Raw genomic sequence first — 57,671 nt, forward strand, 5'->3', positions numbered from 1 at the left:
GTTTGTTTTTGCTCAGCATCCTTTTGATCTCATTGAGCTTCATTAGTGCCTCAACCGGAGTGAGGGTGTTGATATCCAAATGAACCAGTTCTTCCTTGATTTGTTCCAGCAGGGGATCATCAAGGTTGAAGAAACTGAGCTGCATCTCATTTTGCACCGCATTCAGGTCTTCAGTGAGTTCCTCACTGGAATGAGACTGTTCCAGCCTTTTCAGGATCTTGTTGGCCTTGTGGATCACCTGCTGTGGCATCCCGGCCATTTTGGCTACATGTATCCCAAAGCTGTGCTCACTGCCCCCGGGTTCCAGCTTTCTCAGGAACAATACCTTGTCCTTGAGCTCCTTTACCGAAACGTTGTAATTCTTAATCCGCTCAAAAGTGGCAGACATCTCATTGAGTTCGTGATAATGGGTGGCAAATAATGTCTTCGCCCTGGCCGGATGTTCATGCAGGTACTCAGATATGGCCCAGGCAATAGAAATTCCATCGTAGGTGCTGGTGCCCCGCCCAATTTCATCCAGTAACACCAGGCTGCGCTCCGAAAGGTTGTTCAGGATGGTGGCTGTCTCATTCATCTCTACCATAAAGGTAGATTCACCCATGGAAATATTGTCACTGGCCCCAACACGGGTAAAGATCTTGTCCACAACCCCGATACGGGCCGAATCTGCAGGTACAAAACTGCCCATCTGGGCCAATAGCACAATCAGGGCGGTTTGCCTGAGCAGTGCCGATTTACCGCTCATGTTAGGTCCGGTGATCATGATGATTTGTTGCTCATCCCGATTGAGTATAACGTCATTTGGTACATAATCCTTCCCGGGAGGAAGCTGTTTCTCTATAACCGGATGCCTGCCATTCAGAATTTCGATCTCCGTAGAATCATCCATGACCGGTGCTACATAGCGATTTTCCTTTGCCAACTGCGCAAAGCCGCACAGGCAATCCAATTCTGCCACTGCCCTTGCGTTTTGCTGAACAGGGCTGATATATTCCCGCATCCAGACCACCAGCTGCCCAAAAAGTTGCTGCTCCAGCTCGAGGATGCGCTCCTGGGCTCCCAGGATTTTCACTTCATATTCCTTAAGCTCCTCTGTGATATACCGCTCGGCATTTACCAGGGTTTGCTTCCGGATCCATTCTTCCGGGACCTTGTCTTTATGGGTATTTCTTACTTCAATATAGTAGCCAAATACATTGTTCGAAGCGATTTTCAGGGATGGGATTCCCGTGCGTTCGCTTTCACGTTCCAGCATCTGGTCCAGATACGCTTTCCCCGAAGTCGCAAGGTTCCGGAGTTCGTCCAGCTCTTCAGAATAGCCCGGAGCAATGGTATCACCTTTCTGTATGTGAGTCCCGGCTTCTTCCATAAGCATCTCCTTGATCCGGTTTCCCAATGCTTCGCACGGTGATATGCCTTCGCTTAATTTTTTAAGGGCGGTGCAACTTGATTCTGATAATTGCTGACGGATGGGAATTATAGCCTCAAGAGAGTTTTTTAACTGAACGGTTTCCCTTGGGTTGATTTTGCCCGTAGCTACCTTGGAGATCAGGCGTTCCAGGTCTGCTATTTTTTTAATGTAGCCCTGTAGCTTGTCCAGCATAGCCTCATCCTGCACGAGGTGGGCCACAGCTTCATGCCTTTTTTTGATTTTGGCAATGTTCTTCAGCGGTAGGGCCAGCCATCTTTTGATCATACGGGAGCCCATGGAAGAAAGGGTTTTATCAATGACCTCCAGTAGCGTTACCGCCTGTTCATGTTGAGAGTGATATAGCTCCAGGTTGCGGATGGTGAAGCGGTCCATCCAGATGTATTCCTCTTCGGCAATCCGCTGTATCTTATTTATATGGCCAAGTTGTTTATGACGGGTTTCCGAAAGGTAATGCAGCACCGCTCCGGAAGCCAGGATGCCATTGTGAAGATGGTCTACCCCAAAGCCCTTAAGTGAGGTGGTTTTGAAATGGGTGTTCAGGGATTCATGGGCATAGTCTTCCTGGAAAACCCAGTCGTCCAGCAAAAACAAATGCCACTGCCTGCCAAAGGTTTCTGCAAAGCTGTTTTTTTCCTTTTTGGAGATCAGTATTTCAGATGGATTGAAATTCTGGAGCAACTTGTCGATCTGTTCTGTGTTCCCCTCGGCTGTCAGGAACTCCCCTGTGGAAATATCCAACAAAGCGATTCCGGTACTACGGGCACCAAAATGCACAGCACAAAGGAAGTTGTTTTTACGGGCCTGTAAGATATCGTCGTTTAAGGCCACACCCGGAGTAACCAGTTCCGTAACGCCCCTTTTTACTATGGTTTTGGTTTGTTTAGGATCTTCGAGTTGATCGCAAATGGCTACCCGCTGGCCTGCACGTACCAGTTTGGGTAGATAGGTGTTCAGGGCATGGTGCGGAAAACCGGCGAGTTCGGTTTTATCTCCTCCATTATTGCGATGGGTAAGGATAATATCCAGGATCCCCGCTGCTTTAACGGCATCTTCCCCGAAGGTCTCGTAAAAATCACCCACGCGAAATAAAAGCAGCGCATCAGGATACCGGGTCTTGATGCTGTTGTATTGCTGCATCAGCGGCGTTACCTTCTTTGTTTTTGCTTTCTTACCCAATGGTTTAATTTTATTATACTTTTGCCCGCAGGGGTAACCACTAAAGTACCATTTCTCTTCCGGAGCAAGAATATTTGTTGATATTTTCGGATAACTTAAGATACCCCTTCAGATTGAAATACTCATGCAAAGGAGAAAGCTGCTCAATAACGAGTTGGAACGCCTGGATATAGACCAGTTTAAAGCCATTGATAAGACCCCTGTAGTACTTGTTTTGGACAATGTGCGCAGCCTGAATAACATCGGTTCGGTTTTCCGCACTGCTGATGCTTTTCTGATCAAAAAAATATACCTCTGTGGCATTACGGCCACACCGCCCCACAAAGACATACACAAAACTGCATTAGGGGCAACTGAGAGCGTAGACTGGGAGTATCGCAAGGATACCTTAACCCTTATCGAAGAGCTCAAAGCCCATTACCACTGCCTGGCTATAGAACAAACCGAAAACGCCATGCAACTCCAGGATTTTCAACCTGAATCCGGTGTGCACTATGCCCTGGTACTGGGAAATGAAGTAAAGGGTGTGGGTCAGGAGGTGGTGGATAGCTGCCACGGGTGTATTGAGATCCCCCAATTTGGAACCAAACACTCCCTTAATATCTCCGTAAGTGCAGGGGTTGTTGCCTGGGATTTCTGGTCAAAAATAAACCGGAAATAAGGAACAAAAAAACCCCGGCAATTGCTTGCCAGGGCACTCGATATATAGTTTGAGCTAGTTAGTTCCTTACAAAACGGACATGCAAGTAAAGAAATGTAATCTAGCTTTGCAAATAATTCCCTGAATAATTGATAAGATGCACAGACCACCGGATGACCTCCCAAAACGGGTTATTTGGTCATCATATGTTCCATCACGGTGTCAAGGATGCGTTCGTAATCTGTTCGTCGATCTACAAAATCAAGATTGGTGACATCCACAACCAGTCGATTGCCTTCCGGAATGGTTTTCAGGAACTCCACATAGCCTTTGTTGATTTGTTCCAGGTATTGAGGTGCAATCTGCTGCTCGTAATCCCTGCCTCTTTTCTTTATATTCTCCAGGAGCCGTTTGGTATCCTGGTGGAGGTATATGTAAAGGTCGGGCTTTTTTACCTCCTTGTACATATACGTGAACAGTTTCCGGTATAAGGCATATTCCTCAGGCCCCAGGGTAACTTTGGCAAAGATGAGCGACTTATAAATGTCATAATCACTAACCATGAATTTCTTGAACAGGTCAAACTGCCGCGTGTCATCCGTGTATTGCTGATAGCGATCTGCTAGGAAAGACATTTCCAGCGGGAAAGCATATCGTGCCTGGTCTTTGTAAAATTTAGGCAGGAAGGGGTTGTCTGCAAAGCGTTCCAGTACCAGTTTGGCGTTGAATTCTTCCGATACTTTTTTGGCCAATGTGGTTTTGCCCACCCCAATATTTCCCTCTATGGCCAGCAGGTGGAGCTGGGAGAAGAACTCTTCCCGGTTAGGGTAAAGCATGTGGCTGGTTTTCACTATGGTGCTGTTGTCCTTGCACTCCTGAAGCAAATTGCGGGTGTCTTTATTGAGTATGGGGTGATAGAACTGAGGTGCAATATCTGCAAGGGGTTTGAGTACAAACCAACGCTTTTCCATATGCGGATGCGGCACAATCAGATTATCAGTCGCAATCACTTGTTCGCCGTAGTAAACAATGTCTATATCAAGGGTGCGGGACACATAGCCGGATTCCTGCCCGCGAAATCTACCTGCCTCTTTTTCTATCATGAGGAGGGTTTTCAGTACTTCTTCCGGACTCTTGCTTGTTTCAAGTGCTAAACAGGCATTTAAAAAAGGGGCACCATCAAAACCCCAGGCCGGTGTTTCGTAAACTGCAGATAAATGAGAAACCATACCCAGGGTATCCCCAAGCATAATCACGGCCTTTTGCAGTTGATACAGCCTGTTTCCCAGGTTGCTCCCCAAAGACAGATATACGGTAAAGGTATCCTTCATATCAAAGGGGCAAATTAAAGAAAAGAATCGTACATTTTGGATTGAATAAGGGATAAGCGGGGGAAGGTTAAGAAAATCCTTAAATGACATCAGATGCCAGGCGCATTCCCTATCTTTGGACGATTTACAACAAGGGCCTTGTGTTTATCCCGGTAATTTTCCGGGCAAATTGGGGCCTCTATTAGTAAAATGGAATGAAATTTTTAAGAAACTTGCTGGCTTCCATCATCGGGAGCATTGTGGCCTTTGGCATCGTTTTTTTTATGTTCCTGATCTTCATTAGCCTGGCTGGTGCAGATCAGGCCGTAGTGGTAAAAAAGAATTCTGTGCTCGAGCTAAGGTTACCCCTCCCAATCAAGGACTACACCGGGACAGATGAGGCAGATCCCTTTGCCGGATTATTTGTGAAGAATCAGGGACTCGATGAGATACTGCATGCCATCCGCGTAGCGCAGACAGACGATAAAATTTCCGGTATCAGCATCAACAGCAATTTTTTGCTGGCAGGCACCTCCCAGGCGCAGGCCATTCGCCGGGCACTTTCAGAATTTAAAAACAGCGGCAAATTTGTTTATGCCTATGGCGACATCTACCTGCAAAAGGATTACTACCTGGCTTCAGTGGCAGATAGTGTTTTTATCAACCCTGTGGGAAGCATGGATTTCAAGGGGCTCTCGGCCGAGGTGCTTTACCTGAAAAGGCTTCAGGAGAAGACCGGGGTAAAAATGGAGGTTATTCGTTTAGGAAAATACAAGAGTGCAGTAGAACCCTTCCTGGACAATGAAATGAGTGATGAAAACCGGGAGCAAATCTCAGAACTCATAAGCGGTGTCTGGGAGTCCATGTTGTCAGAAATATCCGAATCCCGCGGGATCTCAACCGAAGGGCTCAATCAGATTGCAGATACCCTGGGGGCAAGAACCCCGGAATATGCGCTGGCTTCTGGCTTAATAGACGGAATCCTGTTCCAGGATGAATACCACAAGCTTATCAAAAATGAGCTAGGAGTGCCTGATGATACCAATTACAATTCCATAAGTCTCTTGGATTACGCGCAGGTTGCTAATTCTAAGCGCCTTTACAAAGGCAGGGACCGTATGGCGGTAATCTTCGCAGAAGGAGAAATTCTGTATGGTGAAGGCAGCCCTGATTTTATTGGGCAGGGAGCCATGACCAGGGCATTAAGAAAGGCCCGTGAAGACGACAGGGTCAAAGCGGTGGTGCTGCGTGTAAATTCTCCGGGTGGTAACGCACTAACCTCAGACATTATTTGGCGTGAAGTGATCCTTACACGAGAGATAAAACCGGTTGTGGTATCCTTTGGTGATGTAGCCGCGTCGGGCGGATATTACATCGCTGCAGGAGCGGATAAGATTTTTGCAGAATCAACTTCGATTACCGGTTCCATTGGAGTTTTCGGGACCATACCAAACATTAGTGGACTGGCTGATAATATTGGCGTTAATGCAGAACAGGTAGGTACCAACCAGAACTCGGTGGATTATTCTTTTTTCGAGCCTATGTCTGACAGCTTCAGGGCTTATTTGAAAGAAGGAATAGCCAGTACTTATCAAACCTTCCTGGAGCGTGTGGCCAGTGGACGAAACATGACAGTAGAGGAAGTTGAGAAAGTTGCACAGGGTCGGGTTTGGACTGGGGTTGCAGCACAAAGGCTTGGCCTGGTAGATGAAATTGGTGGATTGGAAGACGCTATTGCCGAAGCGGCGCGTTTAGCAGACCTGGAGAGCTTCAGTATTCGGAAATTACCGCGGTATAAATCCGATTTTGAACGATTTATGGAGGATATTGGTAGTGCCAGCACCGAGATCAGGGAAGCCACCCTGGAAAATGAACTGGGAACTGAGGCATATGGAATAGTGAAAGAGATCCGGGCTGCATTGAACCAAAAAGGCATACAGGCCCGAATGCCGTTCACCATCAATGTCCGATAGTACAATGACCCTTAAAGACAAGAAACAGGCCTTTCGTATTTACCTGTACCTCGGGGCTTTGTTCATAACTTCCCTGGTTGTCTCTAACCTGATTTTCCAGAAGTTCTTTTACTGGAAGCCCTTCGGCGATGTAACCGTTTTCGACGCTCCCTTATTTGAAATATCCGTTGGAGTGCTTCCGTATCCCATCACATTTCTGATCACGGATCTGATTTCCGAGGTTTATGGTAAGAAAAAGGCAAACCAGGTGGTAACAGCAGGGATTTTTGCCTCCTTCTTCTCTATGGGGATAGTGCTGCTGGCGGATTTGGCCCCGGCCATACCTTCGTCCCCGGTAAACGACGAGCTCTTCAATAAGGTATTTGCCCTGTCGCCCATAGCCGTACTGGCTTCTATGATAGCCTATCTGTGCGCCCAGTATGTGGATATCGCTATTTACCATTTCTGGAAAAGGCTAACCAAAGGGAAAATGCTCTGGTTACGAAATAACTTTTCCACCTTTTCCTCACAGATAATAGACACCTTTACGGTTGTGGGATTGCTTTGTGTTTTTGGGGTAATCCCGTGGAATATGTTTTACGGGCTGGTGATAAGCGGTGTTATATTCAAGATCTTCATTGCCTTTCTGGACACCCCTTTGCTCTACTTTTTTGTCTTCCTGCTTAGGAGTAGGTTTAAATTGAAGATAGGGGAGGAAATAGACCTGGAAAAGTAAAATATTTACTAACTTTTTCTGTTTGTATTGCATAGGCTAAATGTGCACGTATGAAAAAAAAACTCCTAATAATCCTGACCGCTATAGCGGTTGTATTTTTTGCTGCCCTAATTATCCTGCCCCTTTTTTTTGAAGCTAAAATAGGTGCGTTAATCAAAGATAATGTCAATGCTCAGATCGAAGGGCAATTCGATTTTGACCAGGCCAGTCTTTCCCTTATAGCCAGCTTCCCAAAAGCCGAACTCACTTTAAAGGGCTCACGCCTGATCACGCCTGAGCCATTTCAGGGCGATACCCTTTTCTATTCGGGATCTCTCAACTTAAAAATGGGATTGAAGGAACTGTTCCGGGGAGAAGGAGACCCGGTAAATATTGAAAATATCAGCATCGACGGCGCAAAGATGAACCTCAAGGTAAATGCGGATAACACAGTGAATTACGACCTTATCAGTGAGGCCTCTGAGGAGAATAAGGGTGCTGGAGACGACACTGGCTTTACTTTTTCCCTGAAGTCCTATGCCATCACGGATTCAGAAATTTCGTATGAAAGCAGCCCTTCTGAAATTGATCTGAAGATTTACGTAGAAAAACATGAGGGCTCCGGTGATTTATCCCTTAATAACAGTAAACTGCAAACCCAAACCAACGGGTCAATTTCGTTGCAACTGGACAGCATAGCCTACCTCAAGAATACTCCTTTTGAACTCATGGCGCTGATAGGAATGGATATGGAGCAAAACCGCTATCAGTTCCTGCAGAACCAGGCGTTGCTTAACGAACTCCCCCTGGTATTCGAAGGAGAAGTACAGGTTAAGGAAGACCATCAGGTAGTTGATATTCAATTCGATGCCCCTGCTGCCGACTTTAAAGACTTTCTGGCCCTGATGCCGGAAGCATATGTCAAGGATTTGAGTAATGTGGATGCTTCGGGCGTGCTGAAGGTTTCCGGATTTATAAAGGGGATTTCATCCGATGATAAGATTCCTGGATTTGACATCAGTATAAAAACGAAAGATGCATCGGTTAAATACAGAGATTTACCGCGTCCGATCGATCAAATTTCGCTAGATCTGGAATTGCTCAATAATACGGGTACTTTGGGTGGGACCCAGTTAGAGGTCAGACAGTCTGCCTTCGCTGTTGGTCAGGATCGGTTTCATCTGAAAGCGACCATAAAGAATATCCTGGGTGATAAAAAGGTAGACTTGCAGGCCCAGACGAAGATAAACCTCGGACAGCTGGGTGAAGCCTATCCCTTGCCTGAGAAGATGGATTTGAGAGGTAATCTGGATGCCGATATTCGCGCTGCTTTTAGCGTTAAGGACCTGGAAGCCAACAGGTATTCGGCAATCCGGATGGATGGTTTCATAAACCTTATGAATTTCATATACCGGAGTGAGGCATTGCAGTCACCACTTAAGCTCAACAGTCTCAAAGCCCAGTTGGTGAACGACCAAGCCACTATCCAGCAGGGTAATGGTACAGTTGGCCAGAGTGATTTCCAGTTAAAGGGATCACTGCAACATTTGCTGGGGTATGCCCTTGGAAAACAAAACCTGGAAGGACGCCTTGATTTGCGGTCCAATACATTTTTAGTGGCCGATTTTGTTGGTTCTGATGATCCTGATAATAAGGAGGTTTCCCAGGATACTACATCATTAAAAATACCAACGGATTTGGATCTCCGGCTGAATACGGTAGCTGGTAAGATTGTATATGATGACCTCGAGCTGAGCGATTTCAAAGGTAAAATAAGGATCAATAAAGGAACAATTGATTTCCAGGAAGTTACCACCGGATTTTTTGACGGTAAACTGGCGCTTCAAGGCTCCTTAAATACCCTTGCGGATAAACCCGAATTTGCCCTGGCTCTCGATATGCAAAGCCTTCAAATCGAAAAAGCATTTCAAAGTATGGAACTCTTGCAGGCGCTGGCTCCCATTGCAGGAGCGTTGAAGGGAAAGTTTTCTTCACAGGTGGAACTGGCCGGAACACTAAACAACGATTACCGTCCCGAACTGCCAACCTTGACGGGGGCTGTACTGGCGGAAATACTTGCCGCGGATGTACAAACAGACCGGCTGCCTGTTTTAACGGAATTGAATTCCTCCTTCGACTTTTTTGATACCAGCAAGTTAGACCTCAGGGGATTGAAGACTGCCCTGGCTTTTGAAAAGGGAAAAGTGAGGGTAAAGCCTTTCAATTTAAAATATGACGATATTTTAGTCAGGGTTGATGGGGGCCACGGTTTTGATCGTTCCCTGGATTATCAGCTCACGCTGGATGTTCCGGCCAGATACCTGGGAAAAGAAGTTCAGGGGATGGTAGCTTCTATCGGGGAGGAAGAACTTAAAGACCTGTCTATTCCCGTAAAGATTGGATTATCGGGTACGCATAGTTCACCAAAAGTTAGTTCAGATTTAAGCAGTGGCGTAAAATCCCTGACCAGTCAGCTAGTGGAGTTGCAAAAGCAGAAGCTGATCAGTAAAGGAAGCGATAAAGCTCAATCCCTGCTGGGCGGACTGCTGGGCAATAAATCAGATTCCGCCAAAGTAGGGCAGGAAGATAATACCTTGGGAAGCGTACTTAAAGGTTTGGCAGGCAAGCCAAAAGACAGCCTGGTTAATGATTCCGTTAAGCAAAATAGCCCCATTGAAGAAAAGGCAACAGGGATTTTGAAGGGCCTTTTAAAAGGCAAGAAAAAGGATACTACAAAAACTGGCGGCAACTAGCCTAACTGATGCCCAGGGATACATAGTACCCCTCATTACTCCTAACATTGAATACGGTGCTGTCTTCGAAGATCAAATACTGCCCTTTGATGCCTTTTAGTTTGCCCTTGTATGATGGTGTTTTGCTCAGGTTCAGGCTTTTCACCTTTTCCGGGTATTGCAGAACAGGAAAGTCCATATGGATTTCACCTCCTTTATCCAGAAAGTATTCCATAGTCTCAGCTGGCACATAAGGTTTAAGCCTGTCCCGCCATGCGAGCAGGTCCTCATCATCCACCTCATTGGTAAGCATCTTTCTCCAGTTAGTTTTATCGGATACGTGTTCCTTCAGGGCCACCTCAGTAATGCCAGCAAGGTAGCGGTTCGGGACTTCTGCTATCAGTATGGCTTCGTGGGCACCCTGGTCTATCCACCGCGTAGGTACCTGGGATTTTCGGGTTACGCCAACCTTTACGGAACTGGAGTTGGCCAGATAAACCACATGCGGCTGTAATTGTACCTTTTTTTCATATTCAAGGTCCCGGTCTTCCTTATCCAGATGGGCTTTGCTCAGTTCGGGCCTCATGATCCAGTCGCCTGCAAGAGGCGTCTCAAAAAAGCAATTCCTACAAAATCCCTGCCTGAAAATGGGAAGGTCTTCCCCGCATCTTAAGCATTGGTATTTAATGAAATCGATCTGAAGTTCCTTATCCAGAACCTGATTTACGTTCAGGAAATCGTTATCAAACAACATATAGTATTGAATGGGCCGGCCCATTTCACTTTCCATTTTCTTAAGAACACCCTGATACTGCATGTGTATAATGAAGCTTTAAATCGATTTGAATTTAGTATCTTTTCCGTCTACTTTTGACGACCTAAAGATATTCAAAAATGCCGATCCCGCTGTTCAATTCCATTGCCTCCTGGCTTTTGAAAAAGCGCTATCACCAGATTGAACTTTTCCTGAAATACCCGGCAGAAGTTCAGCAGGAGGTATTGCAGCAGCTCTTGAACCTGGCCGAGGATACGGAAATCGGGCAGCGTTACGAATTTGAGACCATAACAGACTATGAGACGTATAAGAATAGAGTCCCTATAGTTACCTATGAGGAAATAGAGCCCCTGATAGAGCGCACGAGAAAAGGCGAACAAAACCTGTTCTGGCCCACTTCCATTAAATGGTTTGCAAAAAGCAGTGGTACCACCAATGCCAAAAGCAAGTTCATTCCCGTTAGCACGGAAGCCCTTGAAGATTGCCATTATAAATCCAGTAAGGACCTTCTGTGCCTCTACCTGAATAATAATGAGAATTCCCAACTCTTTACCGGCAAAAGCCTAAGGCTGGGCGGGAGTAAAGAACTGTATGAAGACAACGGCACTTTTTTCGGAGACCTCTCTGCCATCCTCATAGATAATATGCCGTTCTGGGCAGAGATGAGCAGTACGCCCAGCAACAGGGTTTCGCTCATGAGTGAGTGGGAGAGCAAGATGTTTGCCATCATTGAAGAGAGTATACAGGAAAATGTGACCAGTCTGGCCGGGGTACCTTCCTGGATGTTGGTTTTATTAAACCGGGTTCTGGAACAAACGGGCAAAAACCATCTTTTTGAAGTCTGGGAAAATCTGGAGGTATATTTTCACGGGGGAGTAAGTTTTAACCCCTACAGGGAGCAGTATGCCAAACTCCTGCCGAGAAAGCGCTTCCGGTATTACGAGATCTACAACGCATCTGAAGGGTTTTTTGCTATTCAGGACCGCAATGACGAACAGGATCTGTTGCTGATGCTGGACTATGGTATTTTCTATGAGTTTATCCCCATGGACGTATTTGGCACCCCAACCCAAAGAACAGTTCCCTTATGGGAGGTTGACCTAAACACCAACTATGCCATGGTCATCACTACAAATGCAGGACTCTGGCGATATCAGATAGGGGACACGGTAAGGTTTACCTCCCTGAATCCCTACCGTATCAAGGTTACCGGGCGCACCAAGCATCATATCAATGTGTTCGGGGAGGAGCTAATCATAGAGAACGCGGAGGAGGCCCTTAAGCGCTCTTGCCTTCAGACCGGGGCGGAAATCAAAGACTATACGGTAGCTCCTGTATTCATGAAAGGAAAGGCCAAGGGAGCGCATGAATGGCTGATAGAGTTCCGAAATGCCCCGGAGAAATTAGAAGGATTCAGAGATGCCCTGGACCATGCTCTCCAATCCCTTAACTCGGATTATGAGGCCAAGCGTTACAACAACATGACCCTTAATGAACCCAAAATACAGGTAGCCCGGGATAATTTATTTTACGACTGGCTCAAGGCCAAGGGCAAACTTGGCGGCCAGCACAAGATCCCGAGATTGTCCAATGACAGGGCTTATATCGATGAATTGCTTCAGATGAACCAATAAATATGGAATAGTCCTTATATCTTATGAAATTCAGCCTTCCAAATCCATAACTACCTGATCATGAGCAAAAGACTTGTTATACTTTCCGATATCTGGGGCTGCAAAAAGGGCCTCTGGATTACTTCCTACCTGGGCTATCTGCAGTCTTATTTTGATATTACCTTTTATGATTGCAGGGAACTGGGTTATGTGGATACCCGTACAAATTCGGCAGATGATCTTCATAACGCCTTTATGGACGGTGGAATGGAGAGGGCAGTCAAACAATTGCTCGAAAAAGAAAAGGAACCTGCTCACTATCTAACATTCTGTGCCGGTTCTACCATTGCCTGGAAGGCGGCATTGCAGGGTTTGCCAATAAAGTGCCTCTATGCCATTTCACCATTTAATCTACCTGGCTCTTTAGAAAAACCGGATATTCCTGTAAACCTGCTTTATGGAGAATATCAAAAACTAACTCCTGATGAACAAAGGTCTCCTGAAAAAGGTCTTACTATAGAAAGCATTCCAAGATTCGGGCACGAGTTGTATACGGATGAGAAGATCATTCAAAAGGTATGCCTGGATCTTCTGGAGAACCACTTCAATATTCATTTCAAGGCAGTGAGTTAAACTAACCGACTAAGAAACGGCCTTAAGTTTTTTAATGGTTTCGAAGGAAAGCTTATTCTCTGCGTAGGGTTTGGTAACCTTGAATTCCTTCTCTTCACTACTGGGGAGTTCAAACATCGCATCGGTAAACACAGCTTCGCATAAGGAACGCAGTCCGCGTGCCCCAAGTTTGTACTCAACCGCTTTATCTACGATGTAATCCAATGCCTGTTCTGTGATTTTAAAGCTAATACCATCCATAGCAAACAGCTTTTCGTATTGCTTGATAATGGCATTTTTGGGTTCGGTCAGGATTGCCCTCAGGGTTTTCTTGTCCAGGGGGTTCATATGGGTAAGTACCGGCAACCTTCCGATGATTTCCGGGATGAGCCCGTATTCCTTGAGGTCTTTTGGTATGATATACTGCAGTACATTATTTTCATCCAGGGTTTCCTCCCGTTTTGAGGCACTGTAGCCAATAGCCTGCATGTTGAGGCGCTTGGTGATAATGCGCTCTATACCGTCAAAAGCCCCTCCTGCAACAAAGAGGATATTCTCGGTATTCACCTCTATAAACTTCTGGTCCGGGTGCTTTCTGCCTCCCTTGGGTGGTACATTGACCATGGTTCCCTCCAGTAATTTTAGAAGGCCCTGTTGTACCCCTTCCCCGGAAACATCCCGGGTTATGGATGGATTGTCGCTTTTGCGTGCAATTTTGTCTATTTCGTCAATAAAGACAATCCCTTTCTCGGCTTTCTCCAGGTTGTAGTCTGCCGCCTGAAGCAAACGAGTAAGTATGCTTTCCACATCCTCTCCAACATATCCGGCTTCCGTAAGTACGGTAGCATCAACAATAGCCAGAGGTACATTCAGCATGCGGGCAATAGTCCTGGCCATTAAGGTTTTACCCGTACCAGTCTGCCCCACCATTACAATGTTGCTCTTCTGGATTTCAATATCGTCCTCTTTGGAGTGTGGTTGAAGTAGTCTTTTGTAGTGGTTGTAAACGGCAACGGAAAGCACTTTTTTGGTGCGTTCCTGACCTATGATAAAAGTATCCAGAAAAGATTTGATCTCCTTGGGTTTCTTTAGGATCAGTTCTGAATTCAGGTCGTCTTTTTTGGCCTGGCGGGACTCCTCGGCTACAATGCCATGGGCCTGTTCTATACAACGGTCACAAATATGGGCATCCAGTCCCGCGATCAAAAGATTGGTCTCGGGCTTTTTCCTTCCGCAAAACGAACATTCTAAATTTTCTTTTGCCATATCTGTGGTGGTCTGTCCAACTCTATAACGCCAGAAAAACCATTTTGGTTTATAAAATACCTATTTCTGAGTGTGTTAGCTCGGTTTAATCGCTATCCCGCTCCAGAATTTCGTCAATCATACCATATGCCTTGGCCTCTTCTGCCTTCATCCAGTAATCCCTGTCGCTGTCTTCGTATACCTTGTCAAAGGGCTGACCTGAATGCTGGGAGATGATATGGTACAATTCGTCTTTAATCTTAAGGACTTCTTTGGCTGCAATTTCAATGTCGCTGGCCTGTCCCTGAGCTCCTGACATGGGCTGGTGAATCATGACCCGCGAATGCTTTAGCCCACTGCGTTTTCCTTTTTCCCCGGCGCACAGGAGTACAGCTGCCATAGATGCAGCCATCCCGGTGCATATGGTAGCTACGTCTGGTTTGATAAATTGCATAGTATCATAAATACCCAAGCCTGCATAGACGCTGCCACCGGGAGAGTTGATATAGATCTGAATGTCTTTGGAAGAGTCCGCACTGGCCAGGAACAACAACTGGGCCTGAACAATATTTGCCACCTGGTCATTGATTCCGGTACCCATGAAGATAATGCGGTCCATCATCAGTCTGGAAAACACATCCATGGCAATGGCGTTCAACTGGCGTTCCTCTATGATATTTGGGGTCATGCTTACCGGATACATACTTTCCAGTATGCTGTCATAATAGGTGCTGCTAATCCCCTGGTCTTTTATCGCGTAGTTCTTGAATTCTTTTGCGTAATTCATGCTTTGTGCTGTAGAGTTTAAAAAAAGGTGCCGAAACCATATGGATCGGCCCTGTAAAGATACTCAATTAATCAGGATTTTTCATCCTGCCTCCGTCTTGCGGAATGCCAGACAGTTAGGCTATCCGTATACCTCCTTGACAAAATTGTCGTAGGTAACTTCCTTAACCTTTAAATTGGCCTTCTCCTTGTAAAGATCAAGCAGTTTCTTGCTCATGAGCTGTTCGGAAAGCCGCTTCACTTCATCCTGGTTGCTGAGTACACGCATCAAAATAGGCTCCAGATCTTCGTCTGATGGGTTCATTTGCCCATACTGAGCCATCTGCGATTTAATGAATCCTTTGGCGAATTCTTTAAGCTCGTCAAACTGCAATTCAATGTTGTTGTCCTTGATTATCTTCCCTTCGATCAACTGGTAACGCAGGCCTTTTTCCGACTTCTCGTATTCGTCTTTTGCTTCCTCCTCAGAAAGGGTCTTTTCGCCTGTTGTTTGAATCCATTTTTGCAGGAACTCAACGGGAAGCTCAAATTTTACGGTATCGATCAGGCGCTCCGTAACATCATTCAAAAGCTTCTGATCCGCTTGCTGTTCAAACTGTTTCTCCGCATCTTCCTTGATTTTTGCCCGCATTTCTTCTTCGGAAGAAACAGTGCCTTCCCCAAATAAACGGTCAAATAATTCAGTGGTTAGTTCCGCTGGTTCCCTTTCGTTGATCTCCTGTATGGTGAAATCCACATCGATATTCAGGCCTTCAGCCTTTTCCCCGGAAACACCCAGCACACTGGGGAGGAGGTAATCCTCTTTAAATAATCCCTTTGTCTTGAGCGTTACTGTATCACCAACTTTACTGCCAACAAGGGCGTCGAGGGCTTTTTTGCTCTTGATTTTATCGAGTTCTATAGTGCTGTCGCGATTGATCTCCTCGCTTTCATTGCTGAAATTACCGGTTACCTCAAAGCCTTTTTCAATTACTGCTTTGCTGACTAGTTTCCCGTATTGTCTTTTAATCCGATCTACCTGTTCGGAAACCATTTTTTTATCGGCAACAATCTTGTAATGGGGTATGCTTTTTTTGGTTTTCAGGTTTACCTCAAACTCAGGGGCCAGGCCCAGTTCAAATTCGAAAGAGAACTCATCTGCATCCCAGTTGAAATTGTCCTGTTGTTTAGGGAGTGGATTACCCAGAACATCCAGCTTTTCCTCAGTAAGGTAGTTGTTGAGGTTGTCCTGAATTAGCTTGTTAACTTCATCTACCAGTACAGCTTTCCCATATTGTTTTTTGATTAACCCCATGGGCACCTGCCCTTTCCTGAATCCGGGAATATTGGCCTGCCTCCTGTAGTCCTTTAGGATCTTCTCCACCTTATCCTGGTAGTCCTCCCTGGTGATGTCAACTTTTACAACTGCGTTTAAATCGTCTATTTGTTCCTTGGTAATATTCATTGAAATATGATTTGTCCTCTTACTTAATCTCCTTATTCTGGCATGCCATTACATAAAGTGACCGACTTTTCCTTTAATTTTCATCTTTATTCAAGCCGGGAATCTATGAATTAGAGCATGCAAAAGTAGCGCATTTTACTTAGTTCAACAAGTTTTACAAGCTTGAAAAACAGACATATCGGCTCACTTTTTATTTTCCGATTTCAAGAAGGAATGCAAAATGGAATTCAGCAGGGATAACAGCAGGCTAAACAGCAGGGCCCACCAAATACTGCTTACCGCAAAACCATTGACCAAAGCATCGGCCAGAAGGATGATCAGGGCATTGATAACAAGTAAAAACAGGCCCAGTGTAAGTATGGTAATGGGCAAAGTAAATATGATCAGTAAAGGCTTTACCAGGAAATTCAGCAGGCTCAGGACCAGGGCTACAATCACGGCCGTCAGGTAGCTATCTACCGAAACCCCGGGTAAAATATTGGCCAATACTACTACCGCCAGGGCGCTTAGCAATAATTTCAGTATAAAATTCATATCCAAATAAAAAAGGTGCCGAAAACCGTCCGACACCTTTAAAGTTATAAAAATTTTGGTTCCTATTTAAGGTACAGCCCAATATAATCCAGCGGATCCACATTTGGTAAATTAGAACCGTATTTTGCATTGATAGCTTCAATAAATACGTTGGCCAGAAGCGCATTACCCCTGGGTGATGGGTGAATACCATCCAGAGAGAATGCACCGCCAGTGGCAAAGGCAGTGGTAACATCCCTTCCGTCGCTTAGGGTGAGGCCGTTTGCATCTACCTCTGCGAGAAGTGCGTTGACATCCGCCAGGGCTATATCATACTGTTGTGCAAGAGCCGCAATTGTCTGGTTAAATACCTCCTGCGCATCTTTTATTAGCATCTGTTCCTCAGGGGTAAGTACCCATTTGTCTGCAAGGGGCAGTGAGATTCCTTCCACAGAAAACTGTCCTGCAAGTGCCTCAGGCAGTCCCAGGGCAACCAAATCCCCCAGCGTGTCTGTGTTGACTGTTCCTATGACACGGGCGCTGGTTAATACAACCAGGTCTTCAGCAGTGGCCTGCCTTGTCTGCCCGTATGTTGATCCAAGCAAATTGGCTACAAGTGGTGCAGCCTGTGGAGGCAATCCAAACTGTGCAATAAAGGCTTCGAAGGCCGGCAGGTTAGAAAGCAGGCCTCCGGTAATAGTTGCAGACAGGTCTGCAAGGTTTTCATCAAAAATAACCACCGGGCTTGCCTCGGTTTCCGAAAAGACAATGATACGATCCGTTGCTCCTATGGCGCTGTAAATTTGATTCAAAGCACCAAATATGCTGTTCAATAGCGGTATCTGAGGTCCGAAATCCGGATTTGTTGGATCCAGCGGGTTGTAAGGAACAGTTGTGAAATAAGGTATGGTGGTTACATCAAAGACATTGCCTATTACACCGCCTGCTCCGTTCGCTGTAAGGGTTTGTAAAAGTAAATCAACAGAACCGGCAAAAACGGTGGGGTCTGTGATGTCGCTACTCTCATAGGTGCTGGGATCCGTGTTTCCGGCCTGGTTTTCACCGTCACCACCTTCAATGGCATATCCCAAAACATCACCATTGCCAATCCACAGGGCAAAGAAGGAAGGATTTTGCACTGCGGCATCCTCGATAATCCGCGCATTAGGCGAACTGGCAAATCGCGCGTAGTAAGGGTTAGCCTGACCAAGGGCAACACCAGCCACATTGCCATAACCGGGGGCCAGCAAGTGAAAGCTTTTAGCTCCGGGCACACCCAGATTGTTGAATGGGCCAGTCAATACATTACTCACTTCGGTTGTCCCCGTACCGCTTACCGGTACCGGTATAGGATCACCAGTAGAAAAATCCAGGATCAGGCGATTGCCAAATTGGGGAATGGGTACGCCCCCCAGGGTTAACCCCCCGAGGTTATCGGCCATGTAAGGGATGGTAAAATCCCCTCCACCTGCCAAAGCAAAGTTACCTGCCATGATGCTGGGTACTGAAGCGTTTTGTCCGTCAATAAATAGAGCTGCATCCGAGAACCCCGCGGTCAGTGAGTTGCCAAGGGCAACAAAATTGGAAAAGTCTGCGGTTCCGCTGGTGTAAACAATCGGATCCGGATCCGGGGTCTGATCTACACTCACATCATCATCACTACAGGAAATCAAAAAAAGTCCGCCAATGGCGAACAACATCCAAATCTTTTTCATCTTAGTCGTTTGATTTTAGTTTAGTTAACCTGCCGTTCAGGAAGGGTAAAGTCAAAATTAACCAAATTATGGAGACACACAAGAAGGCGGGCGTTAAATTATGCACGCATAACAATAAGCAGGGAATCAGCCCTTCAGAAATGCTTCGGCATATTGAATAAACTGCCTTGGGTTTTCCGCATGCAGCCAGTGCCCTGCATCCTGAACAGTTTCCATATAGGCATTTGGGAAATGGCTTTTAATCATCGGCATATCGGAATCTGCGATATATTCAGAGCGACTGCCCCTTAGGAAGAGCACTGGGCCGTCATATGAAGATGTTGCATCCAGGGCATCTCCTATTTCTTCCATTTTCTGTGAGAGCACCTTCAGGTTAAAACGAAAATCCAGTTTGTCTTTTTCTACCCAGTGCAGGCTTTTCAGGAGGAATTGCCGGATACCCCAGTCATGCAGGTACTTAGCCAGTTCAAAATCGGCAGCGGTTCGGGATTTGAGAGACTCCATCGGCAAAGCCATAAGCGCGTCAATGATATACTGGTGATGTGGTGGATAGAACTTAGGCGCTATATCAGCAACAATCAGTTTATAGGTCCTTTCCGGATAGGCAGATGCAAAGGTCATAGCAGTTTTTCCACCCATGGAATGCCCCAGGATACAGGCACTTTGGATACTATGGTGGTCCATATACCGGGCAAGGTCTTCTGCCAGGATATCGTAATTGAAATCCTCAGACCAGAAACTCTTGCCGTGGTTTCGCTGGTCGATCAGATGAACCTGGTAGCCCATTTTAGCAAATTGTGAGCCCAGGGTTTTCCAATTGTCGGACATCCCCAGGAATCCGTGCAGGATTAACAGAGGGTGCCCTTCTCCGATGATATTTGAATGCAGTATTTCCATTATTTCAGGCGATGCAGGTACATACTGACCACATTTTCCAGTCCCATATATATGGATTCGCAAATGAGGGCGTGGCCAATGGATACTTCCAGTAGCTTAGGGACCTGTTGTTTGAAATACGCCACATTATCCAGGTTCAGATCATGGCCTGCATTAACACCCAGCCCCAGTTCATTGGCTACTCTGGCGGCTTCCACAAAGGGCAGTACCCCAGCCTTCCTGCCTGCGGCAAAATCCTGTGCATACTGTTCCGTATAAAGTTCTATACGGTCTGTTCCAGTCTTTGCTGCCCCTTCAACCATTTTTGTATCCGGGTCAACAAATATGGATGTGCGGATCCCTTTGGATCTGAATTCTGCAATTACTTCCTGCAGGAACTTTTGATGGGAAAGGGTATCCCATCCGGCGTTAGAGGTGATGGCGTCCTCGGCATCCGGGACCAGGGTTACCTGGGTTGGCTGAACATCCAATACAAGATCAATGAATTTGGGGATGGGATTGCCTTCTATGTTGTATTCAGTAGTAACCACTTCCTTTAGTTCGCGCGCATCCTGGTAACGGATATGGCGTTCATCGGGCCTGGGGTGCACGGTAACCCCCTGTGCACCAAAATCCTGCACATCCCGGGCTACCTGGAGTACATTAGGCATATTGCCACCCCTTGAATTTCTCAAAGTGGCAATTTTATTGATGTTAACGCTTAATTTTGTCATTATTGACCTGCCTTAATTTTTAGGTCCACAAAAATACAAATAAGGCACACCTTTTGATGTTTAAAATTAGTAATTTGCAGCAGATAGCGTAGATATGGACCTTCAATCACATATAATCAACACCTTACCGGTATTTAATCTGGATGGTTCCATGACTGAAGTCATTGAATTTTTCCAGCATACCACCTACTCCCATGTGGCTATTGTAGAGGACAGAAGGTTTGTTGGGGTATTGTCGGAAACCGATCTCGAGACCTTCGAACACGTGAAAAAGGTAGAAGATTACCGATATGAACTGGAATCCTTCTTTGCAAAAAAAGATACATCATGGTTGGATGCCCTTGAGCTCTTTGCGCGAAACGAAGCTAACCTGATCCCGGTTTTGGATGAGAATGAATCGGTGCTGGGGTATTTCGACCTAAATGATGTGGTTGCAGAATTCATTGATACTCCATTCTTCATCGAACCCGGAGTAATACTAGTCATTGCCAAAGGGATCAAGGACTACTCCTTTAGTGAGATCGCTCAGATTGTAGAAAGTAATAATGCCAGGCTGCTGGGGGCCATAATTACCGAAACCCGAAATGAAATTATTCAGATAACGCTGAAGATTACTTCGGAGAACAGCAATGACGTGATACAGACCTTGCGACGATACAACTACAACATCCTGTTTGGTAATGATGAAGATCAGTTCATCGAAAGCCTTAAAAGGCGCTCGGAATACCTGGATAAATACCTTAATGTCTAGGAGGCATGAAAGTCGCCATTTACGGTCAGGAATACCAGGAAACTGCCCTGGAATATATTCTGGAACTCCTTGAAGAACTCCAAAAAGAAAGGGCTGTTGTTCGGTTTGAATCCCAATTTTATGATTTTTTAGGGGGAGCCTCTGCTTTGGGAAACTACGAGACGTTTACCCATGAAGGGGGGTTGGACAATACCTTCGACCTCTTTGTGAGCTTTGGGGGAGATGGTACTATCTTAAGGGCTATAACCTATATCCGGGACCTGGGTATCCCCATTGTAGGCGTAAATACCGGCAGGCTGGGATTTCTCTCTACCTTCAAGAAAGAAGAGGTCCGCAGGGTAGTCACTGAATTTAATGCCGGTGCCTACGAACTGGTTGAAAGGAGCCTGCTGGCTGTGTATTCCGATTTTGAAATTCCCGAGTTTGGCAATATGAATTTTGCGCTGAATGAGGTGTCTGTCAGCCGTAAGGATACTACTTCCATGATTACTATCGAGACGCACCTGAACGGTGAATACCTGACTTCCTATTGGGCTGATGGTTTGATTGTCGCCACACCCACCGGTTCCACCGGCTATTCCCTGAGCTGCGGCGGGCCGGTGATTACCCCAACGGCACAATCCCTTGTTATTACACCCATAGCTCCACATAACCTGAATGCAAGGCCTCTTGTTATTTCTGACGATACCGAGATAAGATTAAGGGTCTCGGGCCGGGAGGAGCATCACCTGTTGTCCCTGGATTCCCGTTTGGCAACTATTGAAAACGGGAAAGAACTCACCATTAAAAAGGCTGATTTTAAGATTCGTATGGTTGAATATACATCCGAAAGCTTTCTTAAGACCTTACGGAATAAACTGCTTTGGGGAGAAGACCGCCGCAATTGATATTATCTGAAACAATAAATACCGGCAATTCTTGTTTAACATGGAAGAACCTTTATGATGGATACTTTTTCTATTAAGAAACATCCTTATAAAGATCAAAAGGAATAGATGAGGGGAATTATTGCTGTTACACTCTTTTTCTTGATGTTCTCGGCCAGTGGTCAAACCTATGAGGTTGGCCTTTTTGCCGGAGGCGCCAATGCTATTGGGGATGTGGGTAGGATGAACTACATAGCTCCTTCCGGGCTGGCTTTCGGGGCAGTCGCCAAATGGAACAAAAGCAAGCGTTATGCCTGGAGGGCCAGCGCTATTTATGGGGAAGTTACTTTTGACGACGGCAAATCGGATATCCCTTCCCGAATTCAAAGGGGGTTCTCACTGGATAACTCCATTCTGGAGGTTTCGGCGGGACTTGAGTTTCATTTCTGGGAATACAATTTACACAAGGTGGGTCCTGCTATGACCCCTTATATCTATACCGGACTTTCATACTTTCGCTACGATTATAACTACTTCGATGCCGGTCTTTTACAGACAATTGACCAGCGAGATGGCTCTTTGGCTATCCCAATGACCCTTGGAATTAAGGCTAGGATAAATCAATTCCTTATTTTTGGGGCTGAAATTGGAGCAAGGTATACTTTTACAGACAACCTGGATGCCAGTAACCCGGAAGGTACTAACTTTGAAAGGTTCCGATTTGGGAACATTTTCAGTGACGACTGGTACGTGTTTTCAGGATTAACTGTAACTTATACCTTTGGCAGGAAACCCTGCAGGGATTGTTTTGAGTAGCAATTAGATGAACACTATTGAAGATTTAAAGAGCGAAAATCTTCCGAAACACCTGGCTATAATAATGGATGGTAACGGCCGCTGGGCTAAGCAACGCGGCAAGTTACGGGTCTTTGGCCATGAAAACGGTGTTAAAGCGGTAAGAGCAACTGTGGAAAATTGTGCCAAAGTGGGCATAGATTTTCTAACACTCTACGCCTTTTCTACAGAGAACTGGAAAAGACCAAAGATAGAGGTGGAAACCCTTATGAAGCTGCTGGTTTCTACTTTGAAGAAGGAACTTTCTACTTTAAACAAGAACAATATCCGGTTAAATGCCATCGGAAATATACAATCGCTTCCTAAAAAAGCCCATGAGGAACTTCAGGAAGTCATGGCAAAAACCAAATCCAATTCGGGAATGACCCTCACACTTGCCCTCAGTTACGGGTCCAGGGAGGAGCTGAAACAGGCCATACAAGCAATTGCGGTCAAAGTTAAAAATAACATAATTTCCCCCGAAAATATTGATGAAACCGTTATAAATAGTCATCTTTACACGCACGATTTACCAGATGTGGACTTGCTTATCCGGACTAGCGGGGAACGCCGGATCAGCAATTTTTTGCTTTGGCAGATTGCTTACGCTGAATTGTATTTTGTAGATGCATTCTGGCCAGATTTCAGTGAGGAGCATTTGGTAGCGGCTATTTTGAATTACCAGAACAGAGAACGAAGATTTGGAAAGATCAGCGAACAACTTAACTAGGGGTATGAGCACAGCACTACCCCGGGTAATCTATATTTACTTCCTCCTTCTATTTTTTAGCTATCCGGCCTTTAGTCAGGAGTTAACCTATGACAAGGGAAAGGATTATATTTTGGGCGGACTTTCTGTGACCGGCCTGGAAAGCTATAACGAACAAACCGTTAAGACCTACACAGGACTTCGGGAGGGATCACCCATTACGGTGCCTGGCGATCAGATCAGTGCGGTGATCAAAAAGTTGTGGAGCCTGGAACTTTTCAGTGAAATTGAATTCTATATAACCGATATAGAGGATGAAAAGATATATCTCGAACTCTATATCAAGGAACGTCCCACCTTATCCGGGGTGACCATCTACGGGGTTAAAAAAAGGAAAATACAGGGAATCATTGACGATACCGACCTGAAAAAGGGCAAGAAGATAACAGAAAGCCTTATTGCCAATACCAAAAACTTCCTTCAGAACAAGTACAAAAAGCAGGGATACCTGAACGCCAAAGTGTCGATAGCCACTGCAAAAGATACTGTTGATACCAATACACAGAGCATGGTGATCAACGTCAAGAAAGGGGATAAGGTAAAGATCAGGAGTATTGCTTTTGAAGGCAATGAAAAACTGTCGTCTTCCAAACTCAGGAAGGCAATGAAGAACACCAAAAAGAAATTGCCCGGGCGTTTTTGGAAAAAATCTAAGTACATCGAGGACGATTATCAGGAAGACCTCTCCAGCCTTATTGATAAATATGCCGAAAACGGCTACCGGGATGCCCGGGTTATCACCGATACCGTAGAGATCCTGAATGAAAACAATATAGACATCCGCATCAAAGTGGAAGAAGGCAACAAATACTATTTCGGAGATATAGATTTTGTTGGGAATTCGGTTTATACCGATCGCATCCTGAGCCAGGTCCTCGGTATCAAAAAGGGAGATACCTACAACGGGGTGTTGCTGAGAAAGCGTATCGCGGATGATACAAAGCCCGATGCTGAAGACGTGACTAACCTGTATCAGAATAACGGCTACCTTTTCTCACAGATAAACCCTGTGGAAGTATCGGCCCAGAATGATACAATCGACTTTGAAATCCGTATTATTGAGGGTAAGGAAACCTTCCTCAACCATGTTACCGTATCTGGAAATGACAAGACCAACGATCATGTTATCTTCCGGGAGTTAAGGACACGGCCGGGCCAGCGCTACAGCAAGGACAACATTATTCGAAGCGTCCGGGAATTAGGACAGCTTGGTTTCTTTGACGCAGAGCAGATCACACCGGATATACAAAATCCAAACCCCAACGAAGGAACTGTAGACCTTGCCTATAGCCTGGTAGAATCCGGATCCAGCCAGATAGAACTGCAGGGTGGATATGGAGGCGGTGGCTTTATCGGTACCCTGGGATTGTCCTTCAATAACTTTTCCATTCAAAATATTTTTAACGGAAAGGCCTACAAGCCGGTTCCCATGGGAGACGGGCAAACCTTTGCCTTACGCCTTCAGGCGAGTCGTACTTTCCGCGTATACAGCCTTAATTTTTCTGAACCCTGGCTGGGAGGAAAGAAGCCTGTTCGTTTCAATCTTTCCTTGTCCAGAACTCAGCAATTCCTGGCTTCGTTTAGTAACCGGGGAAGGATAGAGGTGAACAAAAATCAGCAGTTTTCGATAACAGGTGTATCTCTTGGACTGGCTAAAAGGGTGCAGTGGCCCGATGATTTCTTTACCATTTCCCATGCACTGAGTTACCAGCTCTATAACTTTGAGAATTATCGCACAGGCCTTTTCAATTTTGGTAACGGACAGTCGAACTCGCTGGCATATACGATTGGTATTTCAAGAAGTTCTGCAGGACCGGGGAGGATTTATCCGGTATCCGGATCCAATTTTGAAATCTCGGCCAAATTTACGCCCCCTTACTCCCTGTTTAGTGATAAGGATTTTGCCTCCCTTAAAGCGAGAAGCGAAGAACTCAATGAGTTGAGGACTGAAAGAGCGCAACAGGGACAAACCCTTACCGATGCGGAACGTACGGAACTTGAAGAAGTGGATCAGGAACGCTTCCGCTGGCTGGAATACTACAAGGTCAAGTTTAAAGGCGACTGGTATACACGCGTGGTAGATAAACTGGTGCTGCGAACTAACGCCGAATTCGGATTCCTGGGGAACTACAACAGCGATGTAGGCAAGGTACCTTTTGAACGCTTTTTCCTGGGAGGTGACGGCCTTGGAAGGAACTTTACCCTGGATGGTCGTGAGGTTATTCAATTACGCGGATATGAAAACAATTCCCTGACCCCGGTAGACCCCTTGACAGGGCAGCAGGAGGGAGGAATTGTATACAATAAATATTCCATGGAACTGCGTTACCCCCTTACTTTGAAGCCAACAGCTTCCATTTATGGGCTCGTTTTTATGGAAGCTGGGAACTCCTTCAACAATTTTCAGGATTTTAGACCGTTTGAATTAAAAAGATCTGCCGGAGTGGGGCTTAGAATATTCATGCCGGCCTTTGGTCTTTTGGGGATCGATTTCGGATATGGCTTTGATGAAGACCTGAGACCGCAGTCTGTGGGAACAGGTCCCAGCGGGTGGCAAACCCACTTCATTATTGGGCAACAGTTTTAATTCCTGATTACTTCCCCGGAATTACTAAAGGATAAACCACTCATTTTAATAGATTTAGTAATTTTGGCACGATATTTTCTATGTTAATAAAGCAAGCAGGAATGAAACAAAAAGTTCTTTTAGTATTGACTGCTACCTTGCTTAGCTCTTTTGCCTTTGCACAAAGAGGAGTGAGAATAGGGTACGTAGACATGGAGTATATCCTTGAAAATGTAGAAGAGTACAGGGAAGCAAGCGAGCAACTGGATAACAGGGTGCAGCGATGGAAGGTGGAGATTGAGCAAAAACAAAGTAGCATCGAACAGATGAAGAAAGACCTTCAGGCCGAGAAAGTGTTGCTTACAGACGAATTGGTAGCTGAACGGGAGGAGGAGATCGCCATACTTGAAAAGGAAATGATTGAGTACCAGCAGGACCGATTCGGACCCCAGGGTGACCTGGTGTTGCAAAAACAGCGATTGATTCAGCCTATACAGGACCAGGTGTTCAACGAAGTACAAAAAATAGGAGCCAACAAAAAGTACGATTTTATTTTCGATAAATCAGCGGATGTCGTAATGTTGTACTCCCAAAAAAGACACGATATCAGTGAATTGGTGCTGAGGGAGATCTCCAGGACCCGTAAAATAAGTAAACCCAAAAAGAAGCCTGCAAAAAGCAAGCTGGATGAGTTTGAAGACGGGCCAACCGAGAAAGAAATCAGTGAAGCACTGAAAGAGCGTCAGGAAAGGGCAGAACAGGCCCAGCAGGCTCGGCAAAAGACTGCAGAAGACAGGCGGGCAGAGCAACTGCGTCTGCGGGAAGAACGTAAAAAGGCCTACGAGGCCAGAAGGAAAAAATTGTTAGAAGAAAGAGAGGCCCGTAAAAAGGCTAAAGAAGAAGAACGTAAAAAAGAAACGGAGGAGAAAAGCGATACCGTTAATCAGGAAAACTAATTAAAATTAAAACTCAAATAGTAAATAGAAGATCATGAAACAATTGAAAAACATAGCAGTAGCATTAGTGCTGTTTGTTGCCACCACTGGATTTGTAAATGCTCAGAGTAAAATTGCCCATATCAATGTATCGGAATTGTTAGCTGAGATGCCAGAAATGAAAGCAGCCCAGGCCGAACTCCAAAAATTACAGGAGACCTACCGGGCTGATATCGAAAGTTCAATGACCGAACTGAAGAATAAGTATACGCAATATTCCAACGAAGCCAGTTCCAAATCTGCTGAAGAAAATGAAAAGAGAGCACAGGAACTTCAGGGATTCGAACGTAATATTGGTGAAGCTCAGCAGGCAGCACAACAGGAATTAGCTAAGAAGCAGGCTGAATTATTTGAGCCTATTTCTAAAAAGGCCAAGGAAGCTATAGAAAAGGTTGCTGCTGCTCAGGGTTACGACTATGTAATTGATGCTACTCAGGGTGGAGGATTGATCGTAGCCAAAGGGCCAGACCTACTTACTGCGGTTAAGCAGGAATTGGGATTCTAAAAAAACAATAGCATGCCAAGTAAACCGTTCTCATAAGGAACGGTTTTTTTATTTTTAACCGTAATCACACAACGGTTTATACCGCCAAACCTTTGGAATACATGAATACCAACCCCATAGGGATTTTCGATTCCGGCCTGGGAGGCCTTTCTGTCTGGAAGGATATCCAGAAGCTGCTGCCCAATGAGGAATTCTACTACCTGGCAGACAGTAGGAATGCTCCATATGGTGATAAATCCCCGGAAGAAATCCTGAGGCTGAGTATCAAAAACACGGAGTTTCTACTGAACCTTAATTGTAAACTCATTGTGGTAGCATGCAATACGGCTACCACAAATGCCATTGGTTATTTGCGCGAGCATTACGCTGTTCCATTTATCGGTATAGAACCGGCCATCAAACCGGCTGCCCTGCACACCAAAACTGGGAAGGTGGGGGTTCTGGCAACTAAGGGGACCCTCGGGAGTACCTTATTTCATCATACTGCACGTAATCACGCAGCAGGCATAACAATAATAGATCAGATCGGCACAGGCCTTGTTCCATTGATTGAAGAAGGGAAAGCCACTTCAGAAACAACTCGTAAGCTTCTGATAAAATATCTGACACCCATGCTGGATGCTGGTGTAGACCAGATTGTACTGGGATGTACCCATTACCCCTTTTTAATGCCACTTTTAAAAGAACTCCTTCCGGCCAATATCAATGTGCTGGATTGTGGTTTGGCGGTGGCAAGGCAGACGCAAAAGGTACTGGAAGAAAAACAATTGCTAAACAGCTCACCAAATCCTGGCTTATCGCACTTTTACACCAATAAATCGCCAGACATCCTGAAGAAAATGCTGAAGCAGTTAAATGCTCAGGGAGAGGCAAAATTTGTCGACTTTTAATACCGGATCACTTTCTTTTATAAGTGATATAGGTAAAGGCATAGGCGTGCCTTTCATCTTTCTCATGATGGGTTTCCCCAACTATTTCCCATTCCTCCGCTTTGATCTCAGGAAAAAAGGCATCGGCTTCAAAGTTCGCGTGTACCCGGGTAAGTTCAATTAGGTCTGAATACGGCAGGGCCTGGGTGTATATCTCACCACCTCCAATAATGAAAGCCTTTTCATTCTCCTCCACCAGCTGCAGTGCTTCCTGCAGGCTGTGAACCACCTTACATTGGGGATGATCCGTGGAATACTCCAGATTACGGGTGATAATTATATGGAATCTGTTGGGTAGCGGCTTTGGAAAGCTTTCAAAGGTTTTGCGCCCCATGATAATCTTATGCCCTGTGGTTATTTGCTTGAACCTTTTAAAGTCGTCCGGCAAATGCCAAAGCAATTTGTTGTCTTTGCCAAGGGACCCGTTTTCCCCTACCGCTGCTATGGTAATTATAGCCCCCATCATGCTTTTTTTTTATTAGTATCGGGGTCTTGCATTTCATTTTGCACCTCTTTCTGCAAAGCTGCTATACGCTCTTGCTGTTTGGCAACCAGTTGTTCTCTCTGTTTGCGCTCCCATTCCTGTCCCATAAAGGGATCCAGGAAAAAAACCTGTATCGTATGCATAAAGAGCAGAAATAACCAGGCAAGGATTGCCCAGAGGTACCAGTCATAATCTCCTCCGTAATGGAAAGCTTTGTTTAACACCACAAAAAAAAGTGAACCCACCAGGAAAAATACAAAATGCCTGTACAGCTTCTTCTTCTGGATAATACGCTGTTGTGCATATTCCAGTTGCTCGTGCTGTTCAAGAGGTATTTTAGTTTTCGCTTTGTTTCGGGAGCTCACGCTTATCCTTATATTTAACTGCAAAGATAAAGTAATTCACCTCTGGAGTATTGAGTTTTATGGAACATCTGAGAAAACAATTCCCGGTACTGTCACAAGGAATTTATGCCGATACAGCGGCGTCTGGATTATTGTACGACGACTTATTGGAATGGAGGCAGGGGCACGATCTGGATTTTCTCATAGGGGGTAGCAGCATGAAGTTTGAAAGCTTTGATCTGGTAGAGGAAACCCATGGTACATTGGCCAATTTTTTCAATGCATCATCCCGGGACATAGCCCTGGTACCCAATTTCTCTCTGGGGTTGAACCTGATTTTGGAAGGTCTTGCAGCAGATACTCGTATTCTGCTGTTGGATGGGGATTACCCCTCAGTAAACTGGCCATTTGAGAGCCGGGGATACCCTATAAAATATGTGCCTATTGATGCCAGCCTGGAGGATCACATCTGGAAGGTACTGGCTGAGGAACCCGTTTCCGTATTTGCCTTTAGTCTCGTCCAATGGCTCAATGGAGTTCGCATTGATCTTAATTTTTTAAAGGAACTCAAAGCGAAGTATCCCGAGCTTATTCTGATAGCAGACGGGACGCAATACCTCGGTGCCCTGGATTTTGATTTTTCCAATTCCGGGATAGATGTCATGGGGGCTAGTGGATACAAGTGGCTGCTTGGTGGCTATGGCAATGGGTTTTATTTGTTTGCCCCAACGTTTAAAGAAAAGACTTCATTGCCCTGTATGGGGTTTTACGCTGCAGGAGGCAAGCCAGATCAAAGAGAACAAATACCGTTCTCCAGGGGGCTGGAACCCGGCCATCTCGATAGTCTCAATTTTGGTAGCCTTAAGTTTTCCCTGGAATGGTTATCCAAGGCAGGTATGCAAAATATTACAGCACACAATGAAGCCTTGATACAAAGAGCGAGAGAGGCAATGGCCGAACTGGGTATTCTGGAATCAGCTATTACCGAAAGGAAACAACATGGCCCTATATTCAGTGTGGACCCAGGAGCAGGGCTAACAGAAGCTCTTCGTGAAGCCGGAGTGTTTTTTTCCGAGAGGGGAGGGCGAATACGGTTGAGTTTCCACTTCTACAATACAGAAAAGGACGTAGACCGGGTTGTTGACCTGATCAGAAGGCAGCTTTAAGATTAAGACTGTAGTAAAAACAACCGCCTGATATTGTCAAAGTAAACCCATAGTTCTCAAAATATTATTAAAATGATAAAACTGATTTCCTTCATTGTTGGTGAAGGGATTATTGTTTTTTTTTGCCCTTAAAATTAAAACAGAGAAACCATGGCAATAAGCAAACAGTATCTCAAGACCAAACCCGTTTGCAAGGTAACTTTTACAGTCCCTGCAAAAGAAGCGAAGAAAGTAGCTGTAGTGGGTGATTTTAACAACTGGAACCCTAAGGGCAGTATGTTGAAGAAACTGAAAAATGGAAACTTCAAAGGAACATTTGACCTTCCTAAAGAGCAAAGCTTTGAATTCCGTTATTTGGTTGACGGAAATTACATTAACGATGATGCCGCTGATCGCTACCAGTGGAATGACTACGCTGGTGCGGAGAACGCAGTATTGGAATTGTAATTATGTAAAACTTAATTGGAACCGGGTTCTTCTTGGAATAACCCGGTTTTTTTATGCTTAGAATTTCCTGAAAAGATAATTTTTAAAAAGTTTCCTCCGATCGCTAAAGGCTTCCACAATCTCCAATCCTGCCTTTCGGGCCAGCCAGGAAACCACATCATCGTCATACTTCTGACTGATTTCTGTATGAATGGTTTCCCAGGCTTTAAAAGTAACCTTCAAATCCAATGACCTGATATACACGTCGTGGGCTTTAAGGGAAACCAGGTAGCTTTTCGCTGTCCCGCTCTCGGGGTCATAAACCTCCCAATGCCTGAAGTTGTTTCCATTAAAATCTCCCCCGAGTTCCCGGTTGATCCGGGTAAGGATGTTTTTGTTGAAGGCCTCGGTAACCCCACCGGGATCGTTATAAGCGTCTAGGATCTTCTGGGGGTCTTTTTTCTGGTCGAATCCGACCAAGAAAAGATCATCACTACTCATAAGCTTTTGCACCTGGACGAGGAAATCCACGGCCTGTGGGTGTAGCAGGTTGCCTATATTGGAGCCCAGGAAAAGGATGACCTTCCTGTTTTTGTCCATCTGGCAGATGGCTTCAAGGCTCTCAAAATAGGTTCCCTGTACGGGTTTAACTGCTAGTCCGGGAAATTCTGAATTTAAACTGTTTGTCAATTCATTGAGTATATGAGTACTGATATCGATGGGAACGTACTGAAAACTGGTATTTTTCTGCTGGAGATAATTAAGGAGAATCCTGGTTTTAGAGCCATCCCCGGCTCCCAGTTCAATCAAATTAAAGGTCGCTTTACCCCTGCTAAAATGCCCGGCGATGGCTTCTTTATGATCTTGTAGTATTTCCAGTTCACTATTGGTCAGGTAATATTCTGGTAATTTCATGATTTCCTGAAAAAGCTTATCGCCCACGGCATCATAGAAATACTTGGATGAAAGGTGTTTGGGGAAATCGGTCAGACCCCGATAGACTTCCTGTTCAAAAACAGAGTTGAAGTTGGGTGTTGTTTTATTGGGCATATGGTCTTTGTCGGGATTATCGGGCTAATCTAAATCCGGTGTACTGCCATCTTTCATGGGGATGGAAGAAATTGCGGTAAGTAGGCCTGCTGTGTCCGGCAGGAGTTGCTATGGAAGCGCCCCTTAAGACCTTCTGGTTTACCATAAATTTGCCATTGTATTCCCCCAATGCGCCCTCTGCCTTCTTAAACTTCGGATAGGGCAGGTATGCACTTTCAGTCCACTCCCAGCGTAGGCCCCATAAGAAATGGGAATGGGCAGTTTCCCATTCGAATTCTGTTGGCAGCCGCATACCTTTCCATTGAGCATAGGCAAAGGCCTCATAATAGCTGATATGGGTTACCGGCGCATCCGGATCAATGGGATGCAGACCATTTAAGGTATAGTTATACCATTGATCCTTAATCAAATGCCAGTACAGTGGGTTTTTTATTTTTTGTTGCTTCACCCAGTCCCATCCTGCGGCATGCCAGAGATCAAAACGTGTGTATCCGCCGTCTTTAATAAACCCCATATATTCCTGGTTGGTAACCAGGTTTGCTGCGATTTCAAAAGGCTCTAGATATACTTTGTGTCTTCCCAGTTCATTATCGAAACAGAACCCGTTCCCTTCATGGCCTATTTCACTGATCCCGGCTGGAAAGGCGAACCATTGTTCTTTGGATTCGGCTACCGGGTGCTCCTTAATATTTTCGGAATATGCGGGCAGCAATGGATTATGTCCCAGTATGTATTTGATGTCCGTAAGCAATAATTCCTGGTGCTGTTGCTCGTGGTTTATCCCTATTTCCAACAGGCTCCAAAGGGAAGCATCAGCAGTATGCTCAAAAAGTTCCTGAACAGCTTCCGTTACGTGTTGCCTATATGCATAAATGCGCTTTACAGATGGTCTGGACAGGTTGCCGCGATTTGCCCGAACGACTCGGTTCCCAAATGTTTCATAATAGCTATTAAATACAAAGGAAAAGTCCTTGTCGAAAAAAGTATATTCCCGGGCATGTGGTTTGAGAATGAATTCCTCAAAGAACCAGGTAGTATGCCCCAGATGCCACTTAGGTGGGGAAACTTCTTCTGTTGGCTGTACCACATAATCTTCCGTCTCCAATGGGGCACAAAGCATTTCCGTATGTCTCCTTGTATCCAGGAAGGCATCCAGTAAGATTTCTGTAAGGTACATAGCTCTGTGCTCTGTTTTCATTAAAGGTAGCGATAATGCCTTAATTACAGGAAATGCGCTGATACCGGAAGGGGTTATCGCAAGAGGAATCAGACAGCCACAACCCCTTTAATGTGGGGATGCGGATCGTAATTAAGTAGTGTAAAGTCTTCGAACTTGAATCCAAAGATATCATCTACTTGTGGATTGAGTTCCATAACTGGCAGTGGACGTGGTTCCCTGCTTAGCTGCAATTCTATCTGCTCCAAATGGTTGTTGTAGATATGGGCATCTCCAAAGGTGTGTATAAACTCTCCGGGCTGCAGGCCACATACCTGGGCTACCATTAACGTGAAAAGGGCATAGGAAGCAATATTAAAAGGAACCCCAAGGAAAATATCAGCGCTGCGTTGATAGAGCTGGCAGGAAAGCTTACCATTGGCGACATAAAACTGGAAAAAGGCATGGCAGGGGGGAAGGGCTGCTTTGCCCTCGGCCACATTTTGGGCGAAGGACTTTGAAGTATCCGGGAGAACACTTGGATTCCAGGCAGTAACCATCAGTCTCCTGCTATCCGGATTGGTCTTGATGTTGTGAATAAGCTGTTTGATCTGATCGATGCCGTCACCGTTCCAATTTCGCCACTGATAGCCATAGACAGGGCCCAGATCTCCATTTTCATTGGCCCATTCATTCCAGATGCGTACTCCATTCTCCTTCAGGTAGCCAATATTCGTTTCGCCTTTCAGAAACCAGAGCAATTCATGAATAATGGACTTGAGGTGCAGTTTTTTAGTGGTTACCAGCGGGAACCCATCCTGCAGGTCAAAGCGCATCTGGTAGCCGAAAACACTTATTGTTCCGGTGCCTGTACGGTCAGACTTCTTACATCCATTTTCCAAAACGTGTTTCAGCAGGTCGTGGTATTGTTTCATTCTATCCTGTGTTTATGGAGAGCTTCCTGATATCAGGTCTATTGCATCGAGTTCAAAAATAAGGATTAGGTGCTGGTTTCGAAAAGTGAGATATTATCATTTATTAACAGGGTAAAATTCAGATATGCAGAAGGGGCAATTAGGCCCCTGGTTCAGGAGCCTGTTTACCGGTAGGCCTCCAGGAGTTTCAGGCGAATCTTATCCTTTAGCTCCTGAGGGGCAAAAGCATGTTCAATGGCTTCCATGTTGCAGTACTTAAAATGGGCACTGGTCCACCCGAAATTGGCTTCCAGCTTGCTGTATTCATTGACAAGAGTAGTATCTGATATAGTGCGGGCGTCGGTATTGATGCTAATGGAAAGCCCCTTCCTGTATAGGAGATCAACAGGATGGTTTTCGATTTGGTCAAAAACATTGACCTGTATATTGCTTGTTGGGCAAATCTCAAGGTGCAGTTTGTGTTTTTTTAGGAATTGCAAGAGGTCTTCATCTTCTATGCTCCGTGCGCCATGTCCTATTCGAAGCGGATGGAAATGTTTTATGGTTTCCCAGACACTATGTGGCCCGCAGGCCTCCCCGGCGTGGGCAGTGCATTTGATGCCATTTTTATTGGCAAAGGCAAAAGCCTTGCGGTGTGCGTCAATAGGGTAGCCGGCCTCATCCCCGGCAATATCCATTCCCACAACCAGGGTGCCTTTGAATTCATTTACAATTCGGGCCGTCTGAAGACTTTGCTCTTCATTGAAACGCCTGAGGGTGCAAAGAATAAGACGTGCCTCCACGCCAAAGCGCTCAATGCCTTCCTGGCTTGCCCGTATTACTGTTTCAACAACCTCTTCAGGGCTTAATCCTAGTCCGGTGTGAAGTAAGGGTGCAAATCGGATCTCGGCATAGATCACGCCGTCTGCCTTGAGCTGCTTAAACAGGTCCAGGGTCACCATTCGTAGTTGTTCCCGGGTTTGCATCAGTTCAAAACCCTTGATTGCCCGGGTCAGATAATCTGCAAGGTCTGTACATTTTGGTGGGGCTATAAAGTTTTCTTCATAGTCTTCCCTCGTCATGCCTGGCTTGATTGTACTGGCCACTTCATAACTCAGGGAACAATCGAGGTGGAGGTGTAGTTCAATTTTAGGAAGCGTCTGGTAGCCCATAAGGATCCCTGATGTTATTTATGTTCGTTATCCCAGTATCATTCCGGCAATGGTAGCAGAAAGCAGTGAGGCCAGGGTGCCACCAAGGACTGCTTTCATCCCGAATTCGGAAAGGGTTTTGCGTTGTCCGGGAGCCAGTGACCCAATACCGCCAATCTGGATGCCTATGGAGGCAAAATTGGCAAACCCGCATAGCATATAGGTAGCCATGATAACAGATTTATTAAAGCCAAAATGTGGGGCGGAGGCCAGGTTTTTTAACTCTGCTAATTGTATATAGCCTACAAACTCGCTCGCGGCCAGTTTAATACCCAACAGCTGGCCCATCAGCATAATATCTTCTGAATTTACCCCAATAAGCCACATCAATGGTGCGAAAACAACCCCCAGTATGGCTTCAAGGGAGAACTGGTCGTAGGTGGTATTTGCCGCAATCCAGTTATTCAAGGAGGTAAAATCCCCTACCCAGCCTAAAATACCATTGATCATGGCGATAAAGGCAATAAAAACAAGGAGCATGGCCGCTACGTTTACGGCCAGTTTCAGGCCTTCGGAGGTACCATTGGCAATAGCGTCCAACAGATTCGTGCCAATTTTTTCCTGAGATATCTGTATATCCTTGTTTATGGCTTCTGTCTGTGGATACAGCATCTTGGAGACCACGATGGCTCCAGGAGCCGCCATTACAGAGGCTGCAAGAAGGTGTCTGGCAAACTCTAGCCTCAGGGCGTCATCTGTACCTCCCAGGAACCCTATATAGGCAGCCAGTACACCACCGGCAACTGTTGCCATTCCGCCAATCATTACCAGCAATATCTCGGAGCGGTTCATTTTTTCGAGGTAGGCTTTGATCATAAGCGGTGATTCGGTTTGACCGAGGAATATATTCCCGGCAACCGATAGGCTTTCCGCCCCGGAGATCCCCAGGGTTTTGGTTAGAAGCCAGGCCAGGCCCTTAACTACTTTTTGAATGACCCCTAAATAAAAGAGCACTGAAGTCAGGGCCGAGAAGAAAATTATAGTGGGCAGAATCTGGAAGGCAAATACGTAGCCTATGTTAGGGTTATCTACATTGAGCAGGCTTCCCAAAAGAAACTCACTTCCGGCTAGCGTATAATCCAGGATTTTTACAAAGAAGGTTCCTATGGCCTGAAAGATACTTTGTACAAAGGGGACTTTCAATATGCCTACAGCCAGGGCCAGTTGAATACCCAGGCCAATACCCACGGTCTTCCAATTTATGGCTCTTTTGTTGGCACTAAAAAGGAAAGCGATCAGAACCAGAACAATCATTCCCAAAGCGCCACGTCCCAGTGAATCCGCCGAAAAGCCCTGATTTGGAACAATACCAGCTGTTTCCTGCTGATCAACTATTTCCGGTATTGCCAGGCTCAGACTTTCAGTAGCCACAGTTGTATCCTGGGCTAGGAGTGAAAAGGCACATAAAAAGGTGGATAAGGTAATCAGGGATCTTAATCTCATGTGGTAGGAGCTAATTGATCACTTGCGTTTTGAGATCTCATCCCGCAGTTTGGCAGCTTTTTCATAGTCTTCATTTGCCACCGCTTTTTCAAGTTCCTGGTGCAGTTCTTCGAGCGTTAGTTCTTTGTATGCCGGTGTGCTCCCAGAATCGATCTCCACTGTTTCGCCCTCCTGCAGTATCTCATCTACCACAATACTGTCATCACCTTCTTTATCCTTATCCTTGGAGGAGAATTTAAGGAAGATACCGGCCTTGTCCAGTATGGTTTTGTAAGTAAATATGGGAGCATTGAAGCGAAGGGCGAGGGCAATTGCATCACTGGTGCGGGCATCCAGAATTTCTTCAATTTTATCCCGCTCACAGATGATGCTGCTGTAAAATACACCGTCGACCAGTTTATGGATGATCACCTGTTTTATGACTATCTCAAAACGATCGGCAAAGTTTTTAAATAAATCGTGCGTCAGGGGACGTGGGGGTTTGATTTCTTTTTCAAGAGCTATCGCAATGGACTGGGCTTCAAATGCACCAATAACTATGGGCAGTTTCCGGTCTCCCTCAATTTCATTCAATATGAGCGCATAGGCCCCATTCTGGGTCTGACTGTATGAAATCCCCTTAATTTGTAAACGAACTAAACTCATCAGGTTGTTTAAACAAAAAAAGGGCGTTTAAACAAAAGGTTTGACCTGTTATTTAAACAGCCCTTTAGAGGCACAAATTAACAAAAATTAGGCGTTTTGGGCCTTAAATTCCTTTAATTTTTCTGTGAGTTTGGGCACAACTTCAAAGGCATCTCCTACAACCCCATAGTCGGCCGCTTTGAAAAAAGGTGCTTCCGGGTCTGTATTGATGACCACTTTTACCTTGGAGGCGCTAACTCCGGCCAAATGCTGAATAGCTCCGGATATTCCTATAGCTATGTACAGGTTGCTGGCCACGGGTTTACCGGTCTGCCCAACGTGCTCCCCGTGAGGCCGCCATCCGAGGTCGGACACCGGTTTGGAACATGCAGTCGCAGCGCCAAGCACATCGGCAAGTTCTTCAATCATTCCCCAGTTCTCAGGTCCTTTGAGGCCTCGTCCACCGGACACTACTACGTCAGCATCTGCAATGGTTGCCTTGCCGACTACCTTGTCTATTTCAACAGATTTTGTTCCGAACTGATCATCCCCGAGATTCGGACTGAACGTTTCCACAGAACAGTCGACCTTGCTCTCATGAGTTCCAAAGGCATTGCTGGAAACCCCGATAATGTTTCTTTCGCTTTTCAATTCAGTGAACATGAAGCCCTTGTTGCTGAATGCTGTGCGTTTCACAACAAGAGGTGATACGCTTTCCGGACCTGCCACCACATTGGTAGCATAACCTGCCTCCAGGTCTCCTGCGAGTATTCCCGCCATATATTTGGCATCCGTACTGGAACTCACCACGATAACCGATGCAGATTCCTGACGGGCAGCTTCAGCAAGAACTGAGGCATATGCCCTGGCATTGAAGGTATCCAGAGCATCCTCTTTAACCAGTAGCACCCTGGAAACCCCATAGTTGCCAAGAGTTTCAGCGTCTTCAGCATGGAAAGCCACCGCGGTTACCTCGGTTCCGGTTGTATCAGCTATTGCTTTGGCATAGGAAGCTACTTCGAATGCATTTTTCTTAAATTTTCCTTTTTCCGATTCGGTATAAACTAAAACTGACATGAATTTCTTTTTAGGATTAATGATTTGGGATACAGCCTATATAACCTTGGCTTCGTTGTGAAGTAAGTCGATCAGGTCATCCAGGTTTTCGGCATCTATCATTTTTACCTCACCTTTTGGAGCGGGACGCTCAAACTTAATTTCGTGACTTCCCTGTTTGGCATCTGCGGCAGGGATCACATTTAATTTCTTTTGCCGGGCCATCATGATGCCACGCATATTGGGGATACGCAGGTCGCTTTCCTCAACCAGCCCTTTTTGTCCGCCTATGATCAGCGGAAGGCTTGTTTCAATCTTTTCTTTTCCACCGTCAATTTCGCGGAGGGCTGTAGCCTTATTCCCTTCCACTTCAAGGGAAATACAGGTGTTTACGAAATTCATTTTCAACATCGCGGCCATCATTCCGGGAACCATGCCGCCATTATAATCGATGGATTCCCTGCCGGCAATGACCAAGTCATAACCACCATTTTTAACTATTTCCGCAAGCTGACTGGCAACAAACAGTCCGTCTGTAGGGGTGGCATCCACGCGAATACCCTCATCTGCCCCTATGGCCAATGCTTTGCGCATAGTTGGTTCCACACTCTGGTCTCCCACAGTGGCTACATGTACCACAGCACCTTGTTTTTCTTTGAACCACATGGCCCGAGTAAGCCCAAATTCATCATTGGGGTTAATCACAAATTGCACTCCGGTAGTATCGAATTGTGTATTATCTGCCGTGAAATTGATTTTAGAGGTTGTATCGGGAACACTGCTGATACAGACTAATATTTTCATAGAGATTTGTATTTGTATGGTCTATTAAAATAGTCCTCAAAGATAGCTAATATATTTGAAAAATACTATGCATGCATAATAAATTTTGTTTCTTTTTTTGATTTTACCTGCTGTTTTATCAGCTGATATTTTCCTATTTTTGTCAGCCGCAAGTACGAAGCCTTAGGGCCATAAAAGAAAAAATAAATGAGAACAATCCAATTCAGAGAAGCCATAGCAGAAGCAATGTCCGAGGAAATGCGCCGGGACGAATCCATCTACCTGATGGGAGAAGAAGTTGCAGAGTACAATGGAGCATACAAGGCTTCCAAGGGAATGCTGGATGAATTCGGTCCGGACCGGGTGCTGGATACACCAATTTCCGAACTGGGTTTTGCTGGTGTGGGTGTGGGTTCGGCTATGAACGGCAACCGCCCCATCATCGAATTCATGACCTTCAACTTTTCCCTGGTTGGGATTGACCAGATCATAAACAACGCCGCAAAGATGCGGCAGATGTCCGGCGGACAGTTCAATATTCCTATTGTATTCCGCGGACCTACTGCCTCAGCCGGACAGCTGGCAGCTACGCACTCACAGGCCTTTGAGAGCTGGTATGCCAATTGCCCCGGACTCAAGGTAGTAGTTCCCTCCAATCCATATGACGCCAAAGGGCTTTTAAAAGCGTCCATCAGGGATGACGATCCCGTGATCTTCATGGAGTCCGAGCAGATGTATGGTGATAAGGGAGAAGTGCCCGAAGGAGAATATACCATTCCACTCGGTGTTGCCGAAATAAAAAGAGAAGGATCTGATGTTACCATAGTATCCTTTGGCAAGATCATCAAAGAGGCCTACAAGGCAGCCGAGGAACTCGAAAAAGAAGGTGTCAGTTGTGAAATCATTGATTTGCGGACCGTGAGGCCCATGGACCACGAAGCCATCCTTAAATCGGTAAAGAAAACGAACAGGCTGGTTATCCTGGAAGAAGCCTGGCCTTTTGGCAATGTTTCCACCGAAATTACCTATCAGATACAGTCTCAGGCCTTTGATTATTTGGATGCCCCTGTCGTCAGGCTGAATACGGCCGATACACCAGCGCCCTATTCACCGGTTTTACTGGCAGAATGGCTCCCCAATGCCCAGGATGTCATCAAGGCTGTTAAGAAAGTGTTATACAAATAAGCCTTTCCAAAATTCACAGGTACATTTGATGGTATAAGTTGCAGCAACTGTATACGACCCTGACGGTTTGTACGTTTGAAGGGAGACGGTTGAGTTGTAAGCTTTGCCACAACAGTGCCACTAAGATGGCAGATATGAATCCTGTATTCCCATGAAGCGATCCCTGTTGTTTATTTTTTTCATTATTGGTATGGTAGTATACGCCCAAACCAAAGTGAGTGGAATCGTACTGGATGAGGAAGGCGAACCTGTGGCCTATGCCAATGTGTTGTTTAAGAATACAACTGAGGGAACCATTACCGATGAAGATGGTCGCTTTTACCTTGAATCTGAAGAAAACTATACCGTATTGTCGGTTTCCTTTATAGGATATACAACGGAGGAAGTTGAGCTCAGGCAGCGTGTGACCTATAACCTCGAGGTTATCCTCAAAGAAGGGGAGCAGCTGGATGAAGTGGTGGTCTATGTTGGGAAGCAGTCCAAAAAGAACAATCCGGCCATTGATATCCTGAAAAAGATCTGGGCCAACAAGCGCATCAATGGATTAAAAAAGTTCCGGCAATACCAGTACGATAAATACGAGAAGATCGAGTTTGACCTGAATACCATTGACAGTGCATTAATGAAGAGCAAGATGTTCAGGGGTCTTGAGTTTATCTTTGCCGATCTTGACACATCACGTATCACCGGCAAGACCTACCTGCCGCTGTTCCTGAATGAGACATTTTCCCAGGTGTACGGGGATAATGAGATGAACCTGGAGAAAGAAGAAGTAAGGGGTAGCAAAAACTCGGGATTTAGCAATAACCAGGCCATTATAGGCTTTGTGGATGACCTGTATTCGGATTACAACATCTACGATAACTACATCAAACTGGTAGACAAAAGCTTTACCAGTCCGCTTTCGCAAACCGGGATCAACACCTACAATTATGTTCTTGCAGACAGTGCCTATATAGACAACAAATGGTGCTACCATATTATTTATTATCCAAGGCGAAAGAACGAACTGACCTTCAAGGGCGATTTCTGGGTAAACGACACTACTTACGCTGTAAAGAAAATCGATCTGGAAGTCACCAAAAGCGCCAATATCAACTGGGTTAAGGAGATCTATATACAACAGGAATTTGAGGTGGTGAATGACTCTGTTTTCCTGCTGAAAAGGGATTACCTGATGAGCGATTTCAGTTTCAGCAAAAAGGAAAAATCCAAAGGGGTATACGGTAAGCGTACTACTGTTTACGATCATTACAAGTTTGAGAACCCGAGGCCTGAGGAGTTTTACAAGAGTGTTTCCGATCCCTATGATCCTTCTATTTTTCAGCGCGACAGTATTTTCTGGAAAAACAACCGGCTGGAATCCCTGAACAAGGACGAGCAGGGGATATACACCCTGCTGGATACCCTGAAAACAGTCCCCAAATTCAAGACCTATTACAACCTCGTTAGTGTACTGGGATCTGGTTATATTGAAATCGACAAGTGGAACCTGGACATCGGGGATATATACAGCACATTTGGATTTAATGATGCCGAAGGGATTCGATTGAGAGGCGGGGCCCGCACCTATTTTGGGCAGAACGATCCCTGGCGCCTTGAAGGCTACATGGCCTATGGCTTTGACGACCACAAGTTCAAGCACGGGTTTTCGGCCAAATGGCTGCTTGATCGGAAAAGCAGGCTGATCATATCCGGGGGCAACCGACGGGATATTGAACAACTGGGAATAAATCTGACCGCGACAAATGATGTTTTGGGGAGAAGTGTGGCATCTTCAGCTGTGTTCACTGTGGGGAATAACAACAGGTTAACCAATATTAATTTAAGTACACTGGCCCTGGAGGTTGAGCCCTTTACCAATCTAAGGTTTCGTTTTGGAGGGTCATTCAGGACTCTGAGCTCTGCACTCCCTGAAGCGTTCAGCCTGGACTATGTGGACCCCGGGGCGCCAACGGGCATATCTTCTGAAATCAGGCAATTCGACCTGATTACTACTCTCATATACACCCCTGGAAAACGTACTATTGGTTATGGGGTGGAACGCAGGGATGTCAATGATAACTACAGTACCTTATTATTGAACTACACCAAGGGTACGCAGGGGTTCCTGAAGAGCGATTTCAATTACGAAAAAATACAGTTTTCCTATTCCCAGCCCTGGCAAATTGGAGGGTTTGGAAGGTTGTTCAGCAGTGTTGAAATAGGGAAAACCTTTGGTGCCGTGCCCCTGGGGTTGTTGAATGTGGTACCGGGTAACCAAACCCTCTTTTCCATTTTCAATACCTTCCCGAATCTGGATTTTTACGAATTTGTTACTGATACCTATGTCTCTGCTCACTTTGAACATAATTTTAATGGTCGCCTCTTTTCAAGGATTCCGTTGTTGCGCAAACTTAACCTGCGTGAAATAGTTGGGTTAAGAGGGGTGTGGGGAGAACTTTCCGATGAGAACATCGCCCTGAGTTCACCTACCAATATTCCCCTGGTGGCTCCTGACGACAAGATTTACTGGGAGTATTCCCTGGGGGTAGGAAATATTTTCAAGATCTTCAGGATAGATTTTAATTTCCGGGGCAATTACCTGGATAATCCTGACGCCCGTCCCTTTAGTGTTACCGGTACTTTCGGATTCAATTTCTGATTTTATACCGGGATGATTATCAGGCCTTATGGGCCGACTGTAAACCTACTGTTAGGCTTTCATTTATTCCTTTTTTATTCTAATCCATTTCACTACTTTTGCAGCCGTTTTAAACAATAAATAACTAAACAAATGGAATTATTCGTAGACTATCTTTGGGCCTTTGGTATTTTGGCACTCCTCTTCGTATGGATTAAAAATATCTGGGTATCCAAGCAGGCCGTTGGAGATGATAAAATGGCCAGAATAGCCAAGAACATCGCCGATGGTGCTATGTCCTTTCTGAAGGCAGAATACAGAATCCTGTCTGTATTTGTACTTGCCGTAGCAATCCTCTTGTACTTTAAGGGTAACAGCGAGGAAGGTTCTAACGGTATGGTTGCTGTTTCTTTCGTAGTTGGGGCTATCTGTTCTGCACTTGCCGGGTTTATCGGGATGCGCGTTGCTACCAAGGCAAATGTGCGGACTACCAATGCTGCACGGGAGTCTCTGGGCAAAGCACTGGAAGTGGCTTTCGCAGGAGGTTCTGTAATGGGCCTTGGGGTAGTAGGCCTCGGAGTTTTAGGTCTTAGCGGTCTTTTCATGGTATATAGCGGACAGGGATGGGATATTGTTGAGGTGCTGAATGTGCTTTCCGGTTTCTCACTTGGAGCTTCTTCCATTGCCCTTTTCGCACGTGTTGGTGGAGGTATTTACACCAAAGCCGCTGACGTGGGTGCTGACCTGGTAGGTAAGGTTGAAGCAGGGATCCCAGAAGACCACCCCCTTAACCCTGCAACCATTGCAGATAATGTGGGTGATAATGTTGGTGACGTTGCCGGTATGGGCGCTGACCTTTTTGAGTCTTATGTAGGTTCCATTATCGGAACCATGGTTCTTGGAGCATCCTTCGTTGCGCTACCGGAATTCTCAGCTTCCTTCGATGGTCTTGGAGCCGTTTACCTGCCGCTGGCTTTGGCAGCGGCTGGAATTATTATGTCCATCATTGGTACCTTCTTTGTAAAAGTTAAAGAAGGAGGTTCACCACATAAAGCTTTAAATATCGGAGAATTTGGATCTGCTTTTCTGATGCTGATCGTTTCTTATTTCCTCATTACTACCATGCTTCCAGAAAACTGGGTAGAAGGTGGAAAGACCTTTACTTCTCACGGAGTATTCTTTGCCACTATTGCCGGTCTTGTTGCCGGACTTTTGGTAGGGAAAGTTACAGAATACTACACAGGAACCGGGACTAAACCGGTAAGCGGTATTGTAAGGCAATCTGAAACAGGTTCGGCAACCAATATTATTGCCGGATTAGGAGTAGGTATGATGTCTACTGCTATTCCAATTATACTGATTGCTGCGGCCATCCTGATCTCGCACTACTATGCAGGCCTTTACGGTATTGCTATTGCTGCAGTGGGGATGCTGGCCAATACTGGTATACAATTGGCAGTTGATGCGTACGGGCCTATTTCCGACAACGCAGGAGGAATCGCTGAGATGTCCGAACTTCCAAGTGAAGTACGAGAAAGAACTGATAAACTGGATGCAGTAGGAAATACTACAGCAGCCATTGGTAAAGGATTTGCCATTGCCTCTGCGGCCCTAACCGCACTGGCACTTTTTGCGGCATTTATGAAAACGGCCAACGTAACGGCTATTGACGTATCACGTCCCGATATCATGGCAGGATTGCTAATAGGGGGAATGCTTCCATTTGTATTCTCTGCCCTTTCTATGGGAGCTGTTGGTCGCGCTGCCATGGCTATGATTGAGGAAGTAAGGAGACAATTCCGCGATATTCCTCAATTGAAAGCGGCCCTTGAAGTAATGAAGAAGTACGATTCTGACATGTCTAAGGCTTCAGATGCAGACCGCAAGATCTTCGAAGCAGCTGATGGTGTTGCAGAATACGATAAGTGTGTTGAGATTTCAACCAGAGCTTCTATCAGGGAGATGGTACTTCCCGGTATACTCGCTATTGCCGTACCTGTTGCTGTCGGATTCATCGGAGGAGCTGAAATGCTGGGTGGTCTGTTAGCAGGTGTTACCACAGCAGGTGTACTGATGGCGATATTCCAATCCAATGCCGGAGGTGCCTGGGATAACGCTAAAAAAATGATCGAAGCCGAAGGAAGAAAAGGATCTGATGCGCATAAGGCAGCTGTAGTTGGAGATACCGTAGGAGATCCATTCAAGGATACTTCCGGACCTTCCCTGAACATCCTTTTGAAGCTGATGTCTGTTGTTGCCCTGGTAATTGCTCCTAGTATTGCTATTTCTGCAGATACCCTGATGGCTTATAACGAGACCAATACTGCTACTGAAATGGTTAGACAGGAAATGAAGAAGGAAGTTATGGTAGAAATGAAGGACCTTGGAGAAGGACAATTCAAAGCAGTTGTTACAACCACAACTGAAAATAATGGCAAGGTTGTTACAGATGAACAGATCTTCGAAGGAACCAGGGAGGAAGTAAAAGCAAAAATCGCAGCTTTTAACGAGATGGATGAAATGGTGAAGGTAAAGATTGAAAAAGTCGTTGAAGAGGTTGAAGAAGAAAAACAGTAGTCACATAGTATTATCAATTAAGAAAGCCCTGAGAAATATCAGGGCTTTTTTTTTATAATGTGGTTTATGTAATTATCTCTAAAATAACCCGTGGATCTCGGCATCAATACGGTTGATGACTTCTCCCAGGTGTTCGGGATTGTCCACGAAATCTATGTCATCCACATCTACTACAAGCATTTTTCCTTTTTCATAGCCCTGTATCCAGGCCTCATAGCGTTCGTTTAAGCGGCTCAGATAGTCTATGGAAATAGTATTTTCGTATTCCCTGCCACGCTTATGGATCTGGTTCACCAGGTTGGGTATAGAGCTTCTCAGGTAAATAAGCAGATCTGGGGGAAGTACAAGAGACTCCATCAATTCGAAAAGACTGGTATAGTTGCTGAAATCCCGATTGGTCATCAACCCCATAGCATGCAGGTTAGGCGCAAAAATATGGGCGTCCTCATAAATGGTCCTGTCCTGAATAACATTCTTCCCACTCTCCCTGATCTTTAAAATTTGCCTGTAACGGCTGTTCAGAAAATAGATCTGGAGATTAAAGCTCCAGCGTTCCATTTTGTTGTAGAAATCATCCAGATAAGGATTGTCTACTACATCCTCAAAATGGGCATCCCATTTATAGTGTTTGGAGAGAAGTCTGGTAAGCGTTGTTTTACCTGCGCCAATATTGCCGGCAACTGCAATGTGCATTTTAGGTAGGGTTTTTAAAGATTTCTATTGCACTATCAAAGGGATACAATATACGAAGTATCTGTAGTTATGGGAAAAAAAATAGGCTGAAATGAATGTTATTTTTAACAGGCAAGTGTATGTTCCACGCCCTGCATGTTCAAAATTTGTAAAGCTGTTCCCGGATTTAGTTTAGAAGGTGAAACAGGATGTTCATCCAGGACCTGTGCATTAATAAGATTCGCCTTACTTTGGACATTTTCAGCGGCCCCAATTTTGCCGACCGCATCATTTGCTTTATTTTTGCCGTTCAGTATTGAGGAGAGATTTGACTGATTGCAACCTCTTATTTTCGGGAAAGCCCGAAAAATAAAAATGCTAAAGCAGTACTTCCCGATTGCTTTACGGGATCTATTGACTTCACTCTGCCATCAGCCCGGTCCACATCCTCCAAATTAAAGACTATAAAAGTAATGGCGTATTTATTTACATCGGAATCAGTAAGTGAAGGACATCCGGACAAAATAGCAGACCAGATCAGTGATGCTCTGCTGGATAATTTTCTGGCCTTTGACCCAAAAAGCAAAGTGGCCTGTGAAACCATGGTCACTACGGGTCAGGTAATTCTGGCCGGTGAGGTAAAGAGCAAGACCTATGTAGACCTGCAGCAAATTACACGTGAGGTTATCAATAATATTGGTTATACCAAAGGAGAATATCAGTTCAGCGGAGACTCCTGCGGTGTAATTTCCCTGATCCACGAACAGTCCTCAGAAATCAACCAGGGGGTAGACCGGGAGGTGCGGGAAGAACAAGGTGCAGGAGACCAGGGTATGATGTTTGGCTACGCCATAAACGAATCGGATAATTATATGCCGCTGGCACTGGATATTTCTCATAAGATCTTGCTGGAACTGGCGGAAATAAGAAGGGAAAATGACCAGATTACCTATTTGAGACCAGACGCTAAGTCTCAGGTTACTATCGCCTATTCGGATGATCACGTTCCGCAGTACATTGATACCATTGTTGTCTCTACCCAGCACGATGCCTTTGACGAGGATGACGACCGTATGCTGGCCAAAATCAAGGAGGATGTTATTGGAATTCTGATTCCAAGGGTAATGGCCAAATTACCGGAACGGATCCGGCAACTTTTTAATGAAGATATAAAGTACCACATCAACCCTACCGGGAAATTTGTTATTGGTGGCCCCCATGGGGATACTGGGCTTACCGGACGGAAGATCATTGTGGATACCTACGGAGGGAAAGGAGCCCATGGTGGAGGTGCTTTCAGCGGTAAGGACCCGAGTAAGGTAGACCGAAGTGCGGCTTATGCAGCCCGGCATGCCGCTAAAAACCTCGTTGCCGCAGGAGTGGCCAATGAGATGCTGGTGCAGGTTAGCTATGCGATAGGTGTCGCAGAACCTACTTCTATTTTTGTGGACACCTATGGGACTGCACAGGTAGATCTCTCTGATGGGGAAATTGCCACCAAAGTAAAGTCTCTTTTCGACATGCGTCCTTTTGCGATTGAAGACCGCCTGAAGCTGCGCAATCCTATTTATCTGGAGACCGCTGCATACGGTCATATGGGCAAAGCGCCAGTTACCGTGAAAAAAGTTTTTGAATCCCCTTATAACGGTCGGATTGAGACTGAGGTTGAGCTCTTTACCTGGGAGAAACTGGACATGATAGAAGAGGTAAGGGAGGCCTTTGACCTGTAATTTTTCCCCAAAGTATTAGGATATTCCAAATATAGGTGGTTATATTTGCCCTTCACGAAGTTCAAACACGTATTGAATAGTTATCAAGAAAGGTGGAGGGAATAGACCCTGTGAAACCTTAGCAACCCTTTGCTTACCATGCAAAGAAGGTGCTAAATTCTATCCCGTGCAACGGGGCAGATAACAGTTGGCAGTTTACACTGCATATCACTTTCTTATAACTTTTTGATTTTACCTGACCTTCTGATTCAGCAGGTGGGGGTTTGGCTTTTTATTTAATCGGTTCATTAATTAAAAACTAAAATCATGAGTGAGCAAAAATTCAGTACAAATGCCTTACATGCGGGACACGACCCGGCAGCTAACGGCGGGACAAGGGCAGTGCCAATCTATCAGAGCACGGCCTATGTCTTTAACGATTCAGATCATGCGGCCAATCTTTTTTCACTGGCCGAGTTCGGGAATATCTATACCCGGATCAACAATCCCACCAACGACATCCTGGAACAGCGACTGGCTGCCCTGGAAGGAGGTATTGCCTCGGTGGTTACCTCCTCGGGAACGGCGGCGATAAATACTGCCCTTCTCGTTCTGCTTAAAAGCGGCGATCATATTGTGGCATCGAACAGCCTTTACGGGGGAACGTACAATCTTCTGAGTGTAACCCTTCCGCGACTGGGTATCACCACTACCTTTGTAGATCCCACAGATCCCGGGAATTTTGGGAAGGCAGTGCAGGAAAATACCAGGGCTATTTTTGTGGAATCCCTGGGTAATCCAAAGCTGGATGTATTAGACCTTAAGGCCATTTCAGAGGAGGCCAAAGCTGCACGAATTCCATTTATTGTGGATAACACAGTAGCTACCCCTGCCTTGCTTAATCCAATTGAACATGGAGCTAATATTGTTATCCATTCGCTTACCAAGTATATCAATGGCAACGGGACCGCACTTGGGGGTGTAATTATTGATGCAGGCACTTTTGACTGGGCCAATGGAAAGTTCCCTGAGTTTACAGAACCTTCTGCTGGTTATCATGGGCTGGTTTACCACGACGCCCTGGGACCTGCGGCATACATAGCCAAAGTGAGGATAGAAGGGTTGCGCGACCACGGTGCATGCCTGAGTCCGTTCAATGCCTTCCAGATCCTTCAGGGATTGGAGACCCTGGAGATCAGAATGAAAAAACACAGCGAAAATGCCCTTGCCCTGGCCAAATGGCTGCAGGACCGCGATGAGGTTAACTGGGTAAACTACCCCGGGCTTGACAGCAGTGCTTACAGGCAACAGGCAGATAGGTACCTGCCCAAGGGACAAAGTAGTATTGTGACTTTTGGGGTAAAAGGAGGATATGAATCGGCCAAGAAAATAGCAGACCATACCAGGATATTTTCACTGCTGGCCAATATTGGAGACACCAAATCCCTGATCATCCATCCGGCAAGCACCACTCATCAGCAACTTAGTGATGAGGATCAGGAGGCCACTGGAGTTACCAAGGACCTGATCCGTTTGTCTGTTGGACTGGAGGATATTGAAGATCTCAAAGCCGATCTTACAGAAGCCTTTGCAACATTGGATGCCAAAGTACTTATTTAACAAAACCCGCCTGATCCGGGTGGGTAATCTTGATTTATGAAGGTAACGAGAACATCTTTGCATACGATCCATATTCCGGCTTTTACTACCTGTAGCGGAAGCAGTGGGGATATACAACTGTCTTATCAACAGTTTGGAAAACCCCTGCATACCGCTCCGATTGTACTGGTTAACCATGCCCTTACGGGCAATTCCAATGTCGCTGGTCCAACAGGGTGGTGGTCCGATCTGATAGGGGATGGAAAATGCATTGATACAAAGCGGTACACGGTATTGTGTTTTAATATCCCGGGTAATGGGTACGACGGTTTTGTGATTGACAATTACAAGGACTTTATTGCCAGAGATATTGCACGATTGTTTCTGCTGGGGCTGGATCATCTCGGGATATATGCCCTTTATGCCGTCATAGGGGGTTCGCTGGGTGGTGGACTGGCCTGGGAAATGGCTGCATTGAACCCGCAACTTACGGAGCACCTTATTCCGGTGGCATCCGATTGGAAATCTACTGACTGGCTTATTGCCAATTGCCAGATCCAGGAGCAATTTCTGATCAACTCCAAGCAACCGGTCCATGATGCCCGTATGCATGCTATGCTGTGCTACCGTACACCAGAATCTTTCAAGCAGCGTTTTAAAAGGAGTACTAACGAGGAATTGCAGGTTTTCAATGTGGAAAGCTGGCTTATCCATCACGGTAAAAAACTGCAGGAAAGGTTTCAGCTTTCTGCCTACAAGCTGACCAACCAGTTGCTCAAAACCATTGATATTAGCCGTGAGGGGGAGGAAGCTTTTAAAAATTTGCAGGAGAGCGATACCAATATCCACATTATTGGTGTGGATTCAGACCTGTTTTTTTCGGCAAGTGAAAACCGGGAAACCTACAGGCAATTGGCCAGGGCAAAAAGCAACGTAACCTATGGTGAAATCCGGTCTGTGCACGGCCACGATGCCTTTTTAATGGAGTTTGATCAGATGGAACAGCTGCTCAGCCCCATTTTCAGTCCTGATAAACTGGAAAGTCGGTGGAAGGTGCTCAAATTTGGAGGCAAATCCCTGTCTAACGGAACGGGTATCCGTCGTGTCCTTGACCTGATTGAGCAGAAAGCGGAAGACAAAGAACGCATAGCCGTAGTACTATCAGCAAGGGAAAGGGCAACTGACCAGTTAGAGGAACTGCTCCAACTGGCAGCCCGGGGTGAGAATTATGCAGAGAAGCTGGGTCTATTCAGAAAGTACCAGCAAAACGGGAATACCAACGTGGATTTGTCCCTGGAATTTGGGGAACTGGAACGCTTATTAGAGGGCGTGGCCCTGCTTGGGGATTACAGCGCCCGGATCAAAGATCAGGTGCTGGCCCAGGGGGAACTTATTTCGGTTAAAATGATTTCCGCCTTATTGAAAGCAAGGGGCGTGGAGGCAGTGGCACTCGATTCCAGGAACCTGATCAAAACTGACGACACTTTTGGCAATGCGAAACTGATCGAGGGATTATCCAGGGAAGCTACAGAGGAGGTCTTTAGTTCACTTCCTGCGCATAGTGTTCCTCTGGTGACCGGATTTATTGCGTCGACCAGGGCGGGGGAAACAACAACGCTCGGAAGGAACGGGAGTAACTATACGGCTGCATTGATAGCGAACTTTCTGGATGCTGAGGAATTGCAGAATTATACTCATGTAGATGGAATCTACACGGCAAATCCGGAGCTGGTTCCTGATGCCAGGAAAATCAGGCAGCTTTCTTATGAAGAAGCCAATGAACTGGCCAACTTTGGGACCAGCGTACTGCATGCAAAGACCATTATCCCTTTGCTGGAAAAGAATATCCCTTTGCGAATTCTGAATACATTCAATAATGATAGCGATGGAACCCGGATCTGTTCAGATGCTGAAGCGGATGGTATCAAGGCAATTTCAGTGATCGATGACGAGGCGCTAATCGTACTGGAAGGAAGGGGACTTCTTGGGAAAGTTGGGGTGGATGCGCGGATTTTCGGGACCCTTGGGCAATACGGTATCAATGTTAGTATTATCTCCCAGGGATCTTCAGAGCGGGGTATCGGACTTGTAGTCAAGGCCGGGCAGGCAGATCTGGCCAAAAAGGCACTTACCCGGGCATTTGAAGCCGATTTTCAATCGCGCGACATCAATGCCGTTACTATTTTCCGTGATGTGGCGATTATCTCCATTGTAGGGATTGAACTCGGCTCTTTCCACAAACCTTTTAATGCACTTATCAAGAACCATATTCAACCTTTGTTGTTCAATAACTCGGTCACAGGGAATAACGTTGGGCTTGTTGTGCGAAGGTCGGACCTGCACAAGGCCCTGAATGTAATACACGGCCAGATTTTTGGAATCAACAAGAAAATTAACCTCGCCATATTTGGCCACGGACAGGTGGGAGGTGCCCTTATTGATCAGCTGCTCCAATCTGTTGAAAGCATTGAAAAACGAAAGGGTATCAGGTTAAATATTTTTGCACTGGCCAATTCCAGAAACGTGCTGCTGAACAAATCTGGCATTGCCGGAGACTGGAAATCAGGTTTAGAAAAGGATGGCGAGTCCTATACCATGGAAGATATTGTGGCCTATGCGCAAAGGCACCACCTGGAAAACCTCATTGCAGTCGATAATACGGCAAGTGTATCTTTTGTGGAACACTATTCGGATTTGTTGAAAGGGGGGTTTGACCTGGTATCATCCAATAAGATTGCCAATACCCTTTCTTTCGATTTTTACACTGAATTAAGGAAGGAACTCAAGGAACATCAGAAGTCGTACCTCTACGAGACTAATGTGGGTGCAGGGCTTCCCTTAATAGATACTATAAAGTTGCTGCACTTGTCCGGGGAAAATATCACTGGAATCAAGGGTGTATTTTCCGGTTCACTCAGCTATATATTCAATACACTTTCTGAAACAGACCTCCCTTTTTCACAAATTGTGGTACAGGCAAAAGCCATGGGATACACTGAGCCCGATCCGCGGGAAGATCTATCGGGCAATGATGTGGGACGAAAGCTGCTGGTGCTTGCGAGGGAGCTCGATTTGCAAAACGAGTTTGACGAGATCAGTATAGAAAACCTCATACCTGAAGATATGAGGAATTTATCCCTGGAAGATTTCACCAATGCCATGCCAACGCTGGATCCCGTGTTCCGGGATCTAAAAGATAGATTGAAGCCAGGCAATGTCTTGCGCTACGTTGGTGAGTTGAAAGGGGATCTTCAGAAGAACAAAGGCCAGCTGGAAGTCAAGTTGATCTCAGTGCCCAGGAATAGTTCTTTGGGCCAGGTAAAGGGCTCTGATTCTCTTATTGAAATTTATATGGAATCTTATGGTGAGCAGCCACTGGTAATCCAGGGAGCCGGGGCAGGGGCATCGGTAACCGCCAGGGGGGTATTTGGAGATATCCTGCGGATTGCCGAGAAACTCTAACAAGGCATGAAAAACAAGAATACTTTTGATAGGAAGCCCGAAACGGATGCTATACGCATACAGGCCGAAAGGAGCAGTTTTCAGGAACACTCGGTGCCCCTATATCTTACCTCCAGTTTTGTATTTGAGGATGCAGAAGATATGCGTGCTTCATTTGCTGAAGAAGTAGACCGGAATATTTACAGCAGGTATTCCAATCCCAATTCAACGGAATTTATAGACAAGGTTTGTGCTCTGGAAGGAGCAGAGGCCGGTGTCGCTTTTGCATCTGGCATGTCCGCGGTATTCTCCACTTTTGCGGCTTTGCTAGAGGCTGGAGACCATATCGTGGCAGCTCGAAGTATATTCGGATCTACACATAGTTTGTTTTCCGGGATACTCCCTAAATGGAATATAGGGCATGATTATTTTAGGATAGATGAGCTGGAATCCATAGACAGTCTTATAACATCTAAAACCAGAGTGATTTATGCGGAGACCCCTACCAATCCGGCTGTAGACGTGCTGGACCTGGAAAAACTTGGTAACATTGCAAATAAACATGGGCTTTTGCTGATAATAGACAATTGCTTCGCCAGCCCTTATTTGCAGCAACCCATTAAGTTCGGTGCGGACCTCGTTATTCATTCAGGCACCAAGTTAATGGATGGACAGGGCCGGGTTCTGGCCGGGATAGCGGTCGGCCGTTTGGATTTGATAGATAGGATTTACAGGTTTTCCAGGATTACGGGTCCCTCTCTTTCACCTTTCAATGCCTGGATTCTTTCTAAAAGTTTGGAAACATTGGGAGTTCGGGTAGATCGCCATTGCGAAAACGCCCTGCGAGTGGCAGAGTTCCTGGAGGGGCATTCCAAAGTAAACTTCGTTAAATACCCCTTTCTTAAATCGCATCCTCAATATGCAATAGCTAAAAAACAGATGAAAGCTGGAGGCTGCGTTGTGGCTTTTGAAGTAAAGGGCGGACTTAATGCAGGCAGACGATTTTTTGATGCTATAAAAATGTTATCCTTGTCCGCTAACCTGGGGGATTCCAGAAGTATCGTTACCCATCCGGCCTCTACGACACACAGCAAACTTACACCTACAGAGCGGGAAGAGGCAGGAATAAGTGATGGAATGGTGCGGATATCCGTTGGTTTGGAGCATATAAATGATATCCTTCAGGATATAGCACAGGCCCTGGAAAAAGCCTAACCAAATACCTCGGTTCTTTTTATTTATCTTTAAACTGTGTTATCCAAAAAAACGAAATACGGACTTAAGGCCCTCGCATTTCTGGCTTCCAGGGAGGATCGAAAGCCGGTCCAGATCGCTGAAATTGCCAGACATGAAAATATACCCCAGAAATTTTTGGAAAGTATTTTACTCACAATGAGAAAAGGAGGATTACTAGGGTCAAAAAAAGGAAAAGGAGGGGGCTATTATCTTTTTAAGGATCCGGAAGAAATACAGATGACAGCTGTAATGCGCGTACTGGAGGGTCCTATTGCCATGGTCCCCTGCGTAAGCCTTAATTTTTATGAAAAATGTGATGACTGTCCGGATGAGAATCGCTGTGCGGTTAATAAACTGATGATCGCAGTTCGTGACAGCGCCCTCGAGGTGTACAGGCATACCACACTTGCCGATATCATCCGGTAAGATTGATTAATTAATACTTTCTCGCTATCTCTTGAGTTATTCTCAATTTTTATCTCCAAATAATAGATAATATTTAAAACTAACACTATAAATTATTTTCTGTTATAAGCGGAATTGCATAACAACTTTATTATTTTACTTTTGTATACTCTATTAAATCTATAGGATAAATATTTTATATGTTTCTCGATTATTTGTGGCTCAATAAAAACTCCAGTAAGTTGGAGCCGGGTACCCAAAACCTGGAGGAAAGACCGGAGAGGAGTATCCTTAAATCCATAACCTGGAGGATTGTGGGGACTGCAGATACAGTAATTATTTCCTGGATCGTTACCGGGGAACTTACCCTTGCTTTTTCGATTGGTTTTGTGGAGTTATTAAGTAAAATGATCCTCTATTTTGTGCATGAACGAGTTTGGAATAGGGTTCGCTGGGGCAAATAGTTTGTTCAATTATAAAATGATTAGTGATGAATTTATCGGTAACAGATGTAAGGCAGCTTAACGACAGGTTTCGTGAGCTACCCCCTGAAGAAATTATCAGGAAGGCCATTGGCTTGGGGGGCAAGTCCGTATTGTCTACAAATTTCAGGCCCTATGAAGTTGCAATACTTCACGCGGTAAACTCAGTGATGCCGGAAATTCCAGTTATTTGGTGCGATACAGGATACAACACACCTGATACTTACAGGCATGCGGAAAAGCTGATTAACAAATTCAATCTCAATATTAAATTATATGTTCCGCAACAAACCAGGGCATACCGGGAAATGCTAATGGGTATTCCAGAGATCGATGATCCTAACCATGCTATTTTTACCGAGCAGGTTAAATTGGAACCATTCAAAAGGGCAATGATGGAACACCAGCCCGATATTTGGTTCACCAATCTTCGAAAAGGTCAGACCACCCTCCGGGATACGCTGGATATATTTAGCCTTAGTAATACCGGAGTGCTTAAAGTAAGTCCATTTTACCATTGGAGTGATGCCCGGTTGGATACTTACATCAACAAGAGAGGCCTTACTGATGAATTTCGGTATTTCGATCCTACGAAGGTACTTGGTAACCGGGAATGTGGTTTGCATACCTGATACATTCTGACGCCGTAAAACTAAAAACAAACTGATTTGGCAACAATTCGAGCAAATACCATAAGTACAAAATCACTTCCCAATTTAACCGCCAATGATCTTGAACATGAGGCCATTTATATTTTCAGGGAAGTAGCCGCTCAATTTGAGAACCCCGTGCTGTTATTTTCAGGGGGTAAGGACTCCATTACCCTGGTACGCCTGGCTCAAAAGGCTTTCTATCCGGCGAAGATCCCTTTTCCACTTTTACATATCGATACCGGTCATAATTTTAAGGAAACCATCGCTTTCCGGGATAAACTGGTGGCCGACCTGGGAATAAACCTGATCGTGAGATATGTTCAGGATTCCATAGATCAGGGAAAGGTATTGGAAGAACAGGGAAAATATGCCAGCAGGAATTCATTGCAAACTACCACGTTATTGGATGCTATAGAAGAATTCAAGTTTGATGCCTGTATAGGCGGGGCAAGACGTGATGAGGAAAAAGCCCGGGCCAAAGAACGCATCTTTTCTGTCCGGGACGATTTTGGTCAGTGGGATGAGAAAAACCAAAGGCCGGAGGTTTTTGATATGCTTAACGGGCATATAGACCTGGGTCAGAATGTCAGGGTATTCCCGATTAGCAATTGGACGGAGTTGGATGTGTGGAGTTATATTGAAAAGGAGAAGATCGAAATTCCCTCCCTTTATTTCGCACATAAAAGATCAACTTTTATAAGGGATGGCCTCATCTGGACCGCCGAAGATGAGGTCGTATTCCGTTCAGAGGATGAGGCGGTTCAGGAGCGATGGGTACGTTTCAGGACCGTTGGTGATATGTCCTGTACTGCAGCAGTTGAATCCACAGCAGATTCCATTGAAAAGGTAGTCGCTGAGATCCGTGATTCCAGAATATCCGAAAGGGGTGCAAGAATTGATGATAAACGGTCGGAGGCAGCCATGGAAAAGAGAAAACAACAGGGCTATTTCTAGCCTGTAGGCAAGCATAATCCTCAATCCACTTAAATTAATTCCAATAGTCAAATCTCATAATGATGAATGTTGTAAAAATTGCGACTGCAGGTAGTGTCGATGATGGTAAAAGCACGCTTATAGGCAGGCTGCTGTATGATACCAATTCACTAACGGAAGATAAGATTGACGCAATCCAAAAAAGTAGTCTCAAAAAGGGCTATGACTATCTGGATTTTTCTTTGGCCACAGACGGCCTTGTCGCGGAAAGAGAGCAGGGTATTACCATTGATGTTGCTCATATATATTTTTCTACGCGCTCGCGAAGTTATATTATAGCGGACACTCCCGGGCATGTTGAATACACCCGAAATATGGTAACCGGGGCTTCAACATCTCAGGTGGCTATAGTGCTGATTGATGCGCGTAAAGGAGTAGTTGAGCAAACTTATCGGCATTTCTTTATAAACAACCTGCTTCGTATCAAGAATGTAATCGTTGCAATCAACAAGATGGATCTGGTTGACTTCTCAGAGCAGGTCTATCTGGATATAAAGGTTCAGTTTGAAAAATTAAACTCAAAGAGCACTTATGAGGAACAACAATTGCATTTTATACCGGTTAGTGCCTTACATGGGGATAATATTGCCATTAAATCGGAACGCATGCCCTGGTATGAGGGGAAACCGCTTCTCTATCATCTGGAACAGCTTGAATTGACGGACGTAAATGACCAGGGTGAAGCGAGATTTCCTGTGCAACAGGTAATACGCCCCAAAACTGCAGAATTCCATGATTTCAGGGGATATGCAGGAAAAGTATACGGTGGTTCACTGGAGGTTGGGGACGAAGTGGCCGTTTTACCTACAGGAACCAGGTCTCGAATTAAGGACATCTATTTTTATGACCAGTCCTTCAAGCGGGCTTCTTCGGGAAACTCCGTCACCCTTACGCTTGAAGATAATATAAACATAGCTCGCGGAGATATGCTGGTAAGGCCGAATGAATTACCTA

49 protein-coding genes and 1 riboswitch (2 of these 50 running past the window's edge) are annotated in these 57,671 nt (G+C 45.4%); of the genes, 28 read left to right on the forward strand and 21 right to left on the reverse strand.

What is annotated here, in order from left to right:
* Positions 1–2,569, reverse strand: the 5' portion of a protein-coding gene (mutS, locus tag OO016_RS05670; RefSeq protein WP_266011968.1) for a DNA mismatch repair protein MutS. The gene continues 14 nt to the left of window position 1, outside the view; only the first 2,569 of its 2,583 coding nucleotides appear in the window; it begins with the start codon at positions 2,567–2,569; its stop codon lies off the left edge, out of view.
* A 163-nt stretch (positions 2,570–2,732) separates the two neighbouring features.
* Between mutS and OO016_RS05675 the strand changes: the two genes are divergently transcribed.
* Positions 2,733–3,269: an RNA methyltransferase gene (locus OO016_RS05675; protein ID WP_266011523.1), complete on the forward strand. Its 537-nt coding sequence runs from the start codon at positions 2,733–2,735 to the stop codon at positions 3,267–3,269.
* A gap of 170 nt (positions 3,270–3,439) precedes the next feature.
* Here OO016_RS05675 and folK read toward each other — a convergent pair whose 3' ends face one another.
* Positions 3,440–4,579 carry a 2-amino-4-hydroxy-6-hydroxymethyldihydropteridine diphosphokinase gene (gene folK, locus OO016_RS05680; RefSeq protein WP_266011524.1) on the reverse strand — a complete coding sequence of 380 codons (1,140 nt, stop codon included), beginning with the start codon at positions 4,577–4,579 and terminating at the stop codon, positions 3,440–3,442.
* Positions 4,580–4,773: 194 nt separating this feature from the next.
* Between folK and sppA the strand changes: the two genes are divergently transcribed.
* The 3 genes from sppA to OO016_RS05695 are packed head-to-tail and all read left to right on the forward strand — an operon-like array spanning position 4,774 to position 9,978.
* Positions 4,774–6,531, forward strand: coding sequence for a signal peptide peptidase SppA (gene sppA, locus OO016_RS05685; protein ID WP_266011525.1), 1,758 nt, complete (start codon positions 4,774–4,776; stop codon positions 6,529–6,531).
* Between the two features lie 4 nt (positions 6,532–6,535).
* Positions 6,536–7,246: a queuosine precursor transporter gene (locus OO016_RS05690; protein WP_266011969.1), complete on the forward strand. Its 711-nt coding sequence runs from the start codon at positions 6,536–6,538 to the stop codon at positions 7,244–7,246.
* A 50-nt stretch (positions 7,247–7,296) separates the two neighbouring features.
* The gene (locus OO016_RS05695; protein WP_266011526.1) at positions 7,297–9,978 is read left to right on the forward strand and encodes an AsmA-like C-terminal region-containing protein; all 2,682 of its coding nucleotides are present in this window, start codon (positions 7,297–7,299) and stop codon (positions 9,976–9,978) included.
* A gap of 1 nt (position 9,979) precedes the next feature.
* On the opposite strand, the gene OO016_RS05700 is transcribed toward OO016_RS05695, so the two are convergent.
* Complete coding sequence (locus OO016_RS05700) at positions 9,980–10,774, reverse strand: DUF2797 domain-containing protein (protein WP_266011527.1); 795 nt, start codon at positions 10,772–10,774, stop codon at positions 9,980–9,982.
* Between the two features lie 77 nt (positions 10,775–10,851).
* Here OO016_RS05700 and OO016_RS05705 point away from each other — a divergent pair, with 77 nt between their 5' ends.
* Both OO016_RS05705 and OO016_RS05710 read left to right on the forward strand, forming a co-directional pair.
* Complete coding sequence (locus OO016_RS05705) at positions 10,852–12,366, forward strand: GH3 auxin-responsive promoter family protein (RefSeq protein ID WP_266011528.1); 1,515 nt, start codon at positions 10,852–10,854, stop codon at positions 12,364–12,366.
* A gap of 60 nt (positions 12,367–12,426) precedes the next feature.
* On the forward strand, positions 12,427–12,978 hold the full coding sequence (locus OO016_RS05710; RefSeq protein WP_266011529.1) for a hypothetical protein: 552 nt from the start codon (positions 12,427–12,429) through the stop codon (positions 12,976–12,978).
* Positions 12,979–12,987: 9 nt separating this feature from the next.
* Here the strand turns inward: OO016_RS05710 and clpX are convergent, their stop codons facing one another.
* From clpX to OO016_RS05745, 7 genes are all read right to left on the reverse strand, one after another.
* Positions 12,988–14,223 (reverse strand): ATP-dependent Clp protease ATP-binding subunit ClpX, encoded by a 1,236-nt coding sequence (gene clpX, locus OO016_RS05715; protein WP_266011530.1) that lies wholly within the window; start codon positions 14,221–14,223, stop codon positions 12,988–12,990.
* Positions 14,224–14,308: 85 nt separating this feature from the next.
* The gene (gene clpP / locus OO016_RS05720; protein WP_266011532.1) at positions 14,309–14,989 is read right to left on the reverse strand and encodes an ATP-dependent Clp endopeptidase proteolytic subunit ClpP; all 681 of its coding nucleotides are present in this window, start codon (positions 14,987–14,989) and stop codon (positions 14,309–14,311) included.
* 120 nt (positions 14,990–15,109) lie between these two features.
* Positions 15,110–16,432 (reverse strand): trigger factor, encoded by a 1,323-nt coding sequence (tig, locus tag OO016_RS05725; protein ID WP_266011533.1) that lies wholly within the window; start codon positions 16,430–16,432, stop codon positions 15,110–15,112.
* 183 nt (positions 16,433–16,615) lie between these two features.
* Entirely contained in the window at positions 16,616–16,966 is a 351-nt protein-coding gene (locus tag OO016_RS05730; protein ID WP_266011534.1) for a phage holin family protein, read from the reverse strand.
* Between the two features lie 62 nt (positions 16,967–17,028).
* A complete protein-coding gene (locus OO016_RS05735; RefSeq protein ID WP_266011535.1) occupies positions 17,029–18,660 on the reverse strand; it encodes an SGNH/GDSL hydrolase family protein in 1,632 nt (543 codons plus the stop codon).
* Positions 18,661–18,786: 126 nt separating this feature from the next.
* The gene (locus tag OO016_RS05740) at positions 18,787–19,557 is read right to left on the reverse strand and encodes an alpha/beta fold hydrolase (protein WP_266011536.1); all 771 of its coding nucleotides are present in this window, start codon (positions 19,555–19,557) and stop codon (positions 18,787–18,789) included.
* A complete protein-coding gene (locus tag OO016_RS05745) occupies positions 19,557–20,270 on the reverse strand; it encodes a pyridoxine 5'-phosphate synthase (protein ID WP_266011537.1) in 714 nt (237 codons plus the stop codon). The genes OO016_RS05740 and OO016_RS05745 overlap by 1 nt, the downstream gene beginning before the upstream one ends.
* A 94-nt stretch (positions 20,271–20,364) precedes the next feature.
* Here OO016_RS05745 and OO016_RS05750 point away from each other — a divergent pair, with 94 nt between their 5' ends.
* The 8 genes from OO016_RS05750 (at position 20,365) to murI (ending at position 28,446) form a co-directional block, all read left to right on the forward strand.
* Positions 20,365–21,021, forward strand: a complete 657-nt coding sequence (locus OO016_RS05750) for a CBS domain-containing protein (protein WP_266011538.1) — start codon at positions 20,365–20,367, stop codon at positions 21,019–21,021.
* Between the two features lie 5 nt (positions 21,022–21,026).
* Positions 21,027–21,908, forward strand: a complete 882-nt coding sequence (locus OO016_RS05755) for an NAD kinase (protein WP_266011539.1) — start codon at positions 21,027–21,029, stop codon at positions 21,906–21,908.
* Between the two features lie 108 nt (positions 21,909–22,016).
* A complete protein-coding gene (gene porG, locus OO016_RS05760) occupies positions 22,017–22,703 on the forward strand; it encodes a type IX secretion system protein PorG (RefSeq protein ID WP_266011540.1) in 687 nt (228 codons plus the stop codon).
* A gap of 7 nt (positions 22,704–22,710) precedes the next feature.
* Positions 22,711–23,451, forward strand: coding sequence for an undecaprenyl pyrophosphate synthase (gene uppS, locus OO016_RS05765; RefSeq protein WP_266011542.1), 741 nt, complete (start codon positions 22,711–22,713; stop codon positions 23,449–23,451).
* Between the two features lie 4 nt (positions 23,452–23,455).
* The gene (locus OO016_RS05770; RefSeq protein ID WP_266011544.1) at positions 23,456–26,077 is read left to right on the forward strand and encodes a BamA/OMP85 family outer membrane protein; all 2,622 of its coding nucleotides are present in this window, start codon (positions 23,456–23,458) and stop codon (positions 26,075–26,077) included.
* Between the two features lie 101 nt (positions 26,078–26,178).
* The gene (locus OO016_RS05775; protein ID WP_266011546.1) at positions 26,179–27,012 is read left to right on the forward strand and encodes an OmpH/Skp family outer membrane protein; all 834 of its coding nucleotides are present in this window, start codon (positions 26,179–26,181) and stop codon (positions 27,010–27,012) included.
* 34 nt (positions 27,013–27,046) lie between these two features.
* Positions 27,047–27,556, forward strand: a complete 510-nt coding sequence (locus OO016_RS05780; protein WP_266011548.1) for an OmpH/Skp family outer membrane protein — start codon at positions 27,047–27,049, stop codon at positions 27,554–27,556.
* Between the two features lie 101 nt (positions 27,557–27,657).
* The gene (murI, locus tag OO016_RS05785; protein WP_266011550.1) at positions 27,658–28,446 is read left to right on the forward strand and encodes a glutamate racemase; all 789 of its coding nucleotides are present in this window, start codon (positions 27,658–27,660) and stop codon (positions 28,444–28,446) included.
* A gap of 7 nt (positions 28,447–28,453) precedes the next feature.
* Here the strand turns inward: murI and OO016_RS05790 are convergent, their stop codons facing one another.
* Both OO016_RS05790 and OO016_RS05795 read right to left on the reverse strand, forming a co-directional pair.
* On the reverse strand, positions 28,454–28,948 hold the full coding sequence (locus OO016_RS05790) for a dihydrofolate reductase (RefSeq protein WP_266011970.1): 495 nt from the start codon (positions 28,946–28,948) through the stop codon (positions 28,454–28,456).
* Positions 28,948–29,334 (reverse strand): 2TM domain-containing protein, encoded by a 387-nt coding sequence (locus tag OO016_RS05795; RefSeq protein WP_266011552.1) that lies wholly within the window; start codon positions 29,332–29,334, stop codon positions 28,948–28,950. The genes OO016_RS05790 and OO016_RS05795 overlap by 1 nt, the downstream gene beginning before the upstream one ends.
* Positions 29,335–29,393: 59 nt before the next feature.
* Between OO016_RS05795 and OO016_RS05800 the strand changes: the two genes are divergently transcribed.
* Entirely contained in the window at positions 29,394–30,479 is a 1,086-nt protein-coding gene (locus tag OO016_RS05800) for an aminotransferase class V-fold PLP-dependent enzyme (RefSeq protein ID WP_266011554.1), read from the forward strand.
* A gap of 150 nt (positions 30,480–30,629) precedes the next feature.
* Positions 30,630–30,926, forward strand: a complete 297-nt coding sequence (locus OO016_RS05805; RefSeq protein WP_266011556.1) for an isoamylase early set domain-containing protein — start codon at positions 30,630–30,632, stop codon at positions 30,924–30,926.
* Positions 30,927–30,983: 57 nt separating this feature from the next.
* On the opposite strand, the gene egtD is transcribed toward OO016_RS05805, so the two are convergent.
* The 8 genes from egtD to OO016_RS05845 all read right to left on the reverse strand — a co-directional run bounded on the left by egtD (position 30,984) and on the right by OO016_RS05845 (position 39,163).
* A complete protein-coding gene (egtD, locus tag OO016_RS05810; RefSeq protein ID WP_266011558.1) occupies positions 30,984–31,955 on the reverse strand; it encodes an L-histidine N(alpha)-methyltransferase in 972 nt (323 codons plus the stop codon).
* A 16-nt stretch (positions 31,956–31,971) separates the two neighbouring features.
* Entirely contained in the window at positions 31,972–33,132 is a 1,161-nt protein-coding gene (egtB, locus tag OO016_RS05815; protein WP_439649307.1) for an ergothioneine biosynthesis protein EgtB, read from the reverse strand.
* An 89-nt stretch (positions 33,133–33,221) separates the two neighbouring features.
* Entirely contained in the window at positions 33,222–34,046 is an 825-nt protein-coding gene (locus OO016_RS05820; protein WP_266011562.1) for a thymidylate synthase, read from the reverse strand.
* A gap of 164 nt (positions 34,047–34,210) precedes the next feature.
* Positions 34,211–35,197, reverse strand: coding sequence for an adenosine deaminase (gene add, locus OO016_RS05825; protein WP_266011564.1), 987 nt, complete (start codon positions 35,195–35,197; stop codon positions 34,211–34,213).
* A gap of 27 nt (positions 35,198–35,224) precedes the next feature.
* Positions 35,225–36,679 (reverse strand): NupC/NupG family nucleoside CNT transporter, encoded by a 1,455-nt coding sequence (locus tag OO016_RS05830; RefSeq protein ID WP_266011566.1) that lies wholly within the window; start codon positions 36,677–36,679, stop codon positions 35,225–35,227.
* A gap of 18 nt (positions 36,680–36,697) precedes the next feature.
* Positions 36,698–37,324, reverse strand: coding sequence for a bifunctional nuclease family protein (locus tag OO016_RS05835; protein ID WP_266011568.1), 627 nt, complete (start codon positions 37,322–37,324; stop codon positions 36,698–36,700).
* A gap of 87 nt (positions 37,325–37,411) precedes the next feature.
* Positions 37,412–38,380, reverse strand: coding sequence for an electron transfer flavoprotein subunit alpha/FixB family protein (locus OO016_RS05840; protein WP_266011570.1), 969 nt, complete (start codon positions 38,378–38,380; stop codon positions 37,412–37,414).
* Between the two features lie 36 nt (positions 38,381–38,416).
* Entirely contained in the window at positions 38,417–39,163 is a 747-nt protein-coding gene (locus OO016_RS05845; RefSeq protein ID WP_266011572.1) for an electron transfer flavoprotein subunit beta/FixA family protein, read from the reverse strand.
* 186 nt (positions 39,164–39,349) lie between these two features.
* On the opposite strand from OO016_RS05845, the gene OO016_RS05850 reads away from it, so the two are divergent.
* From OO016_RS05850 to OO016_RS05860, 3 genes are all read left to right on the forward strand, one after another.
* Positions 39,350–40,327 carry a pyruvate dehydrogenase complex E1 component subunit beta gene (locus OO016_RS05850; protein WP_266011574.1) on the forward strand — a complete coding sequence of 326 codons (978 nt, stop codon included), beginning with the start codon at positions 39,350–39,352 and terminating at the stop codon, positions 40,325–40,327.
* Between the two features lie 151 nt (positions 40,328–40,478).
* Positions 40,479–42,971 (forward strand): DUF5686 family protein, encoded by a 2,493-nt coding sequence (locus OO016_RS05855; protein WP_266011576.1) that lies wholly within the window; start codon positions 40,479–40,481, stop codon positions 42,969–42,971.
* A gap of 132 nt (positions 42,972–43,103) precedes the next feature.
* A complete protein-coding gene (locus OO016_RS05860) occupies positions 43,104–45,527 on the forward strand; it encodes a sodium-translocating pyrophosphatase (protein WP_266011577.1) in 2,424 nt (807 codons plus the stop codon).
* Positions 45,528–45,605: 78 nt separating this feature from the next.
* On the opposite strand, the gene OO016_RS05865 is transcribed toward OO016_RS05860, so the two are convergent.
* The gene (locus OO016_RS05865; protein WP_266011579.1) at positions 45,606–46,220 is read right to left on the reverse strand and encodes a deoxynucleoside kinase; all 615 of its coding nucleotides are present in this window, start codon (positions 46,218–46,220) and stop codon (positions 45,606–45,608) included.
* Positions 46,221–46,672: 452 nt separating this feature from the next.
* Between OO016_RS05865 and metK the strand changes: the two genes are divergently transcribed.
* From metK to OO016_RS05910, 9 genes are all read left to right on the forward strand, one after another.
* A complete protein-coding gene (gene metK / locus OO016_RS05870; protein WP_266011581.1) occupies positions 46,673–47,929 on the forward strand; it encodes a methionine adenosyltransferase in 1,257 nt (418 codons plus the stop codon).
* Positions 47,930–48,006: 77 nt separating this feature from the next.
* Positions 48,007–48,116, forward strand: a riboswitch (SAM riboswitch).
* 119 nt (positions 48,117–48,235) lie between these two features.
* Positions 48,236–49,528 carry an O-acetylhomoserine aminocarboxypropyltransferase/cysteine synthase family protein gene (locus OO016_RS05875; RefSeq protein WP_266011583.1) on the forward strand — a complete coding sequence of 431 codons (1,293 nt, stop codon included), beginning with the start codon at positions 48,236–48,238 and terminating at the stop codon, positions 49,526–49,528.
* 36 nt (positions 49,529–49,564) lie between these two features.
* Positions 49,565–52,969 (forward strand): bifunctional aspartate kinase/homoserine dehydrogenase I, encoded by a 3,405-nt coding sequence (thrA, locus tag OO016_RS05880; RefSeq protein ID WP_266011585.1) that lies wholly within the window; start codon positions 49,565–49,567, stop codon positions 52,967–52,969.
* A 6-nt stretch (positions 52,970–52,975) separates the two neighbouring features.
* Positions 52,976–54,163 carry a trans-sulfuration enzyme family protein gene (locus OO016_RS05885; protein WP_266011587.1) on the forward strand — a complete coding sequence of 396 codons (1,188 nt, stop codon included), beginning with the start codon at positions 52,976–52,978 and terminating at the stop codon, positions 54,161–54,163.
* A gap of 36 nt (positions 54,164–54,199) precedes the next feature.
* Complete coding sequence (locus OO016_RS05890; protein WP_266011589.1) at positions 54,200–54,610, forward strand: RrF2 family transcriptional regulator; 411 nt, start codon at positions 54,200–54,202, stop codon at positions 54,608–54,610.
* A gap of 179 nt (positions 54,611–54,789) precedes the next feature.
* On the forward strand, positions 54,790–55,053 hold the full coding sequence (locus OO016_RS05895) for a DUF2061 domain-containing protein (RefSeq protein WP_266011591.1): 264 nt from the start codon (positions 54,790–54,792) through the stop codon (positions 55,051–55,053).
* A 26-nt stretch (positions 55,054–55,079) separates the two neighbouring features.
* Positions 55,080–55,703, forward strand: coding sequence for a phosphoadenosine phosphosulfate reductase domain-containing protein (locus tag OO016_RS05900; protein ID WP_266011593.1), 624 nt, complete (start codon positions 55,080–55,082; stop codon positions 55,701–55,703).
* 36 nt (positions 55,704–55,739) lie between these two features.
* Positions 55,740–56,678: a sulfate adenylyltransferase subunit CysD gene (cysD, locus tag OO016_RS05905; RefSeq protein WP_304608072.1), complete on the forward strand. Its 939-nt coding sequence runs from the start codon at positions 55,740–55,742 to the stop codon at positions 56,676–56,678.
* 62 nt (positions 56,679–56,740) lie between these two features.
* Positions 56,741–57,671: the 5' portion of a sulfate adenylyltransferase subunit 1 gene (locus OO016_RS05910; protein WP_266011595.1), read on the forward strand. 314 nt of this gene lie beyond the right edge of the window; 931 of the gene's 1,245 nt are visible here — the first part of the coding sequence; the start codon lies at positions 56,741–56,743; its stop codon lies off the right edge, out of view.

The organism is Lentiprolixibacter aurantiacus (genome assembly GCF_026241225.1).
GTDB classification, from domain to species: domain Bacteria; phylum Bacteroidota; class Bacteroidia; order Flavobacteriales; family Flavobacteriaceae; genus Lentiprolixibacter; species Lentiprolixibacter aurantiacus.

Excerpts from the sequence above, each read along its gene's own strand:
- OO016_RS05675 (WP_266011523.1), top strand. The coding sequence starts at position 2,733 with ATGCAAAGGAGAAAGCTGCTCAATAACGAGTTGGAACGCCTGGATATA.
- folK (WP_266011524.1), bottom strand. The coding sequence starts at position 4,579 with ATGAAGGATACCTTTACCGTATATCTGTCTTTGGGGAGCAACCTGGGA.
- sppA (WP_266011525.1), top strand. The coding sequence starts at position 4,774 with ATGAAATTTTTAAGAAACTTGCTGGCTTCCATCATCGGGAGCATTGTG.
- OO016_RS05690 (WP_266011969.1), top strand. The coding sequence starts at position 6,536 with ATGACCCTTAAAGACAAGAAACAGGCCTTTCGTATTTACCTGTACCTC.
- OO016_RS05695 (WP_266011526.1), top strand. The coding sequence starts at position 7,297 with ATGAAAAAAAAACTCCTAATAATCCTGACCGCTATAGCGGTTGTATTT.
- OO016_RS05700 (WP_266011527.1), bottom strand. The coding sequence starts at position 10,774 with ATGCAGTATCAGGGTGTTCTTAAGAAAATGGAAAGTGAAATGGGCCGG.
- OO016_RS05705 (WP_266011528.1), top strand. The coding sequence starts at position 10,852 with ATGCCGATCCCGCTGTTCAATTCCATTGCCTCCTGGCTTTTGAAAAAG.
- OO016_RS05710 (WP_266011529.1), top strand. The coding sequence starts at position 12,427 with ATGAGCAAAAGACTTGTTATACTTTCCGATATCTGGGGCTGCAAAAAG.
- clpX (WP_266011530.1), bottom strand. The coding sequence starts at position 14,223 with ATGGCAAAAGAAAATTTAGAATGTTCGTTTTGCGGAAGGAAAAAGCCC.
- clpP (WP_266011532.1), bottom strand. The coding sequence starts at position 14,989 with ATGAATTACGCAAAAGAATTCAAGAACTACGCGATAAAAGACCAGGGG.
- tig (WP_266011533.1), bottom strand. The coding sequence starts at position 16,432 with ATGAATATTACCAAGGAACAAATAGACGATTTAAACGCAGTTGTAAAA.
- OO016_RS05730 (WP_266011534.1), bottom strand. The coding sequence starts at position 16,966 with ATGAATTTTATACTGAAATTATTGCTAAGCGCCCTGGCGGTAGTAGTA.
- OO016_RS05735 (WP_266011535.1), bottom strand. The coding sequence starts at position 18,660 with ATGAAAAAGATTTGGATGTTGTTCGCCATTGGCGGACTTTTTTTGATT.
- OO016_RS05740 (WP_266011536.1), bottom strand. The coding sequence starts at position 19,557 with ATGGAAATACTGCATTCAAATATCATCGGAGAAGGGCACCCTCTGTTA.
- OO016_RS05745 (WP_266011537.1), bottom strand. The coding sequence starts at position 20,270 with ATGACAAAATTAAGCGTTAACATCAATAAAATTGCCACTTTGAGAAAT.
- OO016_RS05750 (WP_266011538.1), top strand. The coding sequence starts at position 20,365 with ATGGACCTTCAATCACATATAATCAACACCTTACCGGTATTTAATCTG.
- OO016_RS05755 (WP_266011539.1), top strand. The coding sequence starts at position 21,027 with ATGAAAGTCGCCATTTACGGTCAGGAATACCAGGAAACTGCCCTGGAA.
- porG (WP_266011540.1), top strand. The coding sequence starts at position 22,017 with ATGAGGGGAATTATTGCTGTTACACTCTTTTTCTTGATGTTCTCGGCC.
- uppS (WP_266011542.1), top strand. The coding sequence starts at position 22,711 with ATGAACACTATTGAAGATTTAAAGAGCGAAAATCTTCCGAAACACCTG.
- OO016_RS05770 (WP_266011544.1), top strand. The coding sequence starts at position 23,456 with ATGAGCACAGCACTACCCCGGGTAATCTATATTTACTTCCTCCTTCTA.
- OO016_RS05775 (WP_266011546.1), top strand. The coding sequence starts at position 26,179 with ATGAAACAAAAAGTTCTTTTAGTATTGACTGCTACCTTGCTTAGCTCT.
- OO016_RS05780 (WP_266011548.1), top strand. The coding sequence starts at position 27,047 with ATGAAACAATTGAAAAACATAGCAGTAGCATTAGTGCTGTTTGTTGCC.
- murI (WP_266011550.1), top strand. The coding sequence starts at position 27,658 with ATGAATACCAACCCCATAGGGATTTTCGATTCCGGCCTGGGAGGCCTT.
- OO016_RS05790 (WP_266011970.1), bottom strand. The coding sequence starts at position 28,948 with ATGGGGGCTATAATTACCATAGCAGCGGTAGGGGAAAACGGGTCCCTT.
- OO016_RS05800 (WP_266011554.1), top strand. The coding sequence starts at position 29,394 with ATGGAACATCTGAGAAAACAATTCCCGGTACTGTCACAAGGAATTTAT.
- OO016_RS05805 (WP_266011556.1), top strand. The coding sequence starts at position 30,630 with ATGGCAATAAGCAAACAGTATCTCAAGACCAAACCCGTTTGCAAGGTA.
- egtD (WP_266011558.1), bottom strand. The coding sequence starts at position 31,955 with ATGCCCAATAAAACAACACCCAACTTCAACTCTGTTTTTGAACAGGAA.
- egtB (WP_439649307.1), bottom strand. The coding sequence starts at position 33,132 with ATGTACCTTACAGAAATCTTACTGGATGCCTTCCTGGATACAAGGAGA.
- OO016_RS05820 (WP_266011562.1), bottom strand. The coding sequence starts at position 34,046 with ATGAAACAATACCACGACCTGCTGAAACACGTTTTGGAAAATGGATGT.
- add (WP_266011564.1), bottom strand. The coding sequence starts at position 35,197 with ATGGGCTACCAGACGCTTCCTAAAATTGAACTACACCTCCACCTCGAT.
- OO016_RS05830 (WP_266011566.1), bottom strand. The coding sequence starts at position 36,679 with ATGAGATTAAGATCCCTGATTACCTTATCCACCTTTTTATGTGCCTTT.
- OO016_RS05835 (WP_266011568.1), bottom strand. The coding sequence starts at position 37,324 with ATGAGTTTAGTTCGTTTACAAATTAAGGGGATTTCATACAGTCAGACC.
- OO016_RS05840 (WP_266011570.1), bottom strand. The coding sequence starts at position 38,380 with ATGTCAGTTTTAGTTTATACCGAATCGGAAAAAGGAAAATTTAAGAAA.
- OO016_RS05845 (WP_266011572.1), bottom strand. The coding sequence starts at position 39,163 with ATGAAAATATTAGTCTGTATCAGCAGTGTTCCCGATACAACCTCTAAA.
- OO016_RS05850 (WP_266011574.1), top strand. The coding sequence starts at position 39,350 with ATGAGAACAATCCAATTCAGAGAAGCCATAGCAGAAGCAATGTCCGAG.
- OO016_RS05855 (WP_266011576.1), top strand. The coding sequence starts at position 40,479 with ATGAAGCGATCCCTGTTGTTTATTTTTTTCATTATTGGTATGGTAGTA.
- OO016_RS05860 (WP_266011577.1), top strand. The coding sequence starts at position 43,104 with ATGGAATTATTCGTAGACTATCTTTGGGCCTTTGGTATTTTGGCACTC.
- OO016_RS05865 (WP_266011579.1), bottom strand. The coding sequence starts at position 46,220 with ATGCACATTGCAGTTGCCGGCAATATTGGCGCAGGTAAAACAACGCTT.
- metK (WP_266011581.1), top strand. The coding sequence starts at position 46,673 with ATGGCGTATTTATTTACATCGGAATCAGTAAGTGAAGGACATCCGGAC.
- OO016_RS05875 (WP_266011583.1), top strand. The coding sequence starts at position 48,236 with ATGAGTGAGCAAAAATTCAGTACAAATGCCTTACATGCGGGACACGAC.
- thrA (WP_266011585.1), top strand. The coding sequence starts at position 49,565 with ATGAAGGTAACGAGAACATCTTTGCATACGATCCATATTCCGGCTTTT.
- OO016_RS05885 (WP_266011587.1), top strand. The coding sequence starts at position 52,976 with ATGAAAAACAAGAATACTTTTGATAGGAAGCCCGAAACGGATGCTATA.
- OO016_RS05895 (WP_266011591.1), top strand. The coding sequence starts at position 54,790 with ATGTTTCTCGATTATTTGTGGCTCAATAAAAACTCCAGTAAGTTGGAG.
- OO016_RS05900 (WP_266011593.1), top strand. The coding sequence starts at position 55,080 with ATGAATTTATCGGTAACAGATGTAAGGCAGCTTAACGACAGGTTTCGT.